Origin of the sequence: Paraburkholderia sp. SEWSISQ10-3 4, from assembly GCF_030464785.1 — a bacterium.
GTDB classification, from domain to species: Bacteria; Pseudomonadota; Gammaproteobacteria; order Burkholderiales; family Burkholderiaceae; genus Paraburkholderia; species Paraburkholderia aspalathi.
Map to the genome: position 1 here is coordinate 574,351 of NZ_JALPRI010000001.1, position 56,354 is coordinate 630,704.

Here is a 56,354-nt window from a genome sequence, read left to right on the forward strand (position 1 = left end):
CGTGCTGCTGCGCCGCATGGGTGTAGCTGGAAATGGCCGAACTGTCGATATGCGCGGGATCAATGTTCATACCACTGCCCGGCTTGATGACGTTCACGATTACAAGGCCAACAGCGAGCGCAATCGTCGATGCAATTTCGAAGTAGACGACCGCCTTGACGCCAACGCGACCGGCCGCATGAAGGTCGTTCATGCGGGCAATGCCGACCACAACGGACGCGAAAATGATCGGCGCAAGCAGCATCCGGATCAGCTTGATGAACAGATCGCCGAGAGGTTTGAGCTGAGAACCGATGTCAGGGTAGAAATGGCCGACGAGGACACCGGCAACAATGCCAATCAGAACCTGTACGTAGAGCTTGGAAAGAGATTTTCCGATCTTTGAAACCCGCATGACTGTCTCCTATGCGTGGCATCTTTTAATGAAAGTCAGAACCGGTCGCCGCAGCGGGATCTACCGCTGCGGCGAGCACGAACTGATTTCGCGTGCGTTCGATTTGTCTATTCTTATGAACGCTGCGCCGGCGCTTTTGTCGGCGCGTTTTGCCGTTTGAGGGCTTATGCGGACAGCTTTTGCATTTCGGCGAAAAGATCCGCTTTTCCTTCGAAGCCGATGCCGGGCAGATCCGGCATGGTGATGAAGCCGTTCTCCACCTTCACGCCGTCGGGAAAGCCGCCATAAGGCTGGAACAGGTCCGGATACGATTCATTGCCACCTAGACCGAGTCCGGCCGCAATGTTCAACGACATCTGGTGTCCGCCGTGCGGAATACAGCGGCTCGGCGACCAGCCGTGCTGACGTAGCATGTCGAGCGTGCGCAGATACTCCACCAGGCCATAGCTCAGCGCGCAGTCGAACTGCAACCAGTCGCGATCCGGACGCATCCCGCCGTAACGGATCAGGTTGCGTGCGTCCTGCATCGAGAACAGGTCTTCGCCAGTCGCCATCGGCTTGTCGTAGTAGTTGCGCAGCGTGGCCTGCAATTCGTAGTCGAGCGGGTCGCCCGGTTCTTCGTACCAGAACAGATCGTATTGCGACAGTGCCTTCGCGTACTGGATCGCGGTGTCGAGGTCGAAGCGGCCATTGGCATCCACAGCGAGTTTCTGACCGTCACCGAGTACGCTCAGGATCGAGTCGATGCGGCGCAGATCTTCATCGAGCGACGCGCCGCCGATCTTCTTCTTCACAACCGTATAGCCTCGGTCGATGTAGCTGCGCATTTCGTCTTTCAGCTTCTCGTGATCCTGGCCCGGGTAGTAGTAACCACCGGCCGCGTACACGAAGATCTTGCGATCGGGTTGGCCATTACCGTAACGGTCGGCCAGTAACTGGAACAGCGGCTTGCCTTCGATCTTCGCCACCGCATCCCAGATCGCCATGTCGATCGTGCCGATGGCAACCGAGCGCTCGCCGTGACCGCCCGGCTTTTCGTTCGTGAACATGGTCGCCCAGATCTTGTGCGGATCGAGGTTGTCGCCGGCATCGTTGACGAGCGTGGCGGGATCGGCTTCGAGAATGCGCGGAATGAAGCGCTCACGCATCAGCTTGCCTTGGCCGTAGCGGCCGTTGGAATTGAAGCCATAACCCACAACCGGCTTTCCGTCCCGGATGACATCCGTCACCACGGCGACGAGACTCAGCGTCATCTTGCTGAAGTCAATGTAGGCATTCCGGATCGGGGAACTGATCGGAACGGTTTTTTCGCGGATTTCAACGATTCTCATGACGGTGTCTCCTGAGTTTTGGGCACGTTTTGCATGTGTCTTGCTGCAATGGAAACTAGCTTATCCGCGAAAGGAGGGATTAGAATTCACTTCGATTCATTTCATTTTTTACTTTAGGTGAACAACTGAAGTGACAACTGACTCAGCCTCCGACTTCGAGTTTTTCATCCTCCTCGCCAGACTCAAGAGCTTGTCGGGCGCGGCGCGGGCGCTCGATCTCACCCCGCCGGCCGCGACCAAGCGCCTCGGGCTGATGGAACAAAGACTGGGGGCGCGCTTAGTCAACCGGACAACGCGGAGTGTCAGCCTGACGCCCGAGGGCGAGACCTATCTGCGCTACGCGACACAGATCGTCGGGCAGGTCCGGCAGATGGAGGACGAGATATCGGGGGCTCGATCCGATCCCCACGGACTGTTACGCGTCAATGCGACGCTCGGCTTCGGGCGCACGACCATCGCGCCGCTTGTGTCCGAATTCGCGAAGCGCTTTCCCAACGTGGAGATCCAGTTCGAAGTGACCGACCGGCCTATCGATCTGGTGGAGGAAGCGTTCGATATGGCGATCCGTTTTGGCGAACTCCCCGACAGCCGGCTTAGCGCCCGGCGCATCATGAGCAATCGTCGTTTTCTTTGCGCCTCCCCGAAATACCTGGAGCGTTTCGGGACACCGGAGCGCGTAGAAGATCTCGTTCGGCACCGTTGCATCATTCATCGGCAGAACGATGATGCCTATGGCGTGTGGCGGTATATGCAGGGGGACCATACCGAGGCGTTGAAAGTCAAAGGCGCGCTATCGAGTAATGATGGCGATATTGTGCTGAGGTGGGCGCTCGACGGGCATGGGATATTGATTCGTTCCGAATGGGATCTCGCCAAGTACGTCCAAAGTGGGCGGCTCAAACTGGTCTTGCCGGAAACGGTGCTGCCCTCAGCGGACCTCTTCGTCTACTATCCGAGCCAGCGAAACCAGACGGCCCGCGCCCGCGCATTCATCGACTTTCTGATCGATCGGTTTCAAGCACCGTTTATACCTGTCGAAACTGGCGCTTCGATCTACGATCAGAAAAAGAAAGCGGGCCGCAAGCCATAAGTCACGCAGACGCGAACAATGCAGCGGCCCAATCGGCAAACACCCTCACCTTGGTGCTATATCGTCGGCTAGGCGGATACGCGATATAGATCTCAAGCGGGTCCGGTCGCCATCGCGTGAGAATGGGTACAAGTTTCTTCTGCTTGATGAACGGGCGAGCCATGAAGTCCAATGTGTGCACGATCCCCAAACCAGCCAGTGCAGTTGCAATGTGTGAATTGCTCTCGCTGACAAGAACGTCATTGCGTACACGGCCAAGCGTGATCGTCTCCTCGTCCTTGCAAAATACAAGGGGCTGCGTCACACCCGTACTGGCAGAAAAATATCCCGCAACAGGCAGCTTGTTGTCCACGATTTCCTGAGGGTGTTTCGGCGTGCCGTACTTCGCGAGATACGCGGGACTCGCACATGTGGTCCACGCAAGCTTCCCGATCGGATGCGTCACCAGATCCGGATCGTCGGCCGTACTGCGAATTGCGCAGTCTATGTTTTCGGCGACGAGATCCGCGGTACGGTCAGTGACGCTTAGTTGGACCTGTATGTCCGGATAACGCTCGAGAAAGGTCGGCAACGCGGGAATGAGAATGCCGCTTGCTGTCGATCCGCCAGCGTCGACTCTGAGCACACCACGCGGGCTCGCCTCCTCCCGACCCAGCGTCGCCTCGATGTCATCGAGCTCGCTGAGAAGTTGCCGCATGCGCTCATAGTAAGCCGCGCCATAGGTCGTCACACTGACGCGCCGCGTATTGCGCTCCAGCAGCTTTACGCCAAGGTGCGCTTCCAGTGACTGGACCCATTTGCTTGCCGTGGCGTTGGGCATATTCAGAGAAAGGGCCGCCCGCCCAAAGCCTCCTGTCTCGACAACGCGAACAAAAATACGGATGGCCTGCAGATGATCCATGGATCTACCTCGTCGATTATCCATCCATGTGGATAGATAAACCACAATATACATATTTATCTGCGTGGGTGTTTAAACTAAGCTGGGCTCACTGATCCACGTAACTGAACCAGGAACCGTGAAATGACAACATCTCTCTACGACAACATCCATTCGACCAAGCATGCGGGAAAGGTGGCGCTCGTAACCGGCGGCAGCACCGGAATCGGCCTCGCTACCGCCAAACGCCTCGCTCGCGAAGGTGCAACGGTGTTTATCACTGGTCGACGCCAAGCGGAATTAGACGCTGCGGTATCTGAAATCGGGCACGGAGCACGCGCGATTCGTGGCGACATTTCGTCGGCCGAAGACCTTAAGAAAGTCGTCGACACGGTGTCCGCGGAACATCAACGGATAGACATTCTCTTTGCCAATGCGGGCGGCGGCGAGTTCTCCCCGCTTGGACAGATCACCGAAGCGCAATTCGACAAGTACTTCGACATCAACGTGAAAGGCACCTTGCAAACCGTGCAGAGCGCATTGCCGTTCATGCGGGCCGGTAGCGCCATCGTGATCACAGGATCGATCACATCGATACAAGGGGTACCGGCGTTCGGTGTCTACGCCGCCACCAAGGCTGCCTTGCGCTCCTTCGCACGCACCTGGGCATCGGATCTCAAAGGCCGCGACATCCGCGTCAATGTGGTCGCGCCAGGTGTCGTCGTCACGCCTGCGTACAAGACCGAACTCAAGCTGAGCGACGAACAGATCGAAGCCTATTGCAAGGAGGTTGCCGAAACGACACCGCTTGGCCGTGTCGGCAGCACCGATGAAATCGCCAAGGCGGTTTCCTTTCTCGCCTCCGACGATGCCAGCTATATCACCGGGATAGAACTGTTCGTTGATGGCGGACGCGTGCAAGTCTGATTTGTTCAGCGCCGTATTGATGGCGGCTGGACATTAGAAACCATCTGGCTGTCTGAGGGTGTCTTCGTCGATCCGGACGGTGAGAAACGCCGCAGGCGCGGCCAGTCCGCGCGAGCTAAGCCGCCGGATCGCCCGAATTCGCCCGTTGCATACTTGCCTCGCGTGCCGCACGCCGTTGCCGGCGCTCCAGCCGATCCTCCTGCAACACCCGCCGCCCGGTGCGCGAAGCGAGCACCAGCGTGATCGCTAGCAACCCCGTACCGAGCAGGTAGCTCGGCGGAATGAAGTGCCCGTCCGTGAAACGCGCCACCAGCGAGATATAGAACGGCGCCAACCCGCCAAACAGCATGACCGAGGTGTTATACGAAATAGCCACGCCGGTGGAGCGCCCCTGCACGGTGAAAATCTTGACCAGCATCCCTGGATGCGCGGCGCCTTGCAGCGTCAGGAATAGGATGCCGACAACCCGTACGATCATCAGACGGTTCTCGGTGGGGTCGGCCAGTAAGTACGCGAACAACGGAAAGACGCAGATCAGCCAGCCCACGATAAAGAAAAAGAACAGCCGATACGCGCCGACACGGTCCGCCACCATGCCGAATACCGGCGACAGAACGCACATCACGATACTCGTGACGAATATCCCTTGCAGCGACGAACTGAGCGACAGATGCAACTGAATCTGCGCGTAGGTCGGCAGATAGGCATTCCACACATAATTCAGCGACGTGCCGGCGATCATCACGCCCATCGCGCACACGACGGCATCGCCGTTCTCACGCACGAAATCGCGTAGCCGCTCGCCCATAGGCGCCCGTGCCGCGGGGCGCGCCTGCAAGCGGTTGAATTCATCCGATTCGGCGACATGATGGCGGATGTAGAAGCCGATTGGCCCGACCAGCGCGCCGATCATGAACGGCACGCGCCATCCCCAACTATCCAGTTCCGCATGCGACAGGTGACGCGACAGCAGGTAACTGCATCCCGAAGACAACATCGCTGCGATCCCGATCGACAGCATATTGAAGCTGCCGTAAAACATCTTCCGGTTGGACGGCGCGACCTCGTAAATCGTCACCGACGACAGCGCGAATTGCGCGCCCACCGCGAAGCCCTGCACCAGCCGGCCGATCACCACCAGCAGAGGCGCGACGAGCCCAAGGGTCGCGAAGCCCGGCGTCAGCCCCAGGATCAGCGAGCCCACCGACATCAGCACCATGATCCACGACAGTACCCTCACCCGCCCGACCCGGTCCGCGGCCATGCCCATCGCCACGCCGCCGATCGGACGGACCAGGAAACCGACCGCGAAGGTCGCGAACGTTAGCAGCAGTGCACTGCTGCGATCGACGTTAGGAAAAAACACCCGTGCGATTGTGCTCGAAAAATAGGAGTACACCATGAAGTCGAACCACTCGAAGGTGCCTCCTATCACCGTCGATACGATGGTTTTCCAGACCTTCCCTGAGTCGCTTTGGGCGTTCATGTGTTTATCCTCCGGCCCGCAGGGCGCGCAACGTCTGCGCAAAGAACTCCTGAACCACCTCGACGACCTGCATGCCGTTGTGGGCGATATTCGCCATCTCATCGAAACGCACGCGAATGCCGGCGGCCTCGAACGACGCCTTCAGCGTACGCAGCCGTTCCGGGCGCGTCGCGCCGGCATCGTTGATACCTGGCATATACATCGGGCTATCTTCGGATACCGTGATTTCCCAGGTTTCCAGATCTGCACGGCCCACCACCATCTGCACCGGCACACGTTGCAAGGTGGCCAGATCGAACGGCTTGCCGAAATGGCGCTCGAAACCGCCCGTGCCTAGCCACCAGTCTTTCGTGTCATCGAGCACGGTGACGTTGCCCGGTGCGCCGATCGACGCGGCCCAGAGCCGCTCCGGATGCGCGTACGCAAAGCGGTTCACATACTGCCCACCGCCCGAATAGCCGAACAGTGCGAACTTGTCGAAGTGCTTGCCATAACGCTCGCCCACTTCGGTCACCATGTCGAGCAGCACTTTGTCGTAACGGATGTCGCCTTCGATCAGGCGCTTGAAGCCGCTGCGCTCGCCATCGCCGCGCACGCCCACCGGAAACAACGGGCACAGCACGATGCATCGGTTCCAACGGCCGAAAGGCGCGAACGCATCGCGATACTGCGTGAACTGACGCCCCGTGCCATGCATCACGACGACCAGTTCCACATCGTTGCCGGGTGTCAGGACTTCGGGCGGCACGTACAGCACATACGGAAAGCGCGAATCGTGGCGACTTGCGTACACGGTGGTCGAACCCAGGTCGTACAGCGCCTGCGCTTTCTCGTGACCCGGAGCGGATCGCGTCTCTGCTTCGAACATCTGTCATTCCTCTCTGACGATTTCAGCGGTGTCGTGTATGCCTCGCGCTGCGAGGCACGCGTGTTTGTTCACAGCTCAAGCCGCTTCGGCGAGCGGCTCGTGGTGCAGGCTGTAACGGGTAAAGATGCGATTGAGCGCGGGCATCGGTGCGACATCCATTTCCCCAGCGGCCGGCACCATGACGATCATCGCGACCGTCGCGGTCATCGTGTGACGTGTACCCGGACGCGGCGGACGGCACACCGAAAACGGCGTGGCGAACGCGTCGAACAGCGCGGCCTTGACCGCATCGCGATCCACCTTCGGTGCGGCCGTCAGCAACTGACGTACGCGCCAGTCGCGGTAATAGCTGTCCGGTGAGCTCTCGCAACCGGTATCCAGCAACTTGGTGCGGGCGACCGGGCTGATCCAATGATTCGCATGCACGATCATCTGGTCGTCGTCGGGATAGATCGGGAAAGCTTCGTTCGGCGCGCATTCGAAATCGATGCCGAAGCCCTCGGCCATCCCGAGCATGATGTTGTTCGAACACGATTTCGGCGTGGTGGCGATCACCCGCAACGCGTTCGCAAACACCGGCTCTTCCAGCACGCGCCGGCGCAGCAACGACAGCGGCACGCCCAGTTGCGTGAAGTCGCGCTCGGACTCGAGATAGTTCGCGGTGATCGACACGCCCGCGGCATTGAGCCCGCTGCGTGCGAGGCCGCCCGCTTCAACGAAGGTCAGGAAATCGGGGCCGTTATCGTTGCGTACGCGCAAGACGATGCCGGTATCGACGCAATCGGCCTTCCAGTCCCAGTTCTGTGCATGGATCAACTGCCCGGTCGACGTGCGCGACGGCAGCACGAGCACGCCGGTACAACCGTCTTCGTCGTCGGCTTGCAGCGCCATTTCGGCTCGCGCCTTGGCCAGCACCTCGGTACGGGCATTGATCATCACGATGTCTTCGAACAGCACTTCCGCACCGGTGGCGATGCCGCGCATCTCGTCCAGGTACTCCGGTTGAAATTCGCCGATGACCTGTTCGAGCGAGCGGATCAGCGCCGTCTGCGACGCTTCGCTGTAGCCGAGATTGCGCAGCGTCTGGCCGTAGCGGGATGCGCTCAGGCGCACCCGCGCCGCCGCCGCACGGCCATATTGCAAACCGCGCTCATACGGTTTGCCGGACACGCTGACGAATGGAAACTGCTGGATTTGCGACATGTGTGGGACTCCTCACCCTGGCTGCCACCGACGACATGAAGCGGAACTAAGCCCGCGCTGACGCCATCGGCCTGATTTGTGACAGATCGATTTTCATTGGCCACAAACAAAATAAAAAGCGTTATTTTCTTTACCAAAAGGAAAGAAAAATTTTCGTTTCGTGCGATCATGCAACGCGCGGAGACGGGAAAAAATCGTGCAATCCGAGCACATCCCGAGGGCCCTGAAGGAGATCCCGCATGAGTGAAATTCGAATGCTGCGGACGTTTCTCGCCATCGAGAAACACGGCACCATGGCGGCGGCTGCCGATCGCATGGCGCTCACGCACGCCGCGGTCGGCGCGCAGATGCGTACGCTGGAGCGCGTGTGTCAGCGGCAGTTGTTCGACCGCAGCGGGCGCAGCATCCAGTTGAACGATGCCGGCCGTTCGATCATCGAGCAGGCGCGCATGGTGGTGGCCGCGTACGACTCGCTGTTGCGCGGCGTGGCCGACAAACTCAACATCGAAGGTTCGATCACGATCGGCTCGACCGCGTCGTCAATGGGGTTTCTGGCGGCCAACGTGATCCACCTGAGGGTTTCCTACCCTGGCCTGAAGGTACGTCTCACGCACGGCGACAGCGCCGAATTGGGGCGCCAGGTGCGCGCCGGGGAAATCGATGCGGCGGTGATCGTCAGCGAACCCCGGGTGACCACGCTACCCGAGTTGTGGGAGCGCCTTTACGACGAACCATTGGTATTGCTGGTCAATCCGGCGATCGCCGCCGACGATGCGTCGGTGACCTCACTGCTTAAGCGTCATCCGTTCATCGGCTTCGAAGCCGCATCGCTGACAGGCACCCATGTGGCGAGCCTGCTTCGGCGGCTGCGCGCCGAGGTCAACCCTATTCTGGAAATGAATTCGATCGCCGCGATCGCGGATCTGGTGCGGCAGAACGTGGGCGTGTCGATCGTGCCGCGTTTGCGGCACGCCGCCTGGGACGAAGATCCGCTGCTATCGGTGAGGCCGATTCCGGGCACGGCGTGGCGCCGGCATATCGGATGGTATGAATTCGGGCGGCAGCCACTGGCCACCGCGATCGTCAAGAATCAATTGCTCGCGGCGCTGGCCGAATAGCGGCTCAGCGCCCGAGTTGCGACACGCCGCTCAGATGGCGTCATTCGGCCGATGCTCATCCGTATCTACGCAGCACACCAACACCTCCGCATCTTCCTTGCCGAGGCTCAGGTAAACATGCCCAATCGAGCTGTCGAAATACAGGCTATCGCCCGGCATCAACTTGAACGACTTGCCCTTTTCAAAGCGCAATTCCAGTTGGCCTGCCAGCACAAAGACGAACTCCTCGCCTGAATGCCGGATGTACTCCGGGAAGTCCGAGACGGCGCGGGCGCGAATGTGTGCGCGCATCGGTACCATCCGCTTGCCGGTCAGATTGTTGGCGAGCATGCCGTACTCGTAATTCGGCGTATCGTAGATCTCCTGTTTGCCGTTCGCCGTAAAGGACGGTTTCATCACGCGCGCCGGCTGATTGAGTTTGCGGCTGCGCCTGAAAATCGCGTCGAACTCCAGTTCAAGCGAATGTGCCAGCGCCGCAAACTTGTCGTAAGTCAGGGCGATATCGCCGCGCTCGGCCTTTGAGATCGTCGACACGGCGATGCCGGAGCGCTCGGACAATTCCGTCAGCGTCAGCCCGCGCGCCTTGCGCGCCTGCCGCAAATGGCCGCCTACGAGTTTGTGGTCGAGCGCAGGCGGCGCCTCATGCACCTCGTGCCTCTCATGCGGCGCCTCGGCCTGGTTGTCCCTCACTGCTGCTTTGGCCATTTCACTCACTTCCACAGAAAATTTTCTCACATACGAGAATTTATTTTTTCTCGTATATGATAACTCACGTCGATTCCACCCTTTCTGTGGGAACCCTATCGTGTCTACCCTTGCTCTGAGTAAGTCCGGTCTGACGAAAACCCACGTTATCACCGCCACCACGATCGGCACAGCGCTCGAATTCTACGACTTCACGATCTACAGTTTTTTCGCGATCCAGATCGGGCAACTGTTCTTTCCGGGCGCTTCGCCGGTCAATCAGTTCCTGCTGTCGATCGGCGTGTTCGGCGTAGGTTTCGTGGTGCGGCCGCTGGGCGGCATCGTGATCGGCGCCTACGCGGACCGCGCGGGCCGCAAGAAGGCGATGGTCCTCACCATCATGCTGATGGCGCTCAGTTGCGCGATGATCGCTTGTGCGCCGACCTACGCCGTGGCAGGGCTCGCCGCGCCGTTGATCGTGCTGAGCGCGCGCCTGATCCAGGGCTTCGCCGCAGGCGGCGAGTTCGGCCCGGGCACCACCCTGCTGGTCGAATATGCGACCGACAACACGCGCGCCTTCTTCGCCAGCTGGAACTTCGCGGCCACTGCGGCCGGTCTAGTGCTCGGGGCGCTAGTAGCCACGCTGATCAACGCCACGCTGCCCAAACAGGCGATCCTCGACTGGGGCTGGCGGATTCCTTTCCTGCTCGGCATCGTCGCCGCGCCGGCCGGCATGCTGATCCGCAAGCGGCTCGAAGAAACGCTCGCCGAGCGCAAGCCAGGCGAAGCGCCGCCGCGCGGCGCGCTAAAAGCGGCGCTGACCACGCATCTGAACCTCACCATACTCGGCACGTTTGCTGAACTGGGCGGCTCCGTGTCTGTCTACATCACGGCGTTTTTCCTGCCGAGCCACGCGGTGCGTACATTGCATCTCTCCTCCACCGCGGCTGTCACGTCGGGCATTGTCAGCTCGCTTGTATTGTTCGCGGCGGCGCCGCTGGCCGGCATGCTCGCGGACCGCTTCAGCCGCAAGCGCGTACTGGTTATTTCGCGCGTCGTGATGCTGCTGCTCGTCTATCCAGCCTTTGCCTTCCTCAGCGCGCATCCGTCGATGACCGCGCTGTGCATCGTATCGGCCGTACTCGCCGTGTTTGTCGCGGGGCAGATCGTGCCGGTGCTCGTGATGATCCCGGAACTCTTTCCAAAGCATGTCCGCGCAACGGGTATTGCGCTGACCTACGTAGTGAGCGCATCGTTCTTTGGCGGCTTCTCGCCGTTCATCGCAAGCTGGCTGGTCGCGCAAACCGGCAACCCGCTCGCGCCGGCCTGGTATGTGGCCGCCGCGTGCGCCATCTCGCTGGTGCCGGTAATCTGGCTGAAGGACCGTACGGGCGAAGCGCTCGCCTGATGAATCGAGGATGCAATGAGTCACGATAATGAACTGGTTGGACGCAGCGCCGTTGAGCTGCGCCGCATGATCGGCGCGAAAGAGATTTCGCCGGTCGAACTGCTCGACGCCTGCATTGCGCGTATCGAGGCAATCAATCCCGCAGTCAATGCCGTGACCGCGACGGACTTCCCGGCCGCGCGAGAAGCCGCGAAGCGCGCCGAAAAGCAGGTGCTCGACGGCGAAGCGCTCGGTTTGCTGCATGGCTTGCCGCTCGGCGTCAAAGACCTCGAAAATACAGCCGGTCTGCTGACGACTTATGGCTCGCCCATGTCGCGCGGCAACGTTCCCACGCAAGACGTGGTGCTGGTGGAGCGCCTGCGCGCCGCCGGCGCGATCGTCACCGCGAAGACCAACGTGCCGGAGCTCGGCGCGGGCGCCAATACGCGCAATCCGGTATGGGGCGCAACGGGCAATCCTTTCAACACCACACTGAACGCGGGAGGCTCGTCAGGCGGTTCGGCCGCCGCGCTCGCGTGCGACATGCTGCCGGTCTGCACCGGTTCCGATACCGGCGGATCCTTGCGGATTCCGGCGTCGAAATGCGGCGTGGTGGGTTTTCGTCCGACGCCCGGCCTCGTGCCGAATTCGCGCAAGCTGGTCGGCTGGTCGCCGATCTCGGTGGTCGGGCCGATGGGCCGTACCGTCGCCGAGGCCTGCCTGCAGCTCGCGGCAACCGCGGGCATCTCTGCCGGCGATCCGCTCAGCTTTCACGTCGATCCGCTGGCCTTCGCGCGGCCTGACGATATCGACCTCGGCTCGCTGCGAGTCGGCTGGACTGAAGACTTCGGCAGTTGCGACGTCGACGACGAAATCCGCAAAGTGTTCCGCGAGCGCATCGCGCTGATCGCGCCGTCATTCCGCTCCTGCGAGCAGGTGAGCTTCGATCTCGGCGACGTACACCGTTGCTTCGACGTGATCCGCGCGGAGAGCTTCGTCGCCGGCTTGCACGATGCCTATACGCGCGATCCGAACCTGCTCGGACCCAACACGCGGGCGAACTACGAAATGGGCGCGAGCATGAGCCTCGGCGACAGCGCCTGGGCACAAGCCGAGCAGACCCGTATTTTCAAACGCTTCCAGAGTGCGTTCGAACAGTACGACGTGATCCTCTCGCCCACCACGCCGATTTCACCGTTCCCCTGGCAACAACTGTACGCAGCGCAGATCGATGGACGCGAACAGGACAACTACTATCGCTGGCTCGCGCTGACGTACGTCGTCACGCTCACGACGCATCCCGCCGTGTCGCTGCCCTGCGGGGTCGATCATGCGGGCATGCCGTTCGGCTTGCAGATCGTCGGCCCGTTTCACGGTGATCGTAAAACGCTCGCCGTCGCGCACGCCTTGGAACAGGTCTTCGATCAGTCGCCGGTCTTGCGCCGGCCGCGTCCCGATCTGTCAAAGCTCACGCAGGCTGATCCGTCGCTGAAGTCGATCGTGACGGCGCCGCCTCTTTTCAATGAGTCCGGCCCGAATGGCGCCGGCATTTCAACGGTCTAAACATATGTCGAACTCAATCAAACGTCTGCAAACGAATGCGCGTATGAGCCAGGTGGTGATCGCCAACGGCGTGGTGTATCTGGCCGGCCAGGTGCCTGATACGGCCAACGTCTCCGTGACCGAACAGGCCAACGAAGTCCTCGCGCGTATTGACACGCTACTCGAAGCGGCCGGCGTTGACCGTACACGCCTGCTGTCGGCGAATATCTGGCTGAGCGATCCGAAGCACTTCGCCGAATTCAACGCGGTGTGGGACGCGTGGGTACCTGCCGGCCACGCGCCGACTCGAGCCTGCGTCCAGGCGCTGCTGATGAAACCGGGTTGCGATGTCGAAGTCGCGGTGACGGCACTGTCGGCGTAATCGTCAGTCTGTGAGCTCACGAGCATGATGAAATTCGATACCGTCGTTCTTGGCGCGGGCATCGTCGGCGTATGCGTCGCCGTCCATCTTCAGAAGCGCGGCCAGCGGGTTGCGCTGGTCGATCGCAAGCCGCCCGGCAACGAGACGTCGTTTGGCAACGCGGGGCTGATCCAGCGCGAGGGCGTGTATCCGTATGCGTTTCCGCGCGAACTCGGCACGTTGATGCGATACGCGCGCAACCGGTCGCCGGAGGTTCGATTTCACGCCAACGCGATGCTCAAGGCCGCACCGTTCCTATGGCAATACTGGCGCAATTCTCATCCGGTGAGGCATGCGGCGATCGCGAGGTCGTATTCGACGCTGATCGAGCATTGTGTGAGCGAGCATCGTGCGTTAGCCGCCGATGCCGGCGCGAGCGCATTATTGCGCCCGATCGGCTGGATGAAGGTATTCCGCACTGAAGCAGTTCGCGACAGTGAGACACGGCTTGTCGAGCAGTGGCATCGCGAATACGGCGTCGAATTCGAATCGCTCGACGCGGCGAGTTTGCAACAGATGGAGCCCGATCTCGATCGCAGCCTGATCGGCGCGTTGCGCTACACGGCATCCGATTCCGTCAGTGACCCGAACGCACTCGTCACCGCTTACGCAGAATACTTCGAGCAGCTAGGCGGGCGTTATTTCATCGGCGATGCGAATACGTTGCGCGATCATTGGGCGGTAGATACATCGGCGGGCACCATCGTGGCATCGTCGGCGGTGGTCGCGTTGGGCCCGTGGTCGGATCAACTCAGTTCACGGCTGGGCTATCGCCTGCCGCTCGGCACCAAGCGCGGGTATCACATGCACTATGGCGCGCAGCCAGGCGCGCGTCTGAATCACCCGGTCCTCGATGTCGAACGCGGTTACCTGCTGGCGCCGATGGCCAAAGGTATCCGATTGACGACCGGCGCCGAAATCGCGCTGCACGATGCACCGAAGACACCCAACCAGCTTGACGCCGTCGAGCCCTCGGCCCGCACGCTGTTCCCGCTTGCTGGGCGTCTGGACGCCGAACCGTGGATGGGCCGCCGCCCATGTACGCCGGACATGATGCCGATCATCGGACCGGCGGCAAAGCACAAGGGTTTGTGGTTTGCATTTGGTCATGCGCATCACGGGCTGACGCTGGGTCCGGTGACAGGACGGCTGATCGCGGAGATGATGACCGGCGAGGCGACCCTTGTGGATACCCGCCCGTTCAGGGCAGACCGGTTTTAGCCGCCGGCACCAGCCCGTACCTCGACATGACATCGATAAGCTTTGAGCGGTCGGGCGGTCCGCCTGCGCTTACGATTGCTCCGACATCACGAAAATACTGAGCGCCTATATCGGGCGTAAGGACGATCAGCGCGCGGGCCGCGTCATTGTGCGGGTTGCTGAAGTGATGAACCGACCCACGCGGAGTAAACATCCATTCTCCTGGCACCAGGTCTCGGACTACTCCGTCGACCGAGTATCGAAGCATGCCCTCCAGCACGTAGACGCACTCTTCGTTGCGCGTGTGGCTATGTGGCGGTGGGACTTGTGAACCCGGTCCCACAGTCAGTTCGAAAACACCCATCCCGCCCGTAGCAGTTCCGTCAATCAGGTACTGAATCTTCAATTGACCAATGTTGATTGGTTCGATCGGAGTCGCGCCGTTAAGTGTCATTTTCGAACTCCTTTGTATTGAGGATTCTTGTCAGTCCACTAGCGTTGCAGGTAAAGGGCGTGCAGCTTGCAGCGCGTCCGCCGACGAACGGAACGCAATTCATCTAGGATTATGCGCCTCTCAAGGACATATTTTGTCCCGGAGCAGCGACAGACCGTAACCGGCGGGACAGGGTCTGGATCCCGGGCATACTGGCCGATGTGTTGCCCGCAGGGGATTAACCCAGCAAAATCGAGCAGACCTCAACCAAAAATATCAGGAGAAACAGAACCATGAGTGATCAGCCGTTCGGACGTTCCCGTCGTGATTTCATGCGTATTGCCGTGACAGCCGGCACGACTGCGGCGCTGCCGTGGATGCAGGACGCCCACGCGCAGTCACCGGCCAACTCCTCAACCACGGCACCCGCTGCGGGACATTCGACAAAAGGCACACAACTGATTCTGCTCGGCACCAAGGGAGGCCCTACGCCTTCTGACCTGCGCGCGGCGCCAGCGAACGTCCTGGTGGTCGACGGTCAGCCTTACGTGGTCGATTGCGGCAACGGCGTCGCGCTGCAGTTGACCAAAGCCGGCATCAAGCTGCCGGGCATCCGTGACATCTTTCTGACCCATCATCATTCGGATCACAACGCCGACCTCGGCAACCTCGTGTTCCTCGCCTGGGCCACCGGCCTGCGTACGCCCGTCAATCTGTACGGGCCGCCACGCATGACAAAGATGATCGACGACTTTGTCGATATGAACGCGATCGACCTCGACGTGCGCATGCGCGAAGAAGGCCGCCCGCCGTTCCGCCCACTGATCAACATCCATGAATTCGACGGCCCGCGCCTTGTGATGGAAGACGACCGCGTACGCGTCACCTCGACACTGGTCGATCACTACACGATCAAGCCGGCGTTCGCTTACCGCTTCGAAACGCGGGACCGCACCGTCGTTTTCTCCGGCGACACGACCTATTACCCGGCGCTTGCCGAGTTCGCCAAAGGCGCCGACGTCCTGGTGCATGAAGTGATGTACTTGCCTGCGCTCGAAAAGCTGATGAAGACCGTCGACAACGCGCCGACGCTGCTCGATCACCTCATGAAGAGTCACACCAGCACGGAGCAGGTCGGCAAGATCGCCGCGGCGGCGGGCGTCAAGACGCTGGTGCTGAGCCATTTCGTGCCGGGCGGCGACCCCGCGATTACCGACGAGATGTGGGCCGCCGATGCGCGCAAACATTTCGACGGACAGATCATCGTCGGCAAAGACCTGCAGGTTATTTGAGTGTCAGGAAAAGCTGCCATGCAATCTGCTGCGATTCCCTTGACGTTGCTGACGGGCTTTCTCGGTTCGGGTAAGACCACGTTGCTTAATCGCCTGCTGCCGCAACCCGCGCTGGGCCGGTGTGCGGTGGTGATCAATGAACTGGGCGCGATCGGTCTCGACCATCTGTTCGTCAGCACCTCACGCGATGAAACCATCGCCCTGCTGGAAAACGGCTGCCTGTGTTGCGGCGTGCGCGACGAACTGGCTGCGACCGTGACCGATCTGCTGCAGCGCCGCACGCGCGGCGAGATTCCCGCCTTCGAGCGAATTCTGATCGAGACCACGGGGCTCGCGCGGCCCGGTCCGGTGATCTCGTTGCTGCTGGGTGACCCGGCGCTTGAAGGTCGTTTGCAGCTCGATGGCATCGTGACGACCGTCGATGCGAAACACGGCGCCGCGCAACTTGCCCGGCATGAGGAGTCGCGTCAGCAGGTGGCCGTGGCCGACCGGCTGTTGCTGACTAAAGCTGAACTGGTCGATGCGGCTGCGCTGGCAGACCTCGAGGCGGCGCTTGAGGCGCTGAATCCGGGTGCGCCACGCATTCCGGTGCGCAACGGCGAGATTGACGTGCAACAGTTGCTCGACATCCTGACGCCGCGTGCCTTGCGGCCCTGGTTGCGCGCCGAGCCTGCGCCGCGCAAGTTGCTGATGCGTGGCGCGACGGCGTCACGCGTGGCCCATCCGGACATCGACAGCTTCTGCCTGACTTACTCGCAAGCATTGCCGATGCAGGCATTCGAAACCGCGTTGACCGTATTGCTCGGCTATCACGGCGAACGGATCCTGCGGGTTAAGGGAATCGGCAATTTCATCGGCGAATCCCGGCCTGTCGTGTTCCATGGTGTGCAGCAGTTGCTGCATGAACCATTGCGGCTCGAAGCGTGGCCTGACGACGATCACACGACTCGGCTCGTGTTTATCGTGCAAGGTCTCGCCAGATCGGTGATCGAGGAGACAATCACGCATTTTCTGCGCGAAGCCGGGCTAGAGGCAGCGGCACGCTGTTAACCGAGGGTTTCACAGTACAAAACTTTCACTCGCATCCGCCGATAACTCGAGCAGGAACCACCTGGAAGGACGCCGGACAGTCCACCGGCGCCGCCCGGCGCGCCCATTCACGTGCCACTTCGCGCGGCAGCCCTGCGCGATTTCCATTCGTTTGCTCGAGGACTCAGGATGCACAAGCTCAGTTTTAAGCAGAAGCTGTGGCTGCCGCTGATCATCAGCCTCGTCGCGTTGCTCGCCGTCTCCGTATCGGCGGCGTGGCAGTCGCGCGAGACGCGCATTGCGGAACGTAAGCACGACCTCACGAATATCGCTCACGTCGGGCTCAGCATCGTGACGGAGTACGCGGCGCTGGCGCAAAGCGGCGCGCTACCGGAGGCCGATGCCCGCAAGCAGGCACTCGAACGACTGCGCGGCGTCCGCTACGGCGAAGACGGCTACTTCCTCGTGATCAACTCGAAGCCGCAGATGGTGATGCATCCGATCAAACCGGCACTCGAAGGCAAAGATCTCGCGGGCAGCGCCGATGCCGATGGCCGCCACCATTACGTGACGTTCGCCTCGGCTGCGCAGGCGCCGGACGGCGGCTTCGTCGACTACGTGTTCCCGCATTCGGGCGCGGCGTCGACACAGGCGGTCGGCAAGATCGGCTACGTGGTGCGCTATGCGCCGTGGGACTGGATCATCGCGACCGGCGCCTATGTCGACGACATCGACGCTGCGTTCATGGCGTCGCTGTGGCTGATCGGCGCGATCTTCCTGGCGGTGTCGGCGGTGCTCGTGACGCTCGTCGCGGTGACGAACCGCAGCATCGCACGCACGGTCGGCGGCGATCCGGCCTACGCGGCGAATGTGGCGGACGCGATCGCATCGGGCGACCTGACCGTGGCGATCCGCACGCGCGACGGCGACACGTCGAGCCTGCTGCACGTAATGCAGCGGATGCGTGACGCGTTGACCAGCACCATCTGTCAGATCAAGCATGCATCCGACAACGTCGCGTGCGGCGCGAACGAGATTGCGAACGGCAATGCGGACCTGTCGTCGCGCACCGAGAACCAGGCGGCCTCATTGCAGGAAACGGCGTCGAGCATGGAGCAGATGACGGCGATGGTCCGCCAGACTGCGGATAACGCGCGCACCGCCAGCGAGCTTGCGGCCGGCGCCGCGAAAATCGCGAACCGTGGCGGCGACATGATCACGCAGGCCGTCGCGGCGATGAAGGGTATCTCGAACGAATCGGGCCGCATGGTCGAGATCATCGCGACGATCGAAGGCATCGCGTTCCAGACCAACATTCTTGCGCTCAATGCAGCGGTCGAAGCGGCACGCGCGGGCGAGCAGGGTCGCGGCTTCGCAGTCGTCGCGAGCGAGGTGCGCAGCCTCGCTCAGCGTAGCGCGACCGCGGCGAAGGAAATCCGCGAGCTGATCAGTCATGCGGTGGGCAGCGTCGGCAGTGGCGCGACGCTGGTCGAAAACACCGGCTCGACGATCGACGAAGCGCGCGACGCGATCATGCGTGTGACCGGTGTCGTGCAGGAGATCGCGGCGGCCGCGGCGGAACAGAGCGCCGGCATCGATCAGGTGAATCTCGCGGTCACGCAGATGGACAGCATGACGCAGCAGAACGCGGCGCTCGTCGAGCAGGCGGCGGCCGCGGCGCAGTCGCTGAAGGAGCAGGCGATGAGCCTGCAACGCGCCGCCGCTGCATTCCAGGTGGACGACGCTGAAGCTAGCGGCGGTACACCGTTCGCGTCGGCCTCGGTTTCGGCTTCGGCGTCGACCTCGGCGTCGCGCCGCGTGACGTTCGCGTAAGGGCGGCCCGCTCCCCGCAGCCGCGGGATTTTCCGGACACTGCGCCTGACGACGGTATAGACTCAAATCTATGCACATTGGTTGATCCGCCGCGTGGCGCTGGACCACCGCGTGAGGTGCACATAGCAGGTGACCTGTGCCATTTGCGTTGCGATGCGGCAAGGCGCCTGTTTGCGGCCGGATGCGCCCAGCAATGACGGAGACATTCAAATGTGTGATGTCTGTGGTGATGCGCAGCACGAGCCTCAAGTATCGCGCCGGGATTTCCTGAAGACTGGCGCACTCGCGGCACTCCTGCCGTGGAGCGTGAGCGCCGCCCTCGCGGCCGAGCCGCCGGCACCCGGCGCATCGCCACCGCCGAACTCGATCCCGCCTGCGGACGCGTTGAAGCGAATCATGGATGGCAACGCGCGCTACGCCGCCAACGCGCCGAACGAGCGCGACTTTTCATCAGGTCGTGCCGCCCGTGTGCAAGCACAGTATCCGATCGCCACGATCCTGAGTTGCGCCGACTCGCGCGTAGCGCCGGAGTTCGCGTTCGATCAGGGGCCGGGCGATCTCTTCGTTTTACGCGTCGCGGGCAATGTCGTGAACCCGGATCTGCTTGCCTCTCTCGAATACGGCGCGCAGTTCCTGGGGGTGCCGCTCATCATGGTGCTGGGCCACACCGGATGCGGTGCGGTCGATGCCGCAATCAAAGTGTTGAAGGCCAAAGCGGTCCTTCCCGGCCATTTGCCGGGACTCATCTCAGCGATCAAGCCTGCCGTCATCGCCGCCGAGAAAACGAAGACCGGCAACTTGCTGGACAACGCGGCCGCCGAGAACGTGCGACGGCAAATGGCTCGACTGAAGCGCTCACCGCCGATCGTCCAGCAACTTTACGAGAGCAAGAAGATCGACATTGTCGGCGGCATGTACGACCTCGCCACCGGCAAAATTGCGCTCGTCTAAAGGAGTGGGTTTATCCTTCCGCGGGTGGCCAATGCTGATGCCCCCGTATGAAACGCCCGGAGGAAAAATCCATGACCGACCCGACCTATCACGCGCCCGACTTTCGACAGCAGCGCAGCGTCGGTATTGTCGGCATCGCAGTCGCGTCGCTGTTTGCCTCGGGGCTCTGGTTCGGCATCGATCTTTTGATGTCGCCGCTGCCGGGCATGGACAGCCTCGGCGCGCGGATGCTTCTGACGCTCAAATGCTGCTGTGTCGCGGTGCTGTTCTGCCTGGTGACAGGCATCGAAGCCGTGGCGCACGAACGATTGACCTCGCCCGCATTCGATCCACTGGCGGCCTTCGAGACACGCAGGTTGCGCGTCAATCAACGATACCTGCAGAACACGGTTGAGCAGATCATCGTGTTCGCAGCGGCGCTGTTCGGCTTGGCAGCCTACTGCCCCGATGGTTCGTCCATGCGCGCGGTCGTGGCGACGACTGTGGTCTGGATCGTCGCGCGAGGCGCATTCTGGCTCGGCTACCATCGCAGCGCTGCGCTGCGCGGACTCGGGGCGCCGGGTATGGCGGTCAGCATGATCGTGTTGCTGTACGTGACGAGCCAATTCGGGCGTGAGATCGCGGGGATGGTGGGCGCGATTGTGCCGCTCGTTGCTTTCTTCGCGATTGAGGCGGTGTTGTTTTGGGGGACGCGGCCGGTGAAAACGGGTTGATTTAATGAAGCCGATCAACCCGGCCAGCGCGATCATTTCAAATGGCTGTTGCGCCAGTCACGCGGCGTCACACCAAAGCGTGAACTAAACCAGTTTGTGAAAGAGCCCTGCTGCGAATAGCCAAGCAGTGCGGAAACCCGCCCAATGGGATAGCGTGGGTTGCTCATATAGCGCACGGCAAGTTCCCCTCTCACTTCCTCGACCAGACGCGAGAAGCTGGTATGCGCAAGTTCAAGTTGGCGCTGCATGGTGCGAACGCTCAGACGTAAATGGCGGGCAACCAGTTCGACGCTGGCCTGCTCGACGGGCAGCAACAAGTAGATCGCCTTGCGCACTTCCAACGCGGTCGAATCGACACCGGTCACATTGAGTGAATCCGCGAGGCTCTCGGCATATCGCACCAGTTCCGGGTCAGCGGAGGGATTCGGGTAGTCGAGATCGGCGGCCGCACACACGAAGCCGTTGAAATCGCTGCCGAACTCCAGTGGACAGCCGAAGAACCGTCGATGAAACGTCAGGTCTTTCGGTCCCTGATGAACAAAATGGACCGAGCGTGGTTTCCAGTGATCGCCAAGCAGAGCGCTGGAGTGGCGCCAGAGGACACCGACCGCGAGCTCGATCGCCTGATTCGTCGGGGTACCCGGTTCGACGACCAGTTCTTCGCGGATGGTAACCGTTTCGCCCACGTCCTCGACATACACAGCCAGGGCTTCGTTCAAGAGATGCCGGTATTCAGCCGTGGCCAGCAGTACCTCGCGCAGCGTGCGCTTGTGCGCGAGCAGGACGTTGATCACACCGGTACCGAACTTCTGGCGGGTCTCGGCCATCTGCAGCGCGAAAGTTGGGCATGACGCCTTTTCGGCCGTCAGTTCCAGCAGCCGGCACGCGGCGGTTGCCGGAATGCGGTCGTCCGGATTCGCAAGCGCCGCGGTATCGATCCCGACCTGCTGTGCAAGCTCGACCGGGTTCAGTCCGACCCGCCGCGTCACATCGAAATAGCCGCTCATGGCTACCGAGCGCAACATCGTTTCCATCGCTTTGTCTCCGCGTACGCCTCGCAGGCGGCCTTCCTGCGTCTGATATTGAAGCGTCTGCCGCACGCACCGGTGTTAACGCGTAGTGGCATGAAAAGCTAAAAGAATGGCGCCATATCATAAAAGTGTAGCGCAGGATTGCCGTATCGTGGGATCTCAACGGTTCATCATGTTCCGACCAGTTTTCATGCGGCCAGCCGTGTCGCGAGCGTCGGAACACCGTACTCATATTGGAGAACACGATGCAATTCCTCGACGATTCGCTGCACCCTGAGAACCAGGACAAGGTTGTCATCACAACCGCTCCGTACGGCCCGGAATGGATGCCCGAGGACTTTCCGGAAGACATTCCGGTAACGATGCAGGAGCAGATCCAGAAGGCCGTCGATTGCTACGAGGCCGGCGCGACCGTGCTGCACCTGCATGTGCGCGAACTGGATGGCAAGGGCTCCAAGCGGCTGTCGAAGTTCAACGAACTGATCGCCGGTGTGCGCGCGGCCGTGCCGGACATGATCATCCAGGTGGGTGGCTCGATCTCGTTTGCACCGGAAGACGACGGCCAGGCCGCGAAGTGGCTGTCCGACGACACGCGTCACATGCTAGCCGATCTCGACCCGAAGCCCGATCAGGTGACGGTCGCGATCAACACCACGCAGATGAACATCATGGAGCTGCTCTATCCGGAGTACCTGGAAGGCACGTCGCTGTCCAATCCTGCGCTGATGGCCGCCTACAGCGAAATGACCGTGCCCGCGGGTCCGGCCTGGGTTGAGGAGCATCTGCGCCGCCTGCAGGCCTCGGGCATCCAGCCGCACTTCCAGCTTACCGGTATCCATGCACTCGAAACGCTCGACCGCCTGGTGCGCAAGGGCGTCTACAAGGGGCCGCTGAACCTGACGTGGATCGGCATCGGCGGTGGCTTCGACGGTCCGAACCCGCACAACTTCTTCAACTTCGTCCACCGTGCGCCGGACGGTGGCACGATCACAGCCGAGTCGTTGCTGAAGAACGTGCTGCCGTTCAACATGATGGCGATGGCCATGGGCCTGCATCCGCGCTGCGGCATCGAGGACACGATCATTGACCAGCACGGCAATCGCATGAGCTCGGTGCAGCAGATCGAGCAGTGTGTGCGCGTGGCGCGCGAACTGGGCCGTGAAATCGCGAGCGGCAAAGAAGCGCGCGAAATCTACAAGATTGGCGTGCAGTACAAGACGGTGGACGAGACACTCGCGGCCAACGGCATGGCGCCGAATCGCAAAGCCGGTGTGAAGAACCTGCCGTTGCGCGCGGCGTAAGGGATTGAAGCGCGGCTGACGTTTAGCGGACGCCGCGCTTCAAAGGCAGGGCTCGCCGGCCAGGCCGGGGAGAGTTTTGCAGTATCCATAAAGACTGCCTTTGTCCTGTAGGGCAAAGGCGGTCGCCAACGAGCTGGACACGAAGGAGACAACTCATGTTCACGCATGCCGAGCCCATGACAGGCGATATTTCGACAACGCAAAAAGGCGTACCCGCGTATGCGTGGGTGGTATTCGTCCTGACGGTGGGGTTGCTGCTATCCGACTACATGTCGCGGCAGGTGTTGAATGCGGTGTTTCCGATGCTCAAGGCGGCATGGCACCTTTCCGACACCCGGCTCGGTTCGCTCAGCAGCGTGGTCGCGCTGATGGTCGGCGTGCTCACCTTTCCGCTGTCGGTACTCGCCGACCGCTGGGGCCGCGTGAAGAGCATTGTCCTGATGGCGGCGATGTGGAGTCTCGCGACGCTCGGCTGCGCGCTCGCGACGAACTATGGCGAGATGCTGCTCGCGCGCGCCTTCGTCGGTATCGGTGAAGCCGCCTACGGCAGCGTCGGCATCGCGGTCGTCCTCAGCATCTTTCCGGCGCGACTGCGCGCCACGCTCACAGCCGCCTTCATGGCTGGCGGGGCGTTTGGTTCAGTGCTGGGCATGGCGCTAGGCGGTGCCGTCGCGGCTCACTTCGGCTGGCGCGCGGCGTTCGGCGCAATGGCGGCGCTTGGCATCATGCTGGTCGTTTTCTACCGGTTTGCCATCACCGAAAAGCGACTCGCGCCGCTGCAGCCGGCTAACGTGGGTCGTCAGGCACAGGGCGCCGGTGTGTGCATGAGCTTGCGCACGTTGATCCAAGGACTCTTTTCGACAAAGTCGGTCGTGTGTGCCTACGTCGGCAGCGGCATCCATCTGCTGGTTCCGGCGGCTGTGTGGGCGTGGATGCCCAGCTTCCTGAATCGCTACTACGGCATGCCTGCCGGCAACGCGGCCATGGGCGCGGCCGTGTTCGTGCTGGCCACCGCGTTCGGCATGGTGGTGTGCGGAAACCTGGCCGACCGGCTCAGCAAGCATGCGCGGGAAAGGAAGTGGAGCACCGCCGTCGCCTTCTGCCTGATCTGCTTCGTGCTGCTCACAATCGGCTTCCGCATGCCGGCGGGTCCGGCACAGCTCGTCGTGATCGGCGCCGGCATGTTCTTCTGTGCCGGTGCGACCGGCCCCTCGGGTGCGATGGTGGCGAACCTCACCCCACCATCGATCCATGCATCGGCGTTTGCCACCCTGACGTTGGCGAACAACCTGCTGGGGTTGGCACCTGCTGCGGTCCTGACGGGCATCGTGGCCGACCGGATCGGGTTGCTCGGCGCGTTGCAACTCGTGCCGTTCGCACCTCTCGTCGCGGCAGTCGCCTTCTTCATCGGCAAGCGGAACTATGGCGTCGACCTCGATCGCTTGAGTGCCCTGCGCGAGCAGGCCGGGAGCTGACTCGACGGTCACCCGCGAGCTTTAGACCTGACAAGTGCGCCTGAGAACAAATCGGGCAGCGCTTCACAGGCGAAATAAATTTGCAGTTCGAGTAATGAATAGGAGATTTGACATGGCAAAAGCAGTGCGCTTCCATGAAACCGGCGGTCCCGAAGTCTTGCGCTATGAAAACGTTGAAGTGGGCGACCCCGGTCCCGCACAGGTTCGCTTGCGCCATGAGGCAGTGGGCTTGAATTTCGCCGACACCTACTTCCGCACCGGCCTGTACCCCGTACCGCTGCCTGCGGGCATGGGTGTTGAGGCCGCAGGTGTGGTCGAGGCCATCGGTCCCGACGTGACCAACGTCGCCGTCGGCGATCGCGTGACCTACACCGGCTTTCTCAACACGCTAGGCGCTTACAGTACAGAACGCCTGATTCCGGCCGCGTCGCTCATCAAGCTGCCTGATGCGATCTCCTGCGAAACAGCTGCCGGCATGACGATGCGAGGCCTGACCTCCTCGTACCTGATGCGCCGCATTCACGACTTCAAGGCGGGCGACACCATCCTGCTGCATGCCGCCGCCGGCGGTGTCGGTCTGATCGTGTCGCAATGGGCGAAATTGTTGGGTCTCACCGTGATCGGCACGGTGTCGAACGAGGCCAAGGGCGAGGTGGCCCGCGCGCATGGTTGCGATCATATCGTCTACTACAGCCGGGAAGATGTCGCGAAGCGTGTGCGCGAACTGACCAACGGAACGGGCGTGGACGTCGTGTTCGACAGCGTCGGCAAGGATACCTTCGAGGCGTCGCTCGATTCGCTCAGGCGCCGTGGCCTGATGGTATGCGTCGGCACGGCGTCCGGGCCCATCCCGCCGTTCAATCCGCAGATGCTGGCGATGAAGGGCTCGCTCTACCTGACGCGGCCCGCGCTGGCGGACTACATTGCCGACCCCGTCGAGAAGAACGAACTTGCCGGCGAACTCTTCGGGCATGTCGCCGCAGGCCGCATCAAGATCGAACTCAACCAGCGTTACGCACTGGAGGACGCGGCGCAAGCCCACCGCGACCTCGAATCGCGCAAGACGACCGGCTCGTCGGTCTTCGTTATCTGAGGAGCAGGTCATGCGAGTCGAACAATTGACGTGTGCCATCGGTGCCGAACTGGTGGGGGTGAATCTCGCCGATGCCATTCACGATGACAGCCTGTTTGCCGAAATCCGGGCGGCGCTGCTGGAGCACAGGGTGCTGTTCCTGCGCGATCAGGACATTTCGCGCGGCGAGCACGTCGCATTCGCTCGCCGTTTCGGCGCGCTGGAAGACCATCCCGTCGCCGGCAGCGACCCGGAACATCCGGGCCTCGTGCGCATCTACAAGAACCCGGACCAGCCCAACGACCGGTATGAAAACGCGTGGCACGCGGATGCCACCTGGCGCGAGGCGCCGCAGTTCGGCGCTGTCCTGCGCTGCGTGGAGTGCCCGCCAGTCGGCGGCGACACGATGTGGGCAAACATGGTCCTCGCCTACGAGAACCTGCCGGACCACGTCAAGACCCAGATCGCGGACCTCCGCGCCCGCCACAGCATCGAGGCGAGCTTCGGCGCCGCAATGCCGATCGAAAAACGTCTCGCTCTTAAAGCGCAATTCCCTGACGCGGAGCATCCGGTCGTGCGCACGCATCCGGAGACCGGCGAGAAGGTGTTGTTCGTGAACGCCTTCACCACCCATTTCACCAATTACCACACGCCGACGCGCGTGCGCTTCGGGCAGGACGCCAATCCGGGTGCGGGTGAACTGCTTCGCTATCTCATCAGCCAGGCCTACATCCCCGAGTACCAGGTCCGCTGGCGCTGGAAACCTAACAGCATCGCGATCTGGGACAACCGCAGCACGCAGCACTATGCGGTGATGGACTACCCGCCGTGTCACCGCAAGATGGAGCGCGCCGGAATTATCGGCGACAAGCCGTATTGATCGGACCGCAACCACCCGCATGGGATCGCTTCATGACTCTCGATACGACGCCGACCATTCTGATGGTGCCCGGCTTGCGCGACCACGTCGCGGAGCACTGGCAAACGCTGCTGGAGCGGAAGTTGCCCAAGGCGGCCTCGGTGCCACCGCTCGAGCACGACAAACTCAGTTGCGCTGCGCGCGTTGCGGCGCTCGATGCTGCCCTCGCGAAAATCGATGGCCCGGTGATCCTGGTCGCGCACAGTGCAGGCGTGATGATTACGGTGCACTGGGCCGAGCAGCACAGCCGCAAGATTCACGGTGCGCTGCTCGCCGCTCCCGCCGACCTCGAGACGCCGCTGCCGGCGGGCTATCCGGACATCGATGCGCTGGCCGGGAACGGCTGGCATCCGATTCCACGAAAGCCGCTGCCGTTTCCGAGCATCGTCGGCGCGAGCCGCAACGATCCGCTTGCGCAGTTCGAGCGTGTGGCGGCGATGGCGAAACACTGGGGTAGCCGTCTTGTCGACCTTGGCGAAGTCGGTCACCTGAATCCGGCCGCAGGGTTTGGTGAATGGCCCATGGCGGAGACACTGATCCATGAACTCGTCTGATCAGATACCGGTTGGCACGGTCGATGAACTCGGACCAGGCCAGCGAAAACTGGCTTTCATCAATGGCCGCGGCGTTGTCATTTTTAACATCGACGGCACGATCCACGCGATTGACAACGCGTGTCCCCACCAGGGGGCCTCGATCGCAAACGGCCACCTTGACGGGTGCGTGCTGAGCTGCCCGGCGCACGGTCTGCGCTTCGACCTCCGCACCGGTCGCATGCCGGGCGTAAGTGGGTTGAGCCTGACGACATTCCCAGTCCGGACCATCGACGGAAAGCTGTTCGTGAGTCTCGAGGATCCAGTCGCCAGTCCCGCGCCGGCACCGGCGTGCAATGCGGCATCGTGATCCGGGCCGCGCGGGAACACACAGCCATTCAGGGGAACAAGGATGCAAGGTTTGATGATGCAACAACCGCTGCTGGTCGCTTCGCTGCTCACGCATGCTGAACGCCATCACGGCGAACAGGAAATCGTGTCGCGACGGGTCGAAGGCGACATTCACCGGTATCGGTATAGGGATCTTGCGCAACGCGCGCGCCGCATGGCAAACGCGCTGGCAGGCCTCGGCATCAAGCCCGGTGAGCAGGTTGGGACGCTGGCATGGAACGGCTACCGGCACATGGAGCTGTACTTCGCGGTGTCGGGGTCCGGGTCCGTGTTGCACACGCTCAACCCGCGGCTGCACGTCGACCAGCTCGCGTACATCATCGAACATGCGGAAGATCGCGTGGTGTTCTTTGACCTGACGTTTCTGCCGCTGATCGAGAGCGTCGCGCCGCGGGTCAGGAGCCCGAAGGTCTTCGTTGCAATGACCGATCGCGCGCACATGCCGCGCAACCATGGCCTGTCGGCGACACTGCTGTGCTACGACGATCTCGTCGACGGTCACAGTGACGCATTCGACTGGCCGTTGCTGGACGAAAACAGCGCCTCGTCGCTGTGCTACACGTCCGGTACGACAGGCAATCCTAAAGGCGTGCTATACAGCCACCGCTCGACCCTGCTCCACACCTACGCCGCGGCGCTGCCGGATTCGCTGAATTGTTCGGCCCGCGATGTGATCCTCCCCGTCGTGCCAATGTTCCATGTGAACGCGTGGGGATTGCCTTATATCGCCTGCATGGTCGGTGCGAAGCTGGTGTTTCCAGGGCCGGCGCTGGACGGCAAGTCGCTCCATGAGCTGATCGAGAATGAACAGGTCACGCTGTCGGCCGGCGTGCCGACAGTCTGGCAGGGACTGCTTGCACATGTCGACGCGATCACGGGTTCGTTTTCGTCAATGAAGCGCACGATTATCGGCGGCGCGCCCTGCCCGACAGCGATGACGACAGCGTTCCAGGAGCGCTATGGCGTCGATGTCGTGCACGCATGGGGCATGACGGAATTGAGTCCGGTCGGAACGATCTGCAGTTTCAAGGCACATCAGGTATCTCTGCCGGTGGTAGAGCGCTACGCACTTCAGGCGAAGCAGGGTCGCCCGGTATTCGGCATGGACATGAAAATCGTCGACCTGGAAGGCGAGGCATTGCCATGGGACGGCGCCGCAACGGGCGACCTTCTCGTGCGCGGTCATTGGGTCACGCGGGAATATTTCGGCAGTGACGACGCACCGCCGCTGCGCGACGGCTGGTTCCCGACCGGCGACGTGGCCAGGATCGATCCCGACGGCTTCATGCAGATTACAGATCGCAGCAAGGACGTCATCAAGTCCGGTGGCGAATGGATCAGTTCGACTGACATCGAAAACATCGCGTACCTGCACCCCGAAGTCACGACGGCGGTATGCATCGCCGCGAGGCATCCGAAGTGGGACGAGCGGCCCCTGCTGCTGATCGTAAAGAAGCCTGGCAGCGCACTCGTCCCGAACGAACTGCTCACGTTTTTTGACGGCCGGCTTGCGAAGTGGTGGAAGCCCGATGCCGTTGTGTTTGTCGACTCGGTTCCGCTCGGTGCAACGGGCAAGGTGCTCAAGAACCGGTTGCGGGATCAGTTCGGCGATTACTACCTGTCGGCCTGAAACGCTGGCACGGCAGCAACACAGTTTCATCCGAGTAACAAACCATAAACTGCCGGGTCCACCCGGCACGCCTCAAACCAGGAGGAGACACAATGAAATTGAAATCAAGCAGCCTGGCAGTGCTGATAGTTTTTTCCAGCGCGGTCCACGCCCAGTCTTCAGTCACGCTCTATGGCGTACTCGACAGTGGACTCCTGTATCAGAGCACCTCGGCGGCAACGTTCCAGCCGACCGCGCGAAACCAGGGGCATTCCTATCAACTCAAGGACGGTGGTATCTATTCCAGCTACTGGGGTCTGAAAGGAAGCGAGGACATCGGCGCTGGCTACAAGATCACCTTCAAGCTGCAAGGCACGTTTAACACCACGAACGGCAAGTCCGGGTTGTCCGATACGCCGGGCACGACCGCAATCTTCAACCAGTTCGCAACGATCGGGGCGACCGGGCCGTTTGGCACGTTCGACGCCGGCCGGCAGATCATCCCGATGATCTACGCCATGGCGGAAACCGACGTACGCGGCGCACAGTATTTCGGCAGCATCCTGACTGCGTGGCTCGGCATCAATCAGGCGGCCGGCTGGCCCGGCACCAGCACGAACGCGCCAATCGGCGCCCTCTATGACAGCAACGCACTGGTCTACAATTCGCCGAAATTCTATGGTGCATCGCTTGCACTTGAGTACGCGCCGGGTGGCGTCGCGGGACAGTTCCAGGGCGGCACGCGTGAGTCGGCTGTGCTCAAGTATTCGAACTACGGACTGAACCTGTCCGCTGTGTACTACAACGGACATGACACCAACCCGTTCCCGCTGACCTATCCGGCGGCGCCGGCTGTGCCTGCGACAGGCCAGAGCAACAATCGCTTCTACTATTTCGGTGCGATGTACACGATCAGTGGATTTTCTATGTCCGCCTCGTACGGCATCGGCAAAAACCCGGCGAAGAGCAACACTGCTGACTTCGAAATGGTGTCGGGTGGCCTCGGCTACCAGTTCAATCCGCAACTCAAGATCACGTCCGGCTACTACTACCTGAAGGACCGGAATCATTCAGCGAATCACTCGAGCGAAATCGCAGTGGGTGCCGAATACAACCTGTCCCCACGGACCAAGGTATACGCGCAAGTCGGCTACGTCGACAACAAGGGGACGATGAACCAGACGATCATCTATGGGGCACCGGTTGCGCCGGGCATGTCCACCACTGCCGCGATGATCGGCCTCCGCCATAACTTCTGATTCCGTCACACTCTTCAAGCGGAGCAATCCATGAAAACAATCAAGACACTTGGGCTGGCTGTCGCAACATTGTTCGTCGCAATGTCCGTGACCACGTGGTGCCATGCCGGTGATGCAGCCAGTGGCCCTTCGGGTGCGCAAGGTGCGTCCACGACGGCGGGAACGGGTGCAGCGGCACCCGCGGGCAGGAATGCGGATCGTGCCTTGCGCCGGAAGATTTATGCCGCCATCGGGAAATACAAGGAGATCAACGCCGGAGACATCAGCGTCATTGCGAAAGACGGCGCGGTGACACTGAATGGCACGGTCACGGAAGCTACACAGATCAGCAAGGTCGAGGCGATCGCTCGAGGCGTTCCCGGCGTGACGTCAGTGACCAACAAGCTGACGGTGAAGAAGCCATTTGGCGGCATGTAATCCGCCGTAGTCAGAAACGGAGTGGGCGAGGCCGAAGACAACTGGCCACGCCGACTTCCACCCATCAGTGGCGGCGCCCAATGTGTCGGTCGCGCGCGGCCGAGACCTATCCCCCAGGAACGGACCTTGCTGACCAATGCGACGTGCAACGTCCGATGGTTATGCCCAATGAAACCAACCCGCGCCCTGGAAGCACTGAATTTCTTCGCTACTGTGGGTGTCGTGCGCACGGCAACCTCGATAGCAACACCGTTGACTCACGCCCCGCCGAGTCTTGATTGCCTTTTGTTTACCAATGTCAATCATGGTCGCCATTTGACCGCCGGTCCGACGAACGCCTCGGCTCTTTATCCCCTGATTTCCGCGTTCGGTGCAGCGAGTGTCCGATCTGTCCGGCGACATCGTGGATAGACGAACGCATGTACCAGGGCCACCAGGCCAGATGCCAGAACCACAGGCATGCCCCGCGGTATCCCCGGAGCCACTTGCGGCTTATGCCAGTCACAGGGAAGCTTTCAAGGCTGCGATGGCCGAGCGCCATCACACCAATCGTCATCCAGACAACGGCGATCACGAGAGTCGGAAGCGACAGAACGCATGCGGTGACAAATATCGCAAGCGGCAAACAGATAGTGAGTGGCGAGCGGGTTTTCATTTTGCTTTCGCCCCCTTTATAACGGATCTTATTATTTTAGATTAGCGTATTTTGGAGGTATTAACCGATAGGGTTTTGTACCATCGCTTGAACCCTAACACTGACCATCAAAGCGCAGGTTATTCGGCGGTTTGAACACCCAACGCGTGATTCATAATTAGGCCCTTGGTCACGAAGTGCCAATGCTTACATGGAAAGCATGAAAGATAGATCGACAGTCGTATGCGTCCAGAATGGCAAAATCCTTCTCGTTGCCCGCACGCGCTCGCGGTGGTCTTTACCAGGTGGCACGATCCGGAGATCCGAGTCGCCGCAGGACGCCGCCTTGCGCGAACTGGAAGAAGAGACTTCGCTAGTTGGAGTGGAACTTACGTACCTGTTCCAGTTTGGCGGCCTCAGCAAACACCACCATGTTTTCCGCGCCGATGTTCCTCAGGACGCGGTCCCCGAAGCGCGTAACGAAATTTCGCGTTGCCGGTGGTTCAACCCGGCCAAAATTTCAACGCTAGTCGCAAGCATACCGACGCGGGAAATCGTCGATCTTTTTTGTAAGCACGAAAATCGCGCCGAAATGCCGCCGGCTGTCATCGGCAAACCGGATGGGAGCATTAAACTGGTGGCCCAACCGTATGCCCATGTCGCCGACACGGCTGCGCCGCCGGCTTAACATCGAAACTTGCTGGGAACGCGATGAGTGACACTATGCAGCCACCTTTTTCCGTTCTCTTCGTCGACGACGACGAGATGTCGCGCAATCACTTCGCACGCGCGATCCGTAAAGAATACTGTGTGCATGTCGCTCAAGGCGTAGACGAAGCGATGGCTATGCTAAGTGAATACGGAGCGGAGATTGCCGTACTGGTCACTGATTTCCGCATGCCGAAACGCGACGGAGACGATCTGCTGCGTCAGGTGGCGCGGGAGTATCCGCAAATCGTGCGTATCCTTGTGACAGCATATGCTGATAAAGACATGCTGTTGCAGACAGTCAATACCGGTGACGTATTCAGAATCCTCGAAAAGCCGCTTCGGGCCGAAACGGTGCGCGAGGTTCTGCAACTGGCAACCGCACGCTACGCTGAGCGGGAAGCCCGTCAACAGCGCCTGTTGGCGATGGATGAGACGCTTGCTTTCCTCGCCCACGAGCTGAACACGCCGCTGGCAACGATCTCCCTTTTTGCACGCAGCGTCGAAACCGACGTTGCTGAGCAATACGATCCAGAGCGTCAAATGGCGATCGGCCAGGCGGCAGCGTCAATGCTTAATAATGCACAGTACTGCCTGACGCTGATCTCGTCCTTCTGGGCGGCGGTGCACAAGAACGGAGGCCAACAGGCCGCGTCGGGCATTGGAACCCACGAGATCCGCGCGACGCGATTGATCGCTACCTTGCTCGATACCTATCCGTTTGCCGCCTCGCAGCGCGACTGGATACAGGTCGACGTGCAAGGGGATTTTACCGTGCACGCCATGCCCAATTGCGTGGCGCTCGTCATCTCTTCGCTGTTATCCAACGCGTTGCGTGCGCTCGACGGTACGCCCTCGCCTTCGTTGCGCCTCGAAGTCGTGGACACCCCCGAACCTGAGATCCGTATTCACGACAACGGTCCGGGGATTGCACCGGAGATAAAAGCGCGTCTGTTGCTGGACCCCGTCACGACTTACGCAGGGTCCGGCGGGCACGGTATGGGCATGATCTTTTGCAACCGCATCATGCAGTCTCTCGGTGGGTGCCTCCGTATCGAATCCACCCTGGGTGTGGGCACGACCGTGACGATGGGGTTTCCCAGTTTCAGAAATCAAATGAATGCACATCACTGACACCGGGTAGCCGTCAGACGGTTACCCATCGCTGAGCACGTCCCGATGATCGCGACGTGCTTTGGCCGAATCGAAATACGTCTCCAGCGCGTTAGCTGAACGCTCACCCAACACGCAAATCCGCGCAAGCCAGTCAGCCTCCGAAGGCCATGCGCCTTCTACCACTCGCGGATAAATCTGCCTCGTGAATTGGTGCAGCCCCTTTGCTCCGATATTGCCGCTGACGCCAAGAAGGAGGTGTAATACGCCGCGCGCCGATTGAAGGTCACGAGCCGTCACACTGATAGTAAGTTGCGCCATAAGCACGCGAATCTGCTCGATGCCGTTGAGGAACGACTGATCCAGCAAATCAAGCGCCATAAGCTCTTCGAGGTGTTTCTTGTCAAGCAGATCGCCTTCCGCGACAGCGGCGGGCTTGCCGATTGGGCTGGCCAATGTTTGAGATAAATCTGCCTTCGTCGGCGCATGCAAGGTTCGTTGCTGGGCAAACTGTCTTGCGAGGGAGGCATACAGGGAACCGACCTGTACGGGTTTTATCATGACCTCGTTCATGCCTGCAGCGAGACATGCCTGTACGGCTTCCATATCGGATTGGCTGGTCAAGGCAATGATCGGTACGTGGGCATACGCATCGGTACGGGCGCGAATCAACGTGGTGGTTTCCACGCCGCCCATTCCTGGCATATTCAGGTCCATCACGATGGCATCGATAGTGTCGTCTTCCTGCAGCCTCGCCAGCACAGCCAGCCCATGTTCGGCCTCGACGACGCTCGCGCCGCATCGCTCCAGATAACTTTTGGCAACCAGCCCGCTGTAGGTGTCGTCGTCCGCCACCAGGATCGTTTTGCCGGCGAACCCATCGAAGCTCTGTTTCGAATGATGCTGTTTGCCGTTTTCGAAGATCGTCTGCAAGGTGCCAACCAATTCCACCACCCCGCAGGATTTGCTGATGAGTCCGTCCATGCCGGCTTGCCGTGCAAGGACGCGCGCCACATTGCTTGGCTCTGCCGTATAAGCGACGATCAGGACATTCCAATTAGGTTCTTGACGGCCAGCGCGGATTTTCTCGGTGGTCGTGTAGCCGTCCAGACCCGGCATGTTGATGTCCATCAGCACAAGGTCCCACGGCGTTGCCTGTCGAAGCATGTTCAGCGCCGTCTCGCCGTCTGCGGCTTCGCTCACGTCCGCGCCGACCTTCGACAGCGCACGACGGGTTCTCGCCCGCTGACCGGCATCGTCGTCCACGACAAGAATGCGTTTCTCCCTGAAAAATGGCGTAGCGTGGTCGAGAATCTTCTGCTCATGGCTCGCGACTTCGCTTTCAGAAACGACCGGAAATTGCAGCGTGAACTGCGTAAATTTTCCGACTTCGGACCGGCAGGCGATAGTGCCGCCGAAGGCGCGCATCGCGCGCTGGCAGTACGCGAGCCCGAGCCCAGTACCCGCCGAATTGCCAGCAGTGCGGAAAGGCTCGAACAGATGCGGCAGAATCTCGGGCGCAATACCCGGGCCTGTGTCGTGAACGATCACCGTTTGCCGCTCGACCGTGAGTGTGAGCGTCGCTAGAGGATGCGCGGCAATGTGATGGAGCGCGTTCTTGATCAGATTGAACAGTGTGAACAGATAGACGGTTTCGTCGACCTTGAAGGTGAAATCCTCCAGCACCACGAGTCTGACTTTGCTGCGCTCCTTCTGATCGCTGAAACCGTATTCGTCCAGCGCTTTGCGTGTGGTACTCGCCGCGCTCAGATAGGTTAGATAGTCGGAGCGGATGGGTTTGGCGCTGACTTCGTCCAGTGTCATCGCGATGATACGCAGGCCTCGCTCAATCGACAGTTGTCCGTGGGCGAGATGACGATAAAGCAACGCCGCCCCGTCCTGCGACAACGCCGGCGCCGGAGTGGATTCGGTCCTCGCAGGCAGCGCATCTTCCACGCGATCCAGAACGTGCTTCAGCTGGCTGAGCGGGTTACGCATTTCATGGGCGATCGAGCCCGCAAGGGCCTGCAATGCCCGGTTTCTTTCGACAAAGATGCGCCCTTTGCTGATCGCATAGCTGAAAGCCATGCTGCACAAGACCACGACGGGCAGCACGGCGAGATCCGACTGGTTGGCTGCGCTTAGAACGATCGGAGCCGGTGAGCTGACCACCGCAGCCAGCGAGCCGGAAAGAATGCCGATGCCGATGCAGCCCATCAGCAAAAGCGGGTTGTCGATACACAGCGCCATGATGAAAAGCATCATGACCTCGGTCATCATCCACATAGTGGAGAATGAATTTCTGATCGCGAGGAAAGTACAAACGAATGGCAATACGTAGATCAGGCAACAATGCCAGTAGATCAGCAGGTAATTGTTAAATCGCCTCGGCCAACGCGCCTGAAAGATCAAGGGAATGCAGATGACAGCCGCACTCAACCGGAGGAAAAGGTTGTCGTACGGCTGCGGCAGGACATAGGTCCAGACGACGTAGTAAATGGGGTGGCACAGGAGGCCAAGTATGCCTCCCCATCGAATTGCAAGCCGGCTTCGTTCCAGCAAATCCCGCATGCTCTCGCGCGGCATCACCATCTGGCCTCCAATGACGTTCACGACCCTATCAGTTCGTGTTTGCCACGACGCTGGGTACTCTGGATGATCGCCGAACCGTCTTTACCGTGAAAAGGTCCGACCGAAAACCCGTACTTCTTCAGAAGACCGTGAGTATATGAAACGGACCACACAGGAGGGCTGCCGATGATGAAATCGGAAGCAATGCCTTCCTGCCAGGCTGCGTAGCCTTCGGCGAAACAGGTATAGCAATCGCGGGTGGTCGGCAGTCTGAACGGAAACACGGTGTTGAGTCCGACAGGGCCACGGGCGAAACACTCAATATATAGCGTGTGGGCCCGCGACGCGAGTTCAGCCTCGACGCTCGCTGCCCTGGGATGAGAATCATCGATCCAGAACTGCGCCCGTTTGAGGTCAGAAGACGTGAGGTAGGGAACGCTGGTACTGCTGACGAGGATTGCGCCATCGAACTGCGGCAACGGCGTGTCCGGACTGAAGGTGTGTACCGAAATCCGGGTTCGTCCCAGCAGATCAGTTGCCAGCAGTTCTTTTGCTTGCTCCTTGAGCAGGTTCACCTTATCCGGCAAATCGATCAGAACAAGCTCTTTCGGTGCATCTTTGTAAAGCAGGTATTTAGCCGCCGTGACGCCGAGCCGCCCAGCGGCGCCGAATAGAGCGAGCTTCGTCTTGCCGAATTCGAGATCAAGTTCGTTGCAGCAGTGGATGGCCCAGTCTTTCAGCATCGAGGCCGTGGCGGCATGACCCGTGGTGATGTGGGGCGGCTTCGTATGCCGGGGGAGTGCGCCATAGTTGCAGGCATAGGGCGTGGACGCGCCCATCGCCACCATACTCAATCCCGCTTGCCTTGCCAGTTCCAGAGCCGGAAAAAATTGCGTCTCCCGAAACCGCTTGATACCGCGCGGGCTCCCAAGCCACAACTCGAGAGGAACTGGACACGCAATATTGGCCCCTATGACCTGAGATCCCGAATAGATAGGCGATGCGATAAAAGGCTTTGCTTTCCAAAGCTCTTCTTCAAATGACGCATTTCTGCGTTTCACATTATGAAATGAAAATGAAAGCGTATCCCAGTCCGTAGCGTGAAACAGAAACCCAATGCCACCTTGGCCCGCTGACAGGTTGTCCCTTATCTCTTCTGGGTGAATGGTGTGTTTGAGCGTCAAAGGCGCACTATTGGGGTGCAGACTGGAGTTGGCCTGCTCATCGAAATCGATCGTAATTTCCTGTTGAGGAGACGTTCTCATTTGGGTTCCCTTAAGTTGAACTTACGCTGGAAAGTCAGCGCAGCATCGTCAGTCAGGATTGACTGCCGACATTCAACTCTAGAGAAATCCGGCGCGGTGTGTCCGTCTGTTCGGTCGCATCGCGAAAGTTGCGGGACTTACCGGAAATTGCGGCTGGGGGTGGGGTGAGGCTGGCGGCGGGTGGATTCGAAGCAACAAGCGTGGGCGTATCGGAGTTCTGATTGAAAGTTAGTCCGTCGATTTCTCATCATTTGAGAACTCTGACGACGTCTCTCAACCAATCAGACTCGCAACGTCGTCCCACGCAAAGACGATGTTTTCCGATCGCCACATCGGTCCCGGATCGATGTATTCGCCTGCCGGTCGGCCATTTAGCGCCTCGTAAAAGGCGATCGCGGATTCGTTTCCCTTGACGACGCTTAAAGCGGCTCCTTGGTAGTGCATTTTCCTCAAATGAGTTGCAAGTTGTGCAAGCAACTCGCGGCCGATGCCGCGGCGCTTGAAGTCAGGATCGACATAAAGGAATTTGATCTCGCCGCGACCGTCGAATATCGATTCTGAAGGCCTCCCAGCGGCTCCGATGCCAACGGTTCTACCGTCGATCTCAGCAATGAGCACGACCTGGCTGCTGTCATTCGCGGACAGTTTTTCCTTCCACTGCTTGCCACGATATTGCTCGTCGAGGACGGCATATGCTTCCGCTGGCGCAAGCTCCTGGTAGGTCTGCCTCCAGACCTTCACATGAAAATCGGCGATCATTTGAGCATCGTCGATATTTGCTGTTCTGATGGATATTCCCGTCATTTAAGGCTCTTTTGGATGCGGAACTGCGCCGTGGGCGCGCGCGTAAGAGATTGTGAGCGATCTGGGCGGAGGTGTCGACGACCGGTTGTGGCCGAGTTTCGCACAGGCACCTCGCATTCATTTGCGGCTGACTCTTGTCGTATCACTCGGCACGGGTGACTGACCGCACGCACTCGGTGATGAGCCGACAGAAGCTCTCAAACTCACGATCACTACGAAACCGGTATCGTTGAAATTCATAGGGCCGCCCCTGAAACGTGAAACCGATCGTCTCCCGCGCCTTGGAAGAATAGCTCCCGCGCCGTGTCAGCGAAGGCTGCTGGTAACGCCGCAGATTGCCAATCGCGGGATGCCCTTCGCCCCAACGGGTCTGTACCCGGTACCATTCAAGAAAGGCAGCCTCCCCTTTGGGCGCAACCTCAGGGGCGAATACCATCAAGTCATAGCTCATCTCGTTGGTTCCTATGTCGTCACGAAAGGCGCAAATTCATGGCGTTAGTCAATCCCAACGTCCGCCGACGACAGCGATCAGCGACCGATACGGAAAGCGCTGCTTCGTTGACCACAAAAAGTACGGCTATGACCCACAGAAAGGGCCTTGCTCACTCATCGCGCGCTTCCAGGTGTGTTCCGTACTGGGAACCGGCGCCGGGGAAGCGAGTGGCGCCGCCGGAGTACCTGTGTCGTTCAGATCGATATGACAGCGACCGTCGGTCACCGCGAGAAGAGCGACATAGCGGTGGGTGGCTTCCGGTGTGAACGTAAGGGTGTCGACGCAGAATTTCTCGACCACCAGCATATTCTTTGTGTAGACCATGGAGAAAGACAATGGCGCGTTTGGTGTAACTTTGCGCGCGATCTCCTTCTCAGCATCCATTACGGGAAGATGATGCCGCTCGGTACATTCAGCCGCGCCTCCATAAATAAATGCTTGTGCTGTGAAATCGCCTGCTTTGCGAAAAACTATAGTAGCAGCGTCTGCTTGAGATGGTTCCTGATAGGTTGCCGCGCAACCCGTGATGGCGAGCGCACATGCACCCAGCATAAGTGTTTGGCTAAATTTCATAATTATTGATTAGGGGTATGTGCAGATTAGAATTCACACGCAGTCGCGCTCAAAACGCAAGCGCGCCTAATCATCCTTTACGGCACCCGGCAAAATATCTTGAGAGATTGTGCGTTCCGCAGGTGAGTGAAAATCACAGCCTGTCAGTGATTTGCATGCTGACGTTATATGACCGTAAACGGAAAAGCGAGACGGCAAATGTTGAGCGGAAAGCGAATTTCAATGGTGGCGGCCATGGCCGCGAATCGGGTGATCGGTGCGGCTAACGACATTCCATGGAGAGTGCCCGGAGAGCAGCAGCGGTTTCGTCAATTGACCGAGGGGCACCTGGTCGTGATGGGACGACGCACATACGAGTCAATAGGTAGACCACTGCCAAATCGCGATGTGCTTGTGATTGGCAAGCATGCTGTCGCCGCCGAACGAGCGTCGACTTGCAGTACGCTGCAAGAAGCGATCGAAATCATCGCGAACGATCCGCGTGAAGAGATTTTTATCGCGGGCGGCGAACAGATTTACCGTCTGTTTTTGCCTTACGCGGATACGGTCTACCTCACAGAAATCGATTTGGAGCCGGCGGGCGACACCAGGTTTCCAGATCTGCCTGCCGACTTTCATTGCACAGAAAAGGTCGACGTCAGCGGCCCTCCACGTTATACATTTTCTACCTATCGCCGCACCTCCGGTCACGAGGGCAATCTGTATTGAGAGCTAGATGTCGTGCATTTTCAGCCACGCGGCGCGGCACGAACGCTCGACACTAAAGCGCCGATTGCACTAAGCCATAGAATGATGCCCGCACCGCGCTACCAGTGATTCCATTTGAAATGCTACGCTGTCGAAGTACGATCCTGAAGGACCATAAAAAAGTCCCCAGTCCGCCAGTAGCGATCATCACCAGTATCCCGACCGCCGTGCCGTGAGTCTCCAGACACCACCAGGTCAGCCATGCCGCGCCAAAGACAGCAAAAGAGGATAGCGCCGCGCACTCGACTCGACGATGCAGATTGAATGGAATCCATGCATGTACTCATCGTTGGAGAAAGGGCAGAAATAATCATGTTCGGTGCCAACTGTCATCGATCTGGGCATCGACCGTTTACTACGAGGCGTCGGGGTGATCCCGACTAACAAGATTCAGATATTCGCCTAGTCCGGCTTCGCCCAGCGGCTTGACCATGACCCGGACGGTCTGGATGGCATCTCTCATCACGACGCCATACCGGCGGCGCGTTTCAAGGTAGCCGTTCCGCTCCCAAAAGCGTTCCGCGCGCGTATTGCCGGCAATGACGCCAAGGCGCAACCACTTCGCTCCTGACGCCTTCAGCCAATGCTCAAGGCCTTCGTACAAGTCACGGGCTACACCTTGGCCGTGTTTGTCAGTTGACACGATCAACAATCCTATATGCCACACACCGCCGGTGAAGAGGTCCGAAACGATCGTGGCAAACCCGGTCACCTCTTCACTCGCGTCGACAAATCCAATCGCATACTTGCTAGTGAATGCCCATGCCTCCGGCAGTTCACTTTCGAACTCCTCCTTGGCTTGACTATCTGTCGGTGGACAACCTTCTGCCGACAGGAAGTATTCCGGATTGTTCTCCAAAAATGTTTGAATGATCGGGATGTCGTCATCAACAAGTTCGATGGCACGATAGCCGTCCACTTCGAACAGTATTGGCTCCATTCCAGAAAGCATCGCTATCCTCAGTACCGGTTATAGAGTTTGATCCACCAGGATACTTCAAGAAGTCGATATGACTTCACGCGCGACGACCTCGACCAATTCGAAATGCAGCGTCACCAGTTCGAAATGGTCATGCAGGTCTACGTGTGGCATGCACCTGATATGGCACTCCCGGAATTCTTCCGCACTGGAGAATGTTTCGCCACGCCAGACTTCTTCCAGGATGTTCCAGAATTCGATCGTATATACCTTTGTTGCCCTAATGATGCAGCGAAGCCGCTTCTTCAAATCGTAGACTTCGATAATGTCGCCCGGCGCGTAGCTGCCGTCGCCATATTCTCCGTATGGTTTGTAATAATCTGCGACCGTGTCGGCAGTGACCGTCTTGCGCCCGTCCATGACGGCGCGCGGAAGACTATCGTCGTTTTCGTCAGCCCCCCAAAAGGTCAGTCGCTTTCTTCTGTTCATCACGTATCACATCACAGTTGACGCTGCGCACGAAATAACGGGAGGAGTTCCTGATAGGTCTCCAGATACCTGTTCGAATCGGCATGTCGAGATGCGCGCGGGGCGAACGGTGGAATCTGACCATGGCGCCGGTGATCTAGCCGAAAATCCTGCTTCTTAGTCGATGGGCTCAACAAGATGCGCTCTATTGGCCGGCGCAGCATATGGCTCGGGCCAATATTCGACAATTTTAGTAATCGTTCCAGACTCGACTGAGAAGAATGAGATGGCTCGCGCCGTCAAGGCACCATCGGTAATGGTCACATCGGATACCGCTTCCTGAGTAGTGTTGGCGACGATTCTGTTCACCGTGAAGCGCCACGGTCCTTGCGCCGGATACTCTGAGTTCATTTGTGCAAAGCGCGTCGCGCCCCTGATGCGCTCGTTCGACTGTGGCCACTCCAGGATGAACTGCTCACTTAGCACTGACTGTACTGACTCAAAGTCGTTTGAAGCCATCAGTGTCCAAAATTCCTGAACCAGCGCCGTGATATCAGCAACAACTGCTGTCATAGATCTTCCGTGTTGGCCCAAAGTAAAAGAAATTCGGAGGTTGATCTTCAACGGTTCGGCCAGTCGATATCCACGGCAGTGCTCCGAGCCGCCCGCTCACGTCGACAAGATGTCCCTTGACTGAATCCGCTTTACGCCCACGCGATCCATGTTTTTTCGCGCAGCCGCAAGTGAGCCGTTGAGGTCAATCGGACGCGTTGCGTCTTCGATGACATAAGCTTTGAACCCTGCCTTGCGGGCGTCCATTGCTGTCCATGCAACGCAGAAGTCAGTCGCCAGTCCGGTCACAAACACGGTGTCGATATGCCGCTGCTTCAGATATCCCGAGAGGCCGGTTTCTGTCTTGTGATCGGCTTCCTCAAACGCGGAATAACTGTCCATGTCCTTGTGAAAGCCCTTGCGTATGATGACTTGCGCAGTCGGCAGTTTAAGGTCCTTGTCGAGCGCGGCGTCGTCGGTGCCTTGCACGCAATGGTCCGGCCACAAGACCTGTGTACCGTACGACAACTGCGCCGTCTCGAACGGCTTCTTACCGGGATGGGAACTGGCGAACGACGCGTGTCCCGGCGTGTGCCAGTCCTGCGTAATGACAATGTTCTCGAACTTGCCAGCCAACTCGTTGATAAGTGGCACGACTTCGGCGCCGCCTTTCACCGGCAGCGTTCCGCCATCGATGAAACAATTTTGCACGTCCACGACGATCAATGCGGATTTGCTGCCGGGCGTGATGTGTTTGCCTGATGCAGCCGACGCTGCCAAAGCGCTCAGGCTTCCAAGGCCACAAAGATGAACCAGACCGAGCGCGGCGGTCGACTTGATGAGTGCCCTACGACGGTTTTCTCCCACGGCGAATCCCCTTTTCGATTGAAGCCACAATCATAGAGGCGCCAAATTTATTTCAGACTGCGTCTTGAGGCACCTGTCTTGCTGAAAGCCACCGCATAAATAATCGCACAAAAATTCGCTAAATGGTTTGATGTCCGGGGAATTTGCCGACTATTCCGGCAATCTCGATGCCGCGGCTCCTGCGAGGCAGAAAAATCGAGCCTGGGCGCGGCGGCCATCAAGGTTTGCGTATAGGGATGGCGTGGCGCAGAGAAAACGCGCGCAAGTCTCCAGTAACGGTCGTGCAACTGCACGACCGTCATTCGGTGAAAGAGCGATACGGGAAGGTTTTCCGGACGCTGTTACCGAATCGACACGGCTCCGAAGTTCACCCGGCCGAACGGACTGACGTGATAGCCATCAATGTTCGGACGCGTGATCGCGGCCACCAATGGATGCGCAAGCGGAATCCAGAGCGCCTGATCGTGCGCGATCTTCACGGCACGGTCGTAGTCCTGCGCGCGAACCGACGCGGTGCTGGTAGCTTTCCCGCTCGCGATCGACGCATCTAGCGACGCATCGCAGTAACGTTGGAAGTTGGTACCGCCCTTCACAGCGTCACATGAGAATAGCGGCGACAGGAAGTTATCCGGATCGCCGTTGTCGCCGGCCCATCCCATGAACAGCAGGTCATATTGCCCCTGCTTGATTTCATGAAGCAACTCGCCCCACTCCAGGGTCTTGATCCGTGCGTCGATGCCTACCTTGGTGAGGTCAGCCTGAAGCAGTTCGGCGCCCACCTTCGGATTCGGATTGAGCGTGCTGCCGGTCGAGCGGGTCCAGATCGTCAGGCTCAGTCCATTCGCCACGCCTGCCTGCGCCAGCAGCTTTTTCGCGAGCGCCGGATCGTACGCATAGCCAGTCTTCGCCTCCGTGCTGCTGGGATACGGATCCGTCGCGGGAACTGCGCTGGTGCCGAACAACGTCTTCACGTACGTATCGCGATCGAAGGCCAGATTGATCGCGCGGCGCACCACCGGACTATCGAGACCGTGACGCTGCGTATTGAGCGCGACGAACGCCGTCATGAAACCGGGCACGTCGAGTACTTTCAACGACGGGTCCCGGCGCGCCGATGCAACGTCGTCCGGCTTCGGCGCGAGAGCGATATCGCATTCGCCGGCTTTGACCCGTTGAGCTCGCACGGTCGGATCGGGCGTAATCGCGTAGATCAGTCCATCGACCTTGGGCTTCGGCCCCCAGTAGTCTGGGTTCACCGTGTAGCGGATCGTCGCGTCCGGACGATAGCTCTTGAGAACGAACGGGCCCGTCGATACCGGCTTGGCGTTCAGGTCTGCGATCGCGTTAGTCTTTAGCAGTTGCGCAAGATATTCGCTCGAATAGATCGAGGCGAAACTCATCGTCAGGATCGGCAGCAAGGTGGCGTCCGGATGATTGAGAACGATGCGGACCGTCAGCGGGTCGACCTTGTCGACCGACTTGATCAGCTTCGTGATCTGCATCGACTGTACGTTCGGCATCACCACCGTCGGCAACGCCTTGCGCCATGCGTTGTCCGGATTCAGCATGCGGTCGAACGTGGCGATTACGTCGTCGGCATCGAACGTCCGGGTCGGTTTGAAGTAATCGGTCGTCTGGAAATGGACGTTGGGACGCAAATGGAACGTATAGACCGCGCCGGACTGACTGACGTCCCAACTCTGCGCGAGCGCTGGCTGCACGGTGCCGGTGGCATCGTCGTACGTGACGAGCCCGTTGAAAATAACGTCGGCAGACGCATTCGTGATGGTCAGCGTGCTGTAACGCACCGGGTCGAATCCTTCCGGACTGGCTTCGGTGCAGACGACCAACGGCTTCGCAAAGGCACTCGCAAGCGGCAAAACCATGAGCAACGCAATAGCGGCAAATCGCAGTTTCATTGGATGTTTCTCGTTTGACTTGATCCCGGCTGCGGCACGCGCGCCACGGCCGGGATCCAGCACAGGGTCACTCAGAAGTTCAGAAGTTGTGGGCGATACCAACGCGCACGTTGGCTTGTGTCTGCGTGCTCGACGGGGTGAATGCATAGCCGATCACCGCATTCACACCGCTCGATGCGCGGAGGTAACCCGCCGACGTGTAGATCCGCGTACTCTTCGACAGACTCTCGTAGAGACCGACCGACAGTTCGTTCCAGTGGTGATGCTCGAAGGTCGTGTACTGGTAGCCCGAGCGGAGCGCCAGCGCAGGCGAGAGCTGATACGCGCCGCCGGCTTCGTACACGTGCATGAAAGACGACACATTGCCATCGGCCGACGTGATCTTGGTCAGGGTCGTGTTGGCCTTGATCGTGAGCTTGTCGAAGCTGTAGCTTGCGCCGATCCCGCCCGTATCGAGGTGGCTCACCGTCAGTCCGGTGCTCGAATACAGCGACGTGAGCTGACCGGTCGAACTGCTGACCCTGGCGGTCGTGGTGCCCAGGAATGACGACAGGCCGAGCGCGTTGTACGGATCGATTGTCGTGCTGTTCAGCTGCGAGTATGCCGCTGCCGCACTGAACGCGCCCGCGGTGTAAAGCACGCCGGCACTCCACGCTGAACCTGTATGGAAACTGCCGGCCGTATTGCTGAACGAATACATCGCGCCCGCGCTCAGACCGTTGAAACTCTTGCTTGCGAACTTGACCGAGTTGATCATTGTGTCGCCGCTCATGCGGTCGAGGTCGCCGAGGTGAATCGCATAGCCGTCGCCGTCCTGACTGATGTTATAGCGAGACGTGTAGTCGTTGATGAAGTCGTATTGCCTGCCGAGCGTCAGCGTGCCGAGCCAGTTGCTCAGTCCCACCAGTGCAGTTTTGCCGAACATATAGCCGCTGCTGGGCTTCGAACTACCATCGGTCACACGAAAGCCTGAGCGAAGGTCGAATACGGCCTGTGTGCCGCCACCAAGATCTTCCGTGCCGCGCAGCCCCCAGTAGTTGCTGTACACAACACCGCTGTCCATCTTGTATTGGTGTTGCCCACCCGTGTCCGTTATATAGCTCACCCCGTTGTCCATCCGCCCATAGAGCGTCACGCTGTTGTCCGCTCGCGCCGCCGATGTTGCCAGCATCGCAGTCATCCCTAAAACTCCAAACCCGAAAAAGAATCTTGATTTCATGTGCGATATTTTTGTGTGGATCCCATAGAAGCCAGACCGGAACCCGCGTGATGCCGCAATGCGCTGCACACCGGGTTCGGAGCTGCATTCCCGTCCATCGGGGAACGGGAATCACTGTATCGCGGGGCCGGGAGAAGAAAAAACTAAAACCCTTCGTTCAAATAGATCAATTTGAAATAACGTTCTATTTTGAAGACTAATTAGGAAAGGTAGCATTCGTTTATCGTTTCGAATGCAATAGTTAATTCTTACCGCCCATTACATAACTTTACCCATGTGCCAACTCCTTGCTCTCAGTTGTGCTGAGCCGACCGATGTGACCTTTTCATTCACGGGATTTGCGGCGCGAGGCGGTCTGACCGATCACCATGTGGATGGATGGGGAATCGCGTTTTATGAGGAGCGGGCATGCCGCTTATTCATCGACGACAAACCTGCTTGCCGTTCGCCCATGGCTGAATTTGTGAAGCGTTATCCGATCAAATCGCGCAATGTCATCGCGCACATCCGGAAAGCGACGCAAGGTGGCGCCAGCGCCGAGAATTGCCATCCCTTCATGCGCGAACATAACGGACAGCAATGGGTGTTCGCACATAACGGTGACCTGCGGGAGCGAAACTGGTGGGTGTCCGGTCCTTACGCGCCGGTGGGAACAACCGATAGCGAAACGGCCTTTTGCACGATCATGAATGTGATCCACAGGCGTGGTGTCGATCGGGATACCACGCCAGACGAACTGTTCGACGTAATAGAGGACATCACTCGCGACCTGAATCAGTATGGAATTTTCAACTTCCTGCTGTCGAACGGACAGTCGCAGTTTGCCTACTGCTCCACGCGGCTGGCCTACGTGATGCGTCGCTGGCCGTTCTCAAGCGCGAGACTCGTCGATGCCGATATGTCGGTCGACTTCTCCGCCTATGCGACCTCGGAAGACTGCACGGCAGTGATCGCGACGACACCACTCACCGATGAAGCATGGACCACGTGCCAGCCGGGCGATCTGCTCATGTTTCGCGCAGGATCCCTGGTCAGACGCGCACACGTCCCTGTGCCGCCTCAGGTACTTGCTACCGCGCGATATGCACCTTCCGAGACATCGGGCACACCGGTTGTCTCGATGGGATGATTTGGCGTTGCGCCCTGGAAGCTGTCGACCAGCACTTCAGCGTCGCGCCGACCACCTTCGACTAACGCAAGGGATTCTTGATCGAGACGCCAGGAACACGAAGGTGACATTGGCTGGGACAGGCGCCTTATTTGTGGGCATAAGCTCTTCTATCACTCTATTGCTCTGGACAAGCACGGCTGGCTTCCTTTCGCGCACTTACAAAACATCAAGTCTCGCGCGATGGTCCCGATAACTCGATTGCACGTCGCTACCGTGCATTCGATTTTCGACCGTCTCGCCAAGCGCGGGACAAAGGAAGCGTCAGCCCATGTCGCCTGATCCGATCAACACGAACACGTCAGTCACCACACCGCCACCACCCGAGCCTCCTCCATCAAAGGATGCATCGTCGACAGCCAGCACGTCCGACCGCAGCAACGATGCACTGATAACAGCACTCAAGCAGACGTTGACGCGGCTCGGCATCGATGCATCAACGGGCTTAGCCATCAGCGACAGCACCAACGACGACTCCGACGCCTTGTTGCACAGGCGTGTGAGCGCCTCGAGCACGTCACTGGTCGCGGCGCTCTATCAGGCGCTCGAGCTGCAGCGGTCAATTGCCGTGGCTAACGGCCTGAGCACGTCGGGTAAGGAAACGAAAGACGCGCTTTCCCCCGCAACAGATATCCAGCCATCCAGTTCGGCCGTAAGCGGCTATCGCGATCTCGGCGCTCAGATTGCCGATCTGGCGAAGACGTCCCGCACGGTAGTAAGCGACGACGATAACGATACGGACGAATGGGATTTCGATATCGACGATTTCGAAAACACATCGAGCGCTGTCACAGAGTCAGGCGACCCGATGACAGCCGCAATCGGACAATTGAATCAGGCGTTACGGGATCACGTCACGACGCTCGCGCAGGATGCGAACGCGAAAGTCTCGCTAGTTGCGGTACTCGACGGATTGTCCGACGAGACGAAGGGAGTCCAATGGCGGCCGCTCGGTGTGTTGATCGACGTGCAGGCGTAATGCGCGATCGACGCCGTCACGTCAATCGCGCATCCACCGCTTTTCCACCTGTCATGCGTTCATCTGCAGCGATCAGGCCGTGCCCCCGGGGTTTGGGAGAACCTGGCCAATATCGATGCGATTCCCATCAGGATCTGCCAGCACGAAACACCTGAGCCCGAAGTCAGCATCGCGCAAGGCCTTGATGATCCGAACGTTGTGGGTCGTGCAGTGCTCATAAAGGACAGTTGCGTCTTCGACCATGAGGTGGGCTACGTTATTTAGCGATGCTTTATGGTTCTTGTTCCGCGACAGATGCAGTTCAGCTTTGTCCTTCTTCAGAATGACGAACCCGACCGGATTCCCGTTTTCGAACACTTTGTTAAACCCAAGCACACCGCAGTAGAACTGGAGGCTCCGGTTGATGTCTTGAACTCCGAGACCTGGCGCGAGTCTTCCGAAACTGACGCCATGCGGCGAAGACAACGTGGTTTCCATATCGACGCTCCATCGAATGAGCCAGAGGCAGCCTGCAAGGCGGTGCTTATCGACAGCATGCGTGGTCTCGTTAGGCGGAGCAGTGTCCGCACGTGGTGCCGCGCAGCGTGGTGTGTGGCACGCTCAAAACAATATCAGAAAGTCGAAGCGCGCCCAAAAGCTTCGAGATATCTTCGGCTAACGGCTATTCAATGCGAATATGCAGGAAGCTCGTCCGCCGTCCCGACGCGCGTCGATTAGTGCCGGTAGCCGAATGGCGTGTTCGCGATGATGACCGATCACTGTCAGATGCCGAGTGGACGAATGAGTTATCGTAGCTCGATCTGCATCTGGATTCGGCCTGAGCGACGACAACAAAGGAGACAACTGTGAAATTGATGGCCATGATCGCCATCCTTTTGGCCCTTGTTGCCGCGCCGGCCCTCGCCGCCGATGTCGGCTTCGAGGAGGTCAAGATATCGAACGGTGCGGAGCGGCCGCTAACTGCCGGAATCTGGTACCCGACTAACGCGTCGGCGACACCGCACGCCTTGGGCAACTTCACCCAGACTGTGGCGCCGGATGCTCCGATCATCGGCCAACAACTGCCGCTGGTGGTGATGTCGCATGGCGGCGCAGGGTGGTATGGCGGCCATTACGACACGGCTCTCGCCTTGGCTCACGCGGGTTTCGTGGTGGCGGCGGTCAGTCACGCCGGCGACACTTTCGATGACCAGAGCGGCGTCTTGCAGTTGTGGCGCCGTCCGGCCCAGCTTCGCCGGCTGGTTGACTACATGCTCGACGAGTGGCGTTGGCGCCGGCGGCTGGACGCGGCCCGCATTGGCGCGTTCGGCTTTTCCAACGGCGGCTTCACCGTGCTCGTGGCCGCAGGCGGGGTCCCGGACCTGTCGGAGATCGCCCCATATTGCGAGGCACACCCTGATCATGATCTGTGCGCTGCTCTGAGGCATGCCGGCGTCGATCCCCATGTCGGCGCGGATGTTCCCGCCAGTGGCTGGATCCACGACTCGCGCATCAAGGCTGTGGTCATCGCCGCGCCCGCGTTCGGCTTCGCGTTCGGCCGCGCAGGGCTAAGCAGCGTGCGCGCTCCGATCCAGCTCTGGCGAGCTGCCGAGGATCGTCATCAGCCGCACCCGTACTACGATGAGGCCATACGCGCCGACCTGCCCCGAACGCCCGAATATCACGTGGTCGCCAACGCGGGCCATTACGACTTCCTGCCGCCCTGTGACGCGAGTCTGTCCCGGAAGAAGCCAGAAGTCTGCGACAGCCTGCCGGCCTTCGACCGTGCGGCGTTCCATGAACAATTCAACGCCGATGTGGTGCAGTTTTTCCAGGCAAGGCTGCGATAGAAAACTTCTCGTCTTTCGTGTGCTGACACCGAGAGTCATGAGGTCGTTGACCGTCGCCTTTCGAGATTCGCGTCAGCGGTTGGCTGACGGCTCTGGACTCCCATCGACAGCGTGCCAAACGATACGGTTGTCCAGCGCATAAATGAAACATTCCGTCTTCGCCAATATCTGGCAAATGGAAATTGCACGCTGTTCTGCGGCCCGCTTATCACCAGAAACCTCAGCTGCATCCGCCGAATATCCCCAGTGACCGTCGGTCGATATCGCGAACGCTCGATGCAACCCACCGGCTAACCATTTACGGTAGCCCTCCTGCCCTCGCGCATCAATGTAGGGGACCGGGCCCTGGGGGATGGTTGTTTTTTCTTCTGGCACGACGGGCTGCGACTGCGTCACCACGGGCTGCTGCGGGGACGCGGTGGCAAACTGTTGTCGTGCTCCAAGGACTAATCCATTCTTCTCAAGGTCGTCAAAGATTCTGGAGATGAGTTTCCTCACCGTATCGCTATCAAATGCCGGATCCCATGGCGTTAGCGTACTGACCTTTACCCGGTAGTCCGCATGCCAATACTCGGTGCCTGGCGGGGTATCGCGAAAAATTGCGTGGAACACAAACTGGACATCGGCCGAATTTTGCGTTGACCGCCCACCGCTGACAAACAGCACGAGTTCCTTGCCGCTCTCCCGGGAAGCGTAGGGATTCGCACCAACCCCACTCGTATGATTGTTCCGCCGAATATCGGCGTCCGAGACGGTGACGTCTGCTTCGAGGCCTCTGTCACTTGCAACTTCCGGGGCGATGACTCTTATCTCATTGCCGAGGTCATAGTAACCATCTCTCTCAAGTAGTGCGGACGGCGAATATGCGATGCCGGGCATGCGTGAGTTTGTCGCTCGCAACGAATTCTGAATGTATCGAACACTCACGACTGATGCCGGTGCAGACGGCCGGCTGTTGAGGCTGGAAGTACTGGAGATAGAAGTGCATCCCGACAGAACCGCGAGGAGAAAGACGGTCCAGCGAAAAGAGCTCAACGACATCGATGTTCCCCGAATTTATTAGCTGCCGCTCAATTTCATGGTTATTGATTAGGGATATGTGCAGATCAAAATCACGTAACCGCGCTCGAACACGCAAGCGCGTCTAATCATCCTTTACGGCACTCGGCAAGATATCTTGAGAGATTGCGCAGAAGATCATCCAGTCAGAAAAGACCGTCAAGCTGGTGCGGCATTGGTGATAAATTTCTGGGTTTCGAAACGTCCCAATGTGATTTCCATGATTCTGACCGGCCCTGAAGTTGCCTTTGCACTAGAGAATGCCGAGGCCCGGCATTTGGCGCTGCAAGTCGAAGCTTACCGTGGACTAACGAAGCGTAAGGACATCCGTACGCTCGAGGTTTGCGGAGGTATTGCAGCGCTGACTGAAAATGTCTTCGGGAGAAAGCTGAATCACGTCACGGGCCTTGGTATGGGTACGCCGGTCAGCGCGGACGCTGTGGAGCGGCTTGAAACGGCTTATAACGAGCGGGCGCTCGATGTAGAGATCGATCTCTGCCCGCATGCAGATGACACTGCGCTCGATGTGCTGACAGCGCGTGGATACGCGGCCAATGCATTCAGCAACACCTACGTCCGGATGCTTTCGGATGAGGATCTCACCGCACGGCCGCCTGACGGGATCGAGATCGTGACCGATCGCGCTGTCGTCGAGGACGTCTTTGCGGCACATTCGATTGCAGGGTTTGAAATACAGGCGGTACGTCGATCGCCAATCCTACTTGAAGCACTGGCGAAGATCGCCGTTGCGAGAACGGATACTACGCTGTTTGCAGCAAAGCTAAACGGCTCTCTCGCGGGCACCGGAGGCATGAGCGTCATTGAAACGCCCGTGGGAAAAATCGCGCATCTCTACATTGCCAGCACGCATCCTGCCCATCGTGGTCGCGGAATTCAACTCGCACTAATCCGGGCGAGACTGGCCGCAGCACAGCAAGCGGGCTGCGCAATGGCGAGCATAACCGCTCGGCCTTACAACACTAGCGCTCGCAATACTGAACGGGCCGGGTTTAGCCTTGCTTATACAAAAGTAACGCTTGTTAAGCGGTTCTCCCCGGCTGTATTTCAATGATTCTTTTGCATCAGCCGTTGAGCGTCTGGCCCAATTGTCGGTGAGACTCCAACAGCAGGAGGCGATAGTAAGCTCCGCCGGGTAGTCCCACAGGAAGACGCGAGGACGGGTCCTCTGCATGGTTGCCGCGGTTTCGATTGAACGAGACAATCGATCAGCAGCTTGTGGCCGAGCGCTCCCGGTGCGCACATAAGCCACAAAAATTTGAGGCAGGCGCAGAGGCCGACACAAAAGTGACGGCCGCTTGAGTTTCCCGGCGACTCAGTGATGCGCAACGCTGTAAACGTCCCAACGCGGATCCTGATAACGTGCCCTTATGCCCTGTTCCAATTCAACCGTGCTGCTATATTGGAACAGACCCTCCTCGATGTCGTAGAAGTCCAGCCGCCCGACGCGCGTGTCCACCGCCATCACGTGGGTATCGTTGGTGATCAGGTACACCCCTGGTGTGGCCAAGACGATTCCGAACAATGCCGTGAGCGACACCTGATCGCCCACCTGAGCACCCTGCAGATCCGCCTGCTGCAGGAGGTCGAGCGTCGCCTCTCGTTCGGTTCCCACGTTCCAGCGGTACTTCACTTGCAAGATGCCTGTGCGCAACTTGTCCGGATTGGAGTCCTTAGGTGCGACAGCAGGATCGAGCGCCTTCTTCGTCCACAGCACGCTGGCCGCCGCACACCAGCCATAACGGCGAAGAATTCTGCGGTCGCCGGCCTCGGTTTGCGAACTGTAGTAGTCGTTGCGCGATGCGAAGAGTTGGATTTCGGACATGATTTGAGCCCCAATCGACATACGTGAAGCATTGGGCGACATGCGGCCCAATGCACCCCGGACCACCCGGGACGAGACCAGTCTATGGGGCGCCCTCAAGGCACGATATCCAACGGATGGGCCAAACGTAGACAAGGGGCTTACGGCATAGGCCCTTCCTCCTGTATTGCCGGCAGCCAAGCGCCAAAGGCAGTTAACGCTCCTTCTTTTTCGCCTGTGCAGCGACCATCCAACAGACCACCGCACCCGCAGCCCAACCGCACGCGAACATCAGTTCGAGATCGAGCAAGCCTTGAAAATTCTCCGCATTTTCGTAGCTGCATGTCTGATGAGTTTGGAACTGGATGCAACCAGTTTGCATGTCTTGAAAGACCACAAACAGTTTATACAGACCGAATGCCGTGAATGCCACGGCAATGAGAGCGAACTTCTTCGAGTTGTTCATCGCACGCTCCGTTGCTTCGTTTTAACACGATACCAATCGTCAACGATCCATGTGCCTAGGTCGAGTATCCCTTCCTGACCGGTTCGCGTCCGTCGGTGACTTTCTTGATTCTCTATTCGAACAAACTGAACACCATTTGCTAGCTGTTACGCGATGCCGCCATCCTTCTGCAATTGATGAAGTACATGCATCGCCGTCTGTGCCGATTCGAGAGGAACAAAAATATGATCGTGGTATGCGCCCGCTACCACGTTACAACTGATGCCGGAACGCCCCAATGCAGTGGCGAATGCTGCGGTCAATCCGACCGCCTCCAAGGCTGAATTCACGGTCAACGTAATCCACGCGCATTTGAACAACGGATTCAAGCCGCTGATCGCCGCGTCTGCCTCACTCGTAATTACCGACAAGCCCTCCGGCTCCCGGATTGACGCCACGATGACGGCTGGGTCAATGGCATGACCGTCCTTGACCGAAGCAAACACAAACACGCCCGGGTTAAGCGCCGGCTCCAAGGTTTTCAGTAAAACAGAAAGATCGGAAACTGGGTTCATGTAATCTCCTGTGCAGCATTGTTCTGGGCCACTCGGGCTTCGTTTAGCTTAGGGGCCGTCGTTTAAACCGCACCGGACAAAGGTTCAGGCGATCGATTGTGTCAGGACATCACGCAACGCGGTGTCTCGGGCAGCACACCACCTGCGCGTACCGATTAAACATCGCCGTGCGCTGTCGCCTCCGCGCGAAGAAACTCGATCAAGGTATCAAGCATTCGATGCCTGCGCGTTGGCCCGCGACGCAAGACGAAGCGCCAGGAAGCCGGTCGGGACAGAACAGGAAAGAGGCGTACCAGACGCCCACTGCGCAGTTCCGGGTCAATCAGCGGCGAGCGTCCGAGCGCAAGTCCAGCGCCTCCGACTGCCGCACCAATCACCTGGCTGAAGCTGCTATAGCGAACGATCTTCGTTTCAAAATCGTCCGGCAGACCGAACTCCCCCGACCAGCTGCGCCAATCGATTTCAGGGGCATTCTCGTGCACCTCCTGAAGCAGGCGACAACGACAAACCGCCTTGGATGCGAATGGGTGCAGCTCAGGACTGCACACCGGAAACACATCCTCCCGCAAAAGGACGACGTCATCCGGACGCAGCGCGCGTTCAGGTACGTGCACGACGGCGAGGTCGATGGCGTGTCCAGCGAAATCTGGTTCGCCATCCTGAATGATGGCGTTCAATGGTGTGTCCGGATGGCTGGCGGAAAACTCGGCAAGACGGCGAGCGAGCCACATCGTCGAGAACGGCACATTTGCCGACACGGTCAGCCGTCTGGCGACGCCTTTGATCTGCGCACAGGCCTCTTCCAGCAGCGACAGCGCGCCGCTCGCCGCCGGCAACAGGCTGGCCCCCGCCGGTGTCAGGCGAATGCCGCCGAGACCCGTGCTGCGCTCCAACAGGCGCGCGCCGAGCGACTCTTCCAGCCCGCGGATCTGATGGCTCACGGCGCTGGTTGAGACATTCAACTCGGCCGCCGCGCGGGCGAAGCCGCCGAGCCGCACCGCCGCCTCGAAGGCGCGCAACGCTGTGAGTGGAGGGATATTGGACATAGGGAGGTATTGTAGGATATTCAACACCCCTTGAAAAACCATCTTTTGCCTGTCCCTGTCGCGCGAGGTAACGTCGCATAACGCCGATATGGCACTAATCCGACCGGAGGCAGGAATGTATTTCGACAGCAGGCTATGGATGATGATGGCGGGGCTGCGGCTGCGCGTTGCCGGCGCAGTAGTCCTGGGCCTGATCGCCATGGGCTTCGGCGTTCTGCGCTTCGTGTTCCTCGGTCGGGTTCTCGCGCTGGCGTTCGAAGGCGCGCCGCCGCAGCAGATTGCGCTTGCCGCAGCCGGCACGGTCGCTTGCATGTTGCTGCGGGCCGCGCTCGACCATCGCCGAGTCGTCCTCGCGCAGGGCACGGCCGGGCGCGTTCAGTCGGTGTTGCGCGCGCGCCTGTTCGATCGCATCGCCGAACTTGGCCCCGCCTGGTTCGGCGCCGAGCGGACCGGCGGCGTGATGCTTGCCGTCATCGACGGCGTGGAGCAGTTGCAGACCTTCTTCGGCGCTTACGTGCCGCAGCTCATCATCGCCGCCTGCGCGCCGGTGGTGATCTTCGCCGTGCTGGCATGGTGGGACGTGCCGACCGCCGCGGTGCTGCTGGTCGCCGCGCTCGCGACGCTCGCGCTGCCGATGCTGGTCCACAACGCCGACAAGCACGCGGCGATCGCCCGCGCGGCTGCGTTCAAGGCGTTCGGCGAAGAGTTCCTCGACGCGGTGCAGGGCCTGCCGACGCTCAAGGCCTTCGGCCAGAGCGACGCCTTCGCGCGCAAGCTTGCCGAACGTGCGCGAGCCCTGTCCGGCAGCACCTTCTGGGTCCTCGCACTGGGTCTGCTAACGCGCTTCTTCACCGACCTCGGCACAGGGCTCGGAGCCGCGGCCGCGATTGCGGTGGGCGCATGGCGGGTGCAGCACGGCGAAATGAGTCTGGAAGCCTTGTTGATCATCCTGATGGCCGGCACCGAGATCTTTCGGCCGTTGCGCGATCTGCGCTCGGTGCTGCATCAGGGCATGATCGGCCAGTCGGCGGCGAACGCCATCCATACGCTGCTGGAAGCCCGCAGCGACGCCCCGGCCGGCGGCGCGGCGCACGTGCCGGATCTGACGCCGAGTATCGCGTTCGACAACGTCGGTTTTGCCTATCCGGGCCGCCGCGCGGACGCCCATGCCGGGTTGAGCTTTGAGATTGCCGCCGGTGAGACGGTGGGGATCGTCGGACCGAGCGGCGCAGGGAAATCGACCATCCTGCGCCTGCTGTTGCGGCAGCACGATGCGCAGGCCGGTTCGATCAACATTGGCGGTCACGATATCCGCACGCTCGACCCCGATCAGGTGCGCGGCATGATCGCGATCGTCGCGCAGGACACCACGCTGTTCGACGGCACGATCGCCGACAATCTGCGGCTCGGCCGGCATGACGCCAGCGACGCCGACATGGTCGCCGCGGCCGGCGCGGCCAATATCCACGACTTTATTAGCGCGCTGCCCGATGGTTACGCGACGCGTATCGGCGAGCGGGGCGCCACGCTCTCCGGCGGCCAGCGTCAGCGCATCGCGATTGCCCGCGCACTGCTGCGCGACGCGCCGATCCTCGTGCTGGACGAAGCGCTGTCCGCCGTCGATGCCGAGAACGAAGCGGTCATCCAGCAAGCGCTGGACCGGTTGATGCGAGGCCGCACCACCTTGATCCTGGCACATCGCCTGTCGAGCGTAATCGGCGCCGACCGGATCCTCGTGCTGGAACAGGGGCGGGTGGTCGAGAGCGGCAC

The 56,354-nt window shown here is 59.8% G+C and carries 57 protein-coding genes (2 of these 57 only partly in view); 30 read left to right on the forward strand and 27 right to left on the reverse strand.

What is annotated here, in order from left to right; translation table 11 throughout:
- On the reverse strand, positions 1-394 hold the start of the coding sequence (gene dctA / locus M0D68_RS02590) for a C4-dicarboxylate transporter DctA (protein WP_093636799.1). The gene continues 962 nt to the left of window position 1, outside the view; the window shows 394 of its 1,356 coding nt (coding positions 1-394); the start codon lies at positions 392-394; its stop codon lies off the left edge, out of view.
- On the opposite strand from dctA, the gene M0D68_RS02595 reads away from it, so the two are divergent.
- Entirely contained in the window at positions 393-554 is a 162-nt protein-coding gene (locus M0D68_RS02595) for a hypothetical protein (RefSeq protein WP_266223695.1), read from the forward strand. The genes dctA and M0D68_RS02595 overlap by 2 nt on opposite strands.
- Before the next feature lie 4 nt (positions 555-558).
- Here the strand turns inward: M0D68_RS02595 and M0D68_RS02600 are convergent, their stop codons facing one another.
- On the reverse strand, positions 559-1,725 hold the full coding sequence (locus tag M0D68_RS02600) for a mandelate racemase/muconate lactonizing enzyme family protein (protein ID WP_054033760.1): 1,167 nt from the start codon (positions 1,723-1,725) through the stop codon (positions 559-561).
- Between the two features lie 130 nt (positions 1,726-1,855).
- Here M0D68_RS02600 and M0D68_RS02605 point away from each other — a divergent pair, with 130 nt between their 5' ends.
- On the forward strand, positions 1,856-2,815 hold the full coding sequence (locus M0D68_RS02605) for a LysR family transcriptional regulator (protein ID WP_093636796.1): 960 nt from the start codon (positions 1,856-1,858) through the stop codon (positions 2,813-2,815).
- 1 nt (position 2,816) lies between these two features.
- Here the strand turns inward: M0D68_RS02605 and M0D68_RS02610 are convergent, their stop codons facing one another.
- Complete coding sequence (locus tag M0D68_RS02610) at positions 2,817-3,770, reverse strand: LysR family transcriptional regulator (protein ID WP_266223696.1); 954 nt, start codon at positions 3,768-3,770, stop codon at positions 2,817-2,819.
- A gap of 69 nt (positions 3,771-3,839) precedes the next feature.
- Between M0D68_RS02610 and M0D68_RS02615 the strand changes: the two genes are divergently transcribed.
- A complete protein-coding gene (locus M0D68_RS02615; protein WP_093636790.1) occupies positions 3,840-4,622 on the forward strand; it encodes an SDR family NAD(P)-dependent oxidoreductase in 783 nt (260 codons plus the stop codon).
- A 115-nt stretch (positions 4,623-4,737) separates the two neighbouring features.
- On the opposite strand, the gene M0D68_RS02620 is transcribed toward M0D68_RS02615, so the two are convergent.
- From M0D68_RS02620 to M0D68_RS02630, 3 genes are all read right to left on the reverse strand, one after another.
- Entirely contained in the window at positions 4,738-6,108 is a 1,371-nt protein-coding gene (locus tag M0D68_RS02620) for an MFS transporter (RefSeq protein WP_266223697.1), read from the reverse strand.
- A gap of 4 nt (positions 6,109-6,112) precedes the next feature.
- The gene (locus tag M0D68_RS02625; protein WP_266223955.1) at positions 6,113-6,865 is read right to left on the reverse strand and encodes an alpha/beta hydrolase; all 753 of its coding nucleotides are present in this window, start codon (positions 6,863-6,865) and stop codon (positions 6,113-6,115) included.
- Positions 6,866-7,051: 186 nt separating this feature from the next.
- A complete protein-coding gene (locus M0D68_RS02630; protein WP_266223698.1) occupies positions 7,052-8,179 on the reverse strand; it encodes a C45 family peptidase in 1,128 nt (375 codons plus the stop codon).
- A gap of 239 nt (positions 8,180-8,418) precedes the next feature.
- Here M0D68_RS02630 and M0D68_RS02635 point away from each other — a divergent pair, with 239 nt between their 5' ends.
- Positions 8,419-9,297 (forward strand): LysR family transcriptional regulator, encoded by an 879-nt coding sequence (locus M0D68_RS02635; protein ID WP_234487679.1) that lies wholly within the window; start codon positions 8,419-8,421, stop codon positions 9,295-9,297.
- Positions 9,298-9,327: 30 nt separating this feature from the next.
- On the opposite strand, the gene M0D68_RS02640 is transcribed toward M0D68_RS02635, so the two are convergent.
- Positions 9,328-10,002, reverse strand: a complete 675-nt coding sequence (locus M0D68_RS02640; RefSeq protein WP_200618967.1) for a helix-turn-helix domain-containing protein — start codon at positions 10,000-10,002, stop codon at positions 9,328-9,330.
- Between the two features lie 100 nt (positions 10,003-10,102).
- Between M0D68_RS02640 and M0D68_RS02645 the strand changes: the two genes are divergently transcribed.
- Genes M0D68_RS02645 through M0D68_RS02660 form a run of 4 tightly spaced genes read left to right on the forward strand, consistent with a single transcriptional unit; the run spans position 10,103 to position 14,552 of the window.
- Positions 10,103-11,389, forward strand: a complete 1,287-nt coding sequence (locus tag M0D68_RS02645) for an MFS transporter (RefSeq protein WP_093636779.1) — start codon at positions 10,103-10,105, stop codon at positions 11,387-11,389.
- Between the two features lie 15 nt (positions 11,390-11,404).
- The gene (locus tag M0D68_RS02650) at positions 11,405-12,931 is read left to right on the forward strand and encodes an amidase (RefSeq protein WP_266223699.1); all 1,527 of its coding nucleotides are present in this window, start codon (positions 11,405-11,407) and stop codon (positions 12,929-12,931) included.
- Positions 12,932-12,935: 4 nt separating this feature from the next.
- Complete coding sequence (locus M0D68_RS02655) at positions 12,936-13,292, forward strand: RidA family protein (protein ID WP_266223700.1); 357 nt, start codon at positions 12,936-12,938, stop codon at positions 13,290-13,292.
- Between the two features lie 27 nt (positions 13,293-13,319).
- Positions 13,320-14,552, forward strand: coding sequence for an FAD-binding oxidoreductase (locus tag M0D68_RS02660; RefSeq protein ID WP_266223956.1), 1,233 nt, complete (start codon positions 13,320-13,322; stop codon positions 14,550-14,552).
- Here the strand turns inward: M0D68_RS02660 and M0D68_RS02665 are convergent.
- The gene (locus M0D68_RS02665) at positions 14,533-14,985 is read right to left on the reverse strand and encodes a cupin domain-containing protein (protein ID WP_266223701.1); all 453 of its coding nucleotides are present in this window, start codon (positions 14,983-14,985) and stop codon (positions 14,533-14,535) included. The genes M0D68_RS02660 and M0D68_RS02665 overlap by 20 nt on opposite strands.
- Positions 14,986-15,257: 272 nt before the next feature.
- On the opposite strand from M0D68_RS02665, the gene M0D68_RS02670 reads away from it, so the two are divergent.
- From M0D68_RS02670 to M0D68_RS02690, 5 genes are all read left to right on the forward strand, one after another.
- Positions 15,258-16,256, forward strand: a complete 999-nt coding sequence (locus M0D68_RS02670) for an MBL fold metallo-hydrolase (protein ID WP_244869857.1) — start codon at positions 15,258-15,260, stop codon at positions 16,254-16,256.
- An 18-nt stretch (positions 16,257-16,274) separates the two neighbouring features.
- Positions 16,275-17,306 (forward strand): GTP-binding protein, encoded by a 1,032-nt coding sequence (locus M0D68_RS02675; protein WP_266223702.1) that lies wholly within the window; start codon positions 16,275-16,277, stop codon positions 17,304-17,306.
- 168 nt (positions 17,307-17,474) lie between these two features.
- Positions 17,475-19,118 (forward strand): methyl-accepting chemotaxis protein, encoded by a 1,644-nt coding sequence (locus M0D68_RS02680; protein ID WP_266223703.1) that lies wholly within the window; start codon positions 17,475-17,477, stop codon positions 19,116-19,118.
- 171 nt (positions 19,119-19,289) lie between these two features.
- The gene (locus tag M0D68_RS02685) at positions 19,290-20,069 is read left to right on the forward strand and encodes a carbonic anhydrase (protein ID WP_256457068.1); all 780 of its coding nucleotides are present in this window, start codon (positions 19,290-19,292) and stop codon (positions 20,067-20,069) included.
- Between the two features lie 71 nt (positions 20,070-20,140).
- Entirely contained in the window at positions 20,141-20,782 is a 642-nt protein-coding gene (locus M0D68_RS02690; RefSeq protein ID WP_266223704.1) for an MAPEG family protein, read from the forward strand.
- A 32-nt stretch (positions 20,783-20,814) separates the two neighbouring features.
- Here the strand turns inward: M0D68_RS02690 and M0D68_RS02695 are convergent, their stop codons facing one another.
- Positions 20,815-21,816, reverse strand: coding sequence for an AraC family transcriptional regulator (locus M0D68_RS02695; RefSeq protein ID WP_266223705.1), 1,002 nt, complete (start codon positions 21,814-21,816; stop codon positions 20,815-20,817).
- Positions 21,817-22,058: 242 nt separating this feature from the next.
- Between M0D68_RS02695 and M0D68_RS02700 the strand changes: the two genes are divergently transcribed.
- From M0D68_RS02700 to M0D68_RS02750, 11 genes are all read left to right on the forward strand, one after another.
- A complete protein-coding gene (locus M0D68_RS02700; RefSeq protein WP_211700083.1) occupies positions 22,059-23,114 on the forward strand; it encodes a 3-keto-5-aminohexanoate cleavage protein in 1,056 nt (351 codons plus the stop codon).
- 155 nt (positions 23,115-23,269) lie between these two features.
- Positions 23,270-24,589, forward strand: a complete 1,320-nt coding sequence (locus M0D68_RS02705) for an MFS transporter (protein ID WP_266223706.1) — start codon at positions 23,270-23,272, stop codon at positions 24,587-24,589.
- 112 nt (positions 24,590-24,701) lie between these two features.
- The gene (locus M0D68_RS02710; RefSeq protein WP_211700081.1) at positions 24,702-25,682 is read left to right on the forward strand and encodes a quinone oxidoreductase; all 981 of its coding nucleotides are present in this window, start codon (positions 24,702-24,704) and stop codon (positions 25,680-25,682) included.
- A 10-nt stretch (positions 25,683-25,692) separates the two neighbouring features.
- Entirely contained in the window at positions 25,693-26,541 is an 849-nt protein-coding gene (locus M0D68_RS02715) for a TauD/TfdA family dioxygenase (RefSeq protein ID WP_266208912.1), read from the forward strand.
- 32 nt (positions 26,542-26,573) lie between these two features.
- The gene (locus tag M0D68_RS02720; protein WP_266223707.1) at positions 26,574-27,134 is read left to right on the forward strand and encodes an alpha/beta hydrolase; all 561 of its coding nucleotides are present in this window, start codon (positions 26,574-26,576) and stop codon (positions 27,132-27,134) included.
- The gene (locus M0D68_RS02725) at positions 27,121-27,483 is read left to right on the forward strand and encodes a Rieske 2Fe-2S domain-containing protein (protein WP_266223708.1); all 363 of its coding nucleotides are present in this window, start codon (positions 27,121-27,123) and stop codon (positions 27,481-27,483) included. The genes M0D68_RS02720 and M0D68_RS02725 overlap by 14 nt, the downstream gene beginning before the upstream one ends.
- A 42-nt stretch (positions 27,484-27,525) precedes the next feature.
- On the forward strand, positions 27,526-29,154 hold the full coding sequence (locus M0D68_RS02730; protein WP_266223709.1) for a 3-(methylthio)propionyl-CoA ligase: 1,629 nt from the start codon (positions 27,526-27,528) through the stop codon (positions 29,152-29,154).
- Between the two features lie 92 nt (positions 29,155-29,246).
- Positions 29,247-30,392, forward strand: coding sequence for a porin (locus tag M0D68_RS02735; protein WP_211700078.1), 1,146 nt, complete (start codon positions 29,247-29,249; stop codon positions 30,390-30,392).
- A gap of 30 nt (positions 30,393-30,422) precedes the next feature.
- On the forward strand, positions 30,423-30,809 hold the full coding sequence (locus M0D68_RS02740; protein WP_266223710.1) for a BON domain-containing protein: 387 nt from the start codon (positions 30,423-30,425) through the stop codon (positions 30,807-30,809).
- 854 nt (positions 30,810-31,663) lie between these two features.
- Positions 31,664-32,131: an NUDIX hydrolase gene (locus M0D68_RS02745; RefSeq protein ID WP_093636724.1), complete on the forward strand. Its 468-nt coding sequence runs from the start codon at positions 31,664-31,666 to the stop codon at positions 32,129-32,131.
- 23 nt (positions 32,132-32,154) lie between these two features.
- The gene (locus M0D68_RS02750) at positions 32,155-33,285 is read left to right on the forward strand and encodes a hybrid sensor histidine kinase/response regulator (protein ID WP_093636721.1); all 1,131 of its coding nucleotides are present in this window, start codon (positions 32,155-32,157) and stop codon (positions 33,283-33,285) included.
- A 21-nt stretch (positions 33,286-33,306) separates the two neighbouring features.
- On the opposite strand, the gene M0D68_RS02755 is transcribed toward M0D68_RS02750, so the two are convergent.
- The 5 genes from M0D68_RS02755 to M0D68_RS02775 form a co-directional block, all read right to left on the reverse strand.
- Positions 33,307-35,856, reverse strand: coding sequence for a hybrid sensor histidine kinase/response regulator (locus M0D68_RS02755; RefSeq protein WP_266223957.1), 2,550 nt, complete (start codon positions 35,854-35,856; stop codon positions 33,307-33,309).
- 17 nt (positions 35,857-35,873) lie between these two features.
- Positions 35,874-37,100 carry a hypothetical protein gene (locus tag M0D68_RS02760; protein ID WP_266223711.1) on the reverse strand — a complete coding sequence of 409 codons (1,227 nt, stop codon included), beginning with the start codon at positions 37,098-37,100 and terminating at the stop codon, positions 35,874-35,876.
- 273 nt (positions 37,101-37,373) lie between these two features.
- Positions 37,374-37,904 carry a GNAT family N-acetyltransferase gene (locus tag M0D68_RS02765; RefSeq protein WP_200652902.1) on the reverse strand — a complete coding sequence of 177 codons (531 nt, stop codon included), beginning with the start codon at positions 37,902-37,904 and terminating at the stop codon, positions 37,374-37,376.
- 142 nt (positions 37,905-38,046) lie between these two features.
- On the reverse strand, positions 38,047-38,355 hold the full coding sequence (locus M0D68_RS02770) for a hypothetical protein (protein WP_093636708.1): 309 nt from the start codon (positions 38,353-38,355) through the stop codon (positions 38,047-38,049).
- Between the two features lie 126 nt (positions 38,356-38,481).
- The gene (locus M0D68_RS02775; RefSeq protein ID WP_266223712.1) at positions 38,482-38,970 is read right to left on the reverse strand and encodes a hypothetical protein; all 489 of its coding nucleotides are present in this window, start codon (positions 38,968-38,970) and stop codon (positions 38,482-38,484) included.
- A 198-nt stretch (positions 38,971-39,168) separates the two neighbouring features.
- On the opposite strand from M0D68_RS02775, the gene M0D68_RS02780 reads away from it, so the two are divergent.
- Positions 39,169-39,678, forward strand: a complete 510-nt coding sequence (locus tag M0D68_RS02780; protein WP_200565110.1) for a dihydrofolate reductase — start codon at positions 39,169-39,171, stop codon at positions 39,676-39,678.
- Positions 39,679-40,072: 394 nt separating this feature from the next.
- Here the strand turns inward: M0D68_RS02780 and M0D68_RS02785 are convergent, their stop codons facing one another.
- From M0D68_RS02785 to M0D68_RS02810, 7 genes are all read right to left on the reverse strand, one after another.
- On the reverse strand, positions 40,073-40,669 hold the full coding sequence (locus M0D68_RS02785) for an N-acetyltransferase (protein WP_266208920.1): 597 nt from the start codon (positions 40,667-40,669) through the stop codon (positions 40,073-40,075).
- Between the two features lie 45 nt (positions 40,670-40,714).
- Positions 40,715-41,125, reverse strand: coding sequence for an ASCH domain-containing protein (locus M0D68_RS02790; RefSeq protein WP_266223713.1), 411 nt, complete (start codon positions 41,123-41,125; stop codon positions 40,715-40,717).
- Positions 41,126-41,281: 156 nt separating this feature from the next.
- Positions 41,282-41,677: a nuclear transport factor 2 family protein gene (locus M0D68_RS02795; protein WP_093636697.1), complete on the reverse strand. Its 396-nt coding sequence runs from the start codon at positions 41,675-41,677 to the stop codon at positions 41,282-41,284.
- A 96-nt stretch (positions 41,678-41,773) separates the two neighbouring features.
- On the reverse strand, positions 41,774-42,523 hold the full coding sequence (locus M0D68_RS02800; RefSeq protein WP_266223714.1) for a nicotinamidase: 750 nt from the start codon (positions 42,521-42,523) through the stop codon (positions 41,774-41,776).
- A 47-nt stretch (positions 42,524-42,570) separates the two neighbouring features.
- Positions 42,571-42,825, reverse strand: coding sequence for a hypothetical protein (locus M0D68_RS36580; RefSeq protein WP_367619313.1), 255 nt, complete (start codon positions 42,823-42,825; stop codon positions 42,571-42,573).
- Positions 42,826-42,864: 39 nt separating this feature from the next.
- A complete protein-coding gene (locus M0D68_RS02805; protein ID WP_266223715.1) occupies positions 42,865-44,442 on the reverse strand; it encodes an ABC transporter substrate-binding protein in 1,578 nt (525 codons plus the stop codon).
- A 79-nt stretch (positions 44,443-44,521) separates the two neighbouring features.
- The gene (locus M0D68_RS02810) at positions 44,522-45,622 is read right to left on the reverse strand and encodes a porin (protein WP_234475210.1); all 1,101 of its coding nucleotides are present in this window, start codon (positions 45,620-45,622) and stop codon (positions 44,522-44,524) included.
- A 313-nt stretch (positions 45,623-45,935) separates the two neighbouring features.
- Here M0D68_RS02810 and M0D68_RS02815 point away from each other — a divergent pair, with 313 nt between their 5' ends.
- On the forward strand, positions 45,936-46,790 hold the full coding sequence (locus tag M0D68_RS02815; protein WP_266223716.1) for a class II glutamine amidotransferase: 855 nt from the start codon (positions 45,936-45,938) through the stop codon (positions 46,788-46,790).
- A 310-nt stretch (positions 46,791-47,100) separates the two neighbouring features.
- The gene (locus M0D68_RS02820; protein WP_266223717.1) at positions 47,101-47,808 is read left to right on the forward strand and encodes a hypothetical protein; all 708 of its coding nucleotides are present in this window, start codon (positions 47,101-47,103) and stop codon (positions 47,806-47,808) included.
- A gap of 72 nt (positions 47,809-47,880) precedes the next feature.
- On the opposite strand, the gene M0D68_RS02825 is transcribed toward M0D68_RS02820, so the two are convergent.
- On the reverse strand, positions 47,881-48,285 hold the full coding sequence (locus tag M0D68_RS02825; RefSeq protein ID WP_266223718.1) for a VOC family protein: 405 nt from the start codon (positions 48,283-48,285) through the stop codon (positions 47,881-47,883).
- Positions 48,286-48,662: 377 nt separating this feature from the next.
- Here M0D68_RS02825 and M0D68_RS02830 point away from each other — a divergent pair, with 377 nt between their 5' ends.
- Positions 48,663-49,637 (forward strand): dienelactone hydrolase, encoded by a 975-nt coding sequence (locus tag M0D68_RS02830; RefSeq protein WP_266223958.1) that lies wholly within the window; start codon positions 48,663-48,665, stop codon positions 49,635-49,637.
- A gap of 72 nt (positions 49,638-49,709) precedes the next feature.
- Here M0D68_RS02830 and M0D68_RS02835 read toward each other — a convergent pair whose 3' ends face one another.
- Positions 49,710-50,516, reverse strand: coding sequence for a hypothetical protein (locus M0D68_RS02835; RefSeq protein WP_266223719.1), 807 nt, complete (start codon positions 50,514-50,516; stop codon positions 49,710-49,712).
- 400 nt (positions 50,517-50,916) lie between these two features.
- Here M0D68_RS02835 and M0D68_RS02840 point away from each other — a divergent pair, with 400 nt between their 5' ends.
- A complete protein-coding gene (locus tag M0D68_RS02840; RefSeq protein WP_266223720.1) occupies positions 50,917-51,768 on the forward strand; it encodes a GNAT family N-acetyltransferase in 852 nt (283 codons plus the stop codon).
- Positions 51,769-52,029: 261 nt separating this feature from the next.
- Here the strand turns inward: M0D68_RS02840 and M0D68_RS02845 are convergent, their stop codons facing one another.
- The 4 genes from M0D68_RS02845 to M0D68_RS02860 form a co-directional block, all read right to left on the reverse strand.
- Positions 52,030-52,539 carry a hypothetical protein gene (locus tag M0D68_RS02845; RefSeq protein WP_266223721.1) on the reverse strand — a complete coding sequence of 170 codons (510 nt, stop codon included), beginning with the start codon at positions 52,537-52,539 and terminating at the stop codon, positions 52,030-52,032.
- 193 nt (positions 52,540-52,732) lie between these two features.
- Positions 52,733-52,984: a hypothetical protein gene (locus tag M0D68_RS02850; RefSeq protein WP_093636678.1), complete on the reverse strand. Its 252-nt coding sequence runs from the start codon at positions 52,982-52,984 to the stop codon at positions 52,733-52,735.
- Between the two features lie 146 nt (positions 52,985-53,130).
- Positions 53,131-53,538: an ACT domain-containing protein gene (locus M0D68_RS02855; protein WP_093636675.1), complete on the reverse strand. Its 408-nt coding sequence runs from the start codon at positions 53,536-53,538 to the stop codon at positions 53,131-53,133.
- Positions 53,539-53,693: 155 nt separating this feature from the next.
- Positions 53,694-54,584: a LysR family transcriptional regulator gene (locus tag M0D68_RS02860; RefSeq protein ID WP_093636673.1), complete on the reverse strand. Its 891-nt coding sequence runs from the start codon at positions 54,582-54,584 to the stop codon at positions 53,694-53,696.
- 115 nt (positions 54,585-54,699) lie between these two features.
- Here M0D68_RS02860 and M0D68_RS02865 point away from each other — a divergent pair, with 115 nt between their 5' ends.
- Positions 54,700-56,354, forward strand: partial view of an ABC transporter ATP-binding protein gene (locus M0D68_RS02865; protein WP_266223722.1) — the start only. Its footprint extends 1,882 nt past the window's final position; the window shows 1,655 of its 3,537 coding nt (coding positions 1-1,655); its start codon is at positions 54,700-54,702; the stop codon falls past the right edge of the window.

Excerpts from the sequence above, each read along its gene's own strand:
- M0D68_RS02595 (WP_266223695.1), top strand. The coding sequence starts at position 393 with ATGACTGTCTCCTATGCGTGGCATCTTTTAATGAAAGTCAGAACCGGT.
- M0D68_RS02600 (WP_054033760.1), bottom strand. The coding sequence starts at position 1,725 with ATGAGAATCGTTGAAATCCGCGAAAAAACCGTTCCGATCAGTTCCCCG.
- M0D68_RS02610 (WP_266223696.1), bottom strand. The coding sequence starts at position 3,770 with ATGTATATTGTGGTTTATCTATCCACATGGATGGATAATCGACGAGGT.
- M0D68_RS02615 (WP_093636790.1), top strand. The coding sequence starts at position 3,840 with ATGACAACATCTCTCTACGACAACATCCATTCGACCAAGCATGCGGGA.
- M0D68_RS02620 (WP_266223697.1), bottom strand. The coding sequence starts at position 6,108 with ATGAACGCCCAAAGCGACTCAGGGAAGGTCTGGAAAACCATCGTATCG.
- M0D68_RS02630 (WP_266223698.1), bottom strand. The coding sequence starts at position 8,179 with ATGTCGCAAATCCAGCAGTTTCCATTCGTCAGCGTGTCCGGCAAACCG.
- M0D68_RS02635 (WP_234487679.1), top strand. The coding sequence starts at position 8,419 with ATGAGTGAAATTCGAATGCTGCGGACGTTTCTCGCCATCGAGAAACAC.
- M0D68_RS02640 (WP_200618967.1), bottom strand. The coding sequence starts at position 10,002 with ATGGCCAAAGCAGCAGTGAGGGACAACCAGGCCGAGGCGCCGCATGAG.
- M0D68_RS02650 (WP_266223699.1), top strand. The coding sequence starts at position 11,405 with ATGAGTCACGATAATGAACTGGTTGGACGCAGCGCCGTTGAGCTGCGC.
- M0D68_RS02655 (WP_266223700.1), top strand. The coding sequence starts at position 12,936 with ATGTCGAACTCAATCAAACGTCTGCAAACGAATGCGCGTATGAGCCAG.
- M0D68_RS02660 (WP_266223956.1), top strand. The coding sequence starts at position 13,320 with ATGAAATTCGATACCGTCGTTCTTGGCGCGGGCATCGTCGGCGTATGC.
- M0D68_RS02665 (WP_266223701.1), bottom strand. The coding sequence starts at position 14,985 with ATGACACTTAACGGCGCGACTCCGATCGAACCAATCAACATTGGTCAA.
- M0D68_RS02670 (WP_244869857.1), top strand. The coding sequence starts at position 15,258 with ATGAGTGATCAGCCGTTCGGACGTTCCCGTCGTGATTTCATGCGTATT.
- M0D68_RS02675 (WP_266223702.1), top strand. The coding sequence starts at position 16,275 with ATGCAATCTGCTGCGATTCCCTTGACGTTGCTGACGGGCTTTCTCGGT.
- M0D68_RS02680 (WP_266223703.1), top strand. The coding sequence starts at position 17,475 with ATGCACAAGCTCAGTTTTAAGCAGAAGCTGTGGCTGCCGCTGATCATC.
- M0D68_RS02690 (WP_266223704.1), top strand. The coding sequence starts at position 20,141 with ATGACCGACCCGACCTATCACGCGCCCGACTTTCGACAGCAGCGCAGC.
- M0D68_RS02695 (WP_266223705.1), bottom strand. The coding sequence starts at position 21,816 with ATGGAAACGATGTTGCGCTCGGTAGCCATGAGCGGCTATTTCGATGTG.
- M0D68_RS02700 (WP_211700083.1), top strand. The coding sequence starts at position 22,059 with ATGCAATTCCTCGACGATTCGCTGCACCCTGAGAACCAGGACAAGGTT.
- M0D68_RS02705 (WP_266223706.1), top strand. The coding sequence starts at position 23,270 with ATGTTCACGCATGCCGAGCCCATGACAGGCGATATTTCGACAACGCAA.
- M0D68_RS02710 (WP_211700081.1), top strand. The coding sequence starts at position 24,702 with ATGGCAAAAGCAGTGCGCTTCCATGAAACCGGCGGTCCCGAAGTCTTG.
- M0D68_RS02715 (WP_266208912.1), top strand. The coding sequence starts at position 25,693 with ATGCGAGTCGAACAATTGACGTGTGCCATCGGTGCCGAACTGGTGGGG.
- M0D68_RS02720 (WP_266223707.1), top strand. The coding sequence starts at position 26,574 with ATGACTCTCGATACGACGCCGACCATTCTGATGGTGCCCGGCTTGCGC.
- M0D68_RS02725 (WP_266223708.1), top strand. The coding sequence starts at position 27,121 with ATGAACTCGTCTGATCAGATACCGGTTGGCACGGTCGATGAACTCGGA.
- M0D68_RS02730 (WP_266223709.1), top strand. The coding sequence starts at position 27,526 with ATGCAAGGTTTGATGATGCAACAACCGCTGCTGGTCGCTTCGCTGCTC.
- M0D68_RS02735 (WP_211700078.1), top strand. The coding sequence starts at position 29,247 with ATGAAATTGAAATCAAGCAGCCTGGCAGTGCTGATAGTTTTTTCCAGC.
- M0D68_RS02740 (WP_266223710.1), top strand. The coding sequence starts at position 30,423 with ATGAAAACAATCAAGACACTTGGGCTGGCTGTCGCAACATTGTTCGTC.
- M0D68_RS02745 (WP_093636724.1), top strand. The coding sequence starts at position 31,664 with ATGAAAGATAGATCGACAGTCGTATGCGTCCAGAATGGCAAAATCCTT.
- M0D68_RS02750 (WP_093636721.1), top strand. The coding sequence starts at position 32,155 with ATGAGTGACACTATGCAGCCACCTTTTTCCGTTCTCTTCGTCGACGAC.
- M0D68_RS02755 (WP_266223957.1), bottom strand. The coding sequence starts at position 35,856 with ATGGTGATGCCGCGCGAGAGCATGCGGGATTTGCTGGAACGAAGCCGG.
- M0D68_RS02760 (WP_266223711.1), bottom strand. The coding sequence starts at position 37,100 with ATGAGAACGTCTCCTCAACAGGAAATTACGATCGATTTCGATGAGCAG.
- M0D68_RS02765 (WP_200652902.1), bottom strand. The coding sequence starts at position 37,904 with ATGACGGGAATATCCATCAGAACAGCAAATATCGACGATGCTCAAATG.
- M0D68_RS02770 (WP_093636708.1), bottom strand. The coding sequence starts at position 38,355 with ATGAGCTATGACTTGATGGTATTCGCCCCTGAGGTTGCGCCCAAAGGG.
- M0D68_RS02775 (WP_266223712.1), bottom strand. The coding sequence starts at position 38,970 with ATGAAATTTAGCCAAACACTTATGCTGGGTGCATGTGCGCTCGCCATC.
- M0D68_RS02780 (WP_200565110.1), top strand. The coding sequence starts at position 39,169 with ATGTTGAGCGGAAAGCGAATTTCAATGGTGGCGGCCATGGCCGCGAAT.
- M0D68_RS02785 (WP_266208920.1), bottom strand. The coding sequence starts at position 40,669 with ATGCTTTCTGGAATGGAGCCAATACTGTTCGAAGTGGACGGCTATCGT.
- M0D68_RS02790 (WP_266223713.1), bottom strand. The coding sequence starts at position 41,125 with ATGAACAGAAGAAAGCGACTGACCTTTTGGGGGGCTGACGAAAACGAC.
- M0D68_RS02795 (WP_093636697.1), bottom strand. The coding sequence starts at position 41,677 with ATGACAGCAGTTGTTGCTGATATCACGGCGCTGGTTCAGGAATTTTGG.
- M0D68_RS36580 (WP_367619313.1), bottom strand. The coding sequence starts at position 42,825 with ATGACGGTCGTGCAGTTGCACGACCGTTACTGGAGACTTGCGCGCGTT.
- M0D68_RS02805 (WP_266223715.1), bottom strand. The coding sequence starts at position 44,442 with ATGAAACTGCGATTTGCCGCTATTGCGTTGCTCATGGTTTTGCCGCTT.
- M0D68_RS02810 (WP_234475210.1), bottom strand. The coding sequence starts at position 45,622 with ATGACTGCGATGCTGGCAACATCGGCGGCGCGAGCGGACAACAGCGTG.
- M0D68_RS02815 (WP_266223716.1), top strand. The coding sequence starts at position 45,936 with ATGTGCCAACTCCTTGCTCTCAGTTGTGCTGAGCCGACCGATGTGACC.
- M0D68_RS02820 (WP_266223717.1), top strand. The coding sequence starts at position 47,101 with ATGTCGCCTGATCCGATCAACACGAACACGTCAGTCACCACACCGCCA.
- M0D68_RS02825 (WP_266223718.1), bottom strand. The coding sequence starts at position 48,285 with ATGGAAACCACGTTGTCTTCGCCGCATGGCGTCAGTTTCGGAAGACTC.
- M0D68_RS02830 (WP_266223958.1), top strand. The coding sequence starts at position 48,663 with ATGGCCATGATCGCCATCCTTTTGGCCCTTGTTGCCGCGCCGGCCCTC.
- M0D68_RS02835 (WP_266223719.1), bottom strand. The coding sequence starts at position 50,516 with ATGCCCGGCATCGCATATTCGCCGTCCGCACTACTTGAGAGAGATGGT.
- M0D68_RS02840 (WP_266223720.1), top strand. The coding sequence starts at position 50,917 with ATGATTCTGACCGGCCCTGAAGTTGCCTTTGCACTAGAGAATGCCGAG.
- M0D68_RS02845 (WP_266223721.1), bottom strand. The coding sequence starts at position 52,539 with ATGTCCGAAATCCAACTCTTCGCATCGCGCAACGACTACTACAGTTCG.
- M0D68_RS02850 (WP_093636678.1), bottom strand. The coding sequence starts at position 52,984 with ATGAACAACTCGAAGAAGTTCGCTCTCATTGCCGTGGCATTCACGGCA.
- M0D68_RS02855 (WP_093636675.1), bottom strand. The coding sequence starts at position 53,538 with ATGAACCCAGTTTCCGATCTTTCTGTTTTACTGAAAACCTTGGAGCCG.
- M0D68_RS02860 (WP_093636673.1), bottom strand. The coding sequence starts at position 54,584 with ATGTCCAATATCCCTCCACTCACAGCGTTGCGCGCCTTCGAGGCGGCG.